The organism is Rosenbergiella sp. YN46 (genome assembly GCF_036620675.1).
In the GTDB taxonomy this organism is placed as follows: Bacteria; Pseudomonadota; Gammaproteobacteria; order Enterobacterales; family Enterobacteriaceae; genus Jejubacter.
In genome coordinates, this window is the sequence record NZ_JAZHEE010000025.1 from 1 (window position 1) to 57404 (window position 57404).

Annotated in this window: 52 protein-coding genes and 3 pseudogenes (1 of these 55 running past the window's edge); 34 read left to right on the forward strand and 21 right to left on the reverse strand. The window is 56.5% G+C overall.

What is annotated here, in order from left to right; translation table 11 throughout:
* Positions 1-86: 86 nt before the first annotated feature.
* From feoC to V3W49_RS16075, 4 genes and pseudogenes are all read right to left on the reverse strand, one after another.
* A complete protein-coding gene (gene feoC, locus V3W49_RS16060) occupies positions 87-344 on the reverse strand; it encodes a [Fe-S]-dependent transcriptional repressor FeoC (protein ID WP_500146828.1) in 258 nt (85 codons plus the stop codon).
* A gap of 15 nt (positions 345-359) precedes the next feature.
* Positions 360-2675 (reverse strand): Fe(2+) transporter permease subunit FeoB, encoded by a 2316-nt coding sequence (gene feoB, locus V3W49_RS16065; RefSeq protein ID WP_500146830.1) that lies wholly within the window; start codon positions 2673-2675, stop codon positions 360-362.
* A gap of 61 nt (positions 2676-2736) precedes the next feature.
* Positions 2737-2961 (reverse strand): ferrous iron transporter A, encoded by a 225-nt coding sequence (gene feoA, locus V3W49_RS16070; RefSeq protein ID WP_500146831.1) that lies wholly within the window; start codon positions 2959-2961, stop codon positions 2737-2739.
* 510 nt (positions 2962-3471) lie between these two features.
* Positions 3472-3909: pseudogene (locus V3W49_RS16075) on the reverse strand (transposase); the annotation flags it as partial.
* Positions 3910-3976: 67 nt separating this feature from the next.
* Here V3W49_RS16075 and V3W49_RS16080 point away from each other — a divergent pair.
* The 6 genes and pseudogenes from V3W49_RS16080 to V3W49_RS16105 all read left to right on the forward strand — a co-directional run.
* A pseudogene (locus tag V3W49_RS16080) lies at positions 3977-5142 on the forward strand (IS3 family transposase).
* 499 nt (positions 5143-5641) lie between these two features.
* Positions 5642-7912 carry a hypothetical protein gene (locus V3W49_RS16085; protein WP_500146833.1) on the forward strand — a complete coding sequence of 757 codons (2271 nt, stop codon included), beginning with the start codon at positions 5642-5644 and terminating at the stop codon, positions 7910-7912.
* Between the two features lie 2 nt (positions 7913-7914).
* Positions 7915-8349 (forward strand): hypothetical protein, encoded by a 435-nt coding sequence (locus V3W49_RS16090; RefSeq protein ID WP_500146834.1) that lies wholly within the window; start codon positions 7915-7917, stop codon positions 8347-8349.
* Between the two features lie 75 nt (positions 8350-8424).
* Entirely contained in the window at positions 8425-8643 is a 219-nt protein-coding gene (locus V3W49_RS16095; protein WP_500146904.1) for a hypothetical protein, read from the forward strand.
* Positions 8644-8831: 188 nt separating this feature from the next.
* On the forward strand, positions 8832-9233 hold the full coding sequence (locus tag V3W49_RS16100) for a hypothetical protein (RefSeq protein WP_500146835.1): 402 nt from the start codon (positions 8832-8834) through the stop codon (positions 9231-9233).
* An 87-nt stretch (positions 9234-9320) separates the two neighbouring features.
* Positions 9321-9513: pseudogene (locus tag V3W49_RS16105) on the forward strand (transposase); the annotation flags it as partial.
* Between the two features lie 90 nt (positions 9514-9603).
* Here V3W49_RS16105 and V3W49_RS16110 read toward each other — a convergent pair.
* Positions 9604-11940 (reverse strand): Tex family protein, encoded by a 2337-nt coding sequence (locus tag V3W49_RS16110; protein WP_500146836.1) that lies wholly within the window; start codon positions 11938-11940, stop codon positions 9604-9606.
* A gap of 164 nt (positions 11941-12104) precedes the next feature.
* Between V3W49_RS16110 and greB the strand changes: the two genes are divergently transcribed.
* Positions 12105-12626 carry a transcription elongation factor GreB gene (gene greB, locus V3W49_RS16115; RefSeq protein ID WP_500146837.1) on the forward strand — a complete coding sequence of 174 codons (522 nt, stop codon included), beginning with the start codon at positions 12105-12107 and terminating at the stop codon, positions 12624-12626.
* On the opposite strand, the gene V3W49_RS16120 is transcribed toward greB, so the two are convergent.
* Positions 12607-13365: a FadR/GntR family transcriptional regulator gene (locus V3W49_RS16120; RefSeq protein WP_500146838.1), complete on the reverse strand. Its 759-nt coding sequence runs from the start codon at positions 13363-13365 to the stop codon at positions 12607-12609. The two genes, greB and V3W49_RS16120, sit on opposite strands and share 20 nt — an antisense overlap.
* 369 nt (positions 13366-13734) lie before the next feature.
* Between V3W49_RS16120 and V3W49_RS16125 the strand changes: the two genes are divergently transcribed.
* From V3W49_RS16125 to envZ, 9 genes are all read left to right on the forward strand, one after another.
* Positions 13735-14475: an SDR family oxidoreductase gene (locus V3W49_RS16125; RefSeq protein WP_500146840.1), complete on the forward strand. Its 741-nt coding sequence runs from the start codon at positions 13735-13737 to the stop codon at positions 14473-14475.
* A gap of 222 nt (positions 14476-14697) precedes the next feature.
* Positions 14698-15543 carry a fumarylacetoacetate hydrolase family protein gene (locus V3W49_RS16130; RefSeq protein WP_500146841.1) on the forward strand — a complete coding sequence of 282 codons (846 nt, stop codon included), beginning with the start codon at positions 14698-14700 and terminating at the stop codon, positions 15541-15543.
* Positions 15544-15546: 3 nt separating this feature from the next.
* Positions 15547-16833, forward strand: a complete 1287-nt coding sequence (locus tag V3W49_RS16135) for an L-fuconate dehydratase (protein ID WP_500146842.1) — start codon at positions 15547-15549, stop codon at positions 16831-16833.
* Positions 16833-17672 (forward strand): amidohydrolase family protein, encoded by an 840-nt coding sequence (locus V3W49_RS16140; protein WP_500146844.1) that lies wholly within the window; start codon positions 16833-16835, stop codon positions 17670-17672. The genes V3W49_RS16135 and V3W49_RS16140 overlap by 1 nt, the downstream gene beginning before the upstream one ends.
* Before the next feature lie 2 nt (positions 17673-17674).
* On the forward strand, positions 17675-18451 hold the full coding sequence (locus tag V3W49_RS16145; protein ID WP_500146845.1) for an L-fucose dehydrogenase: 777 nt from the start codon (positions 17675-17677) through the stop codon (positions 18449-18451).
* Positions 18448-18768, forward strand: coding sequence for an L-rhamnose mutarotase (locus V3W49_RS16150; protein ID WP_500146846.1), 321 nt, complete (start codon positions 18448-18450; stop codon positions 18766-18768). The genes V3W49_RS16145 and V3W49_RS16150 overlap by 4 nt, the downstream gene beginning before the upstream one ends.
* Positions 18769-18832: 64 nt before the next feature.
* Positions 18833-20068 (forward strand): L-fucose:H+ symporter permease, encoded by a 1236-nt coding sequence (fucP, locus tag V3W49_RS16155; protein WP_500146848.1) that lies wholly within the window; start codon positions 18833-18835, stop codon positions 20066-20068.
* A gap of 216 nt (positions 20069-20284) precedes the next feature.
* Positions 20285-21004, forward strand: coding sequence for an osmolarity response regulator transcription factor OmpR (ompR, locus tag V3W49_RS16160; protein ID WP_500146849.1), 720 nt, complete (start codon positions 20285-20287; stop codon positions 21002-21004).
* A complete protein-coding gene (envZ, locus tag V3W49_RS16165; RefSeq protein ID WP_500146851.1) occupies positions 21001-22353 on the forward strand; it encodes a two-component system sensor histidine kinase EnvZ in 1353 nt (450 codons plus the stop codon). The genes ompR and envZ overlap by 4 nt, the downstream gene beginning before the upstream one ends.
* A gap of 62 nt (positions 22354-22415) precedes the next feature.
* Here the strand turns inward: envZ and pckA are convergent, their stop codons facing one another.
* The 5 genes from pckA to V3W49_RS16190 all read right to left on the reverse strand — a co-directional run bounded on the left by pckA (position 22416) and on the right by V3W49_RS16190 (position 28562).
* On the reverse strand, positions 22416-24035 hold the full coding sequence (gene pckA, locus V3W49_RS16170; protein ID WP_500146852.1) for a phosphoenolpyruvate carboxykinase (ATP): 1620 nt from the start codon (positions 24033-24035) through the stop codon (positions 22416-22418).
* A 342-nt stretch (positions 24036-24377) separates the two neighbouring features.
* A complete protein-coding gene (gene hslO / locus V3W49_RS16175; protein WP_500146853.1) occupies positions 24378-25256 on the reverse strand; it encodes an Hsp33 family molecular chaperone HslO in 879 nt (292 codons plus the stop codon).
* A 23-nt stretch (positions 25257-25279) separates the two neighbouring features.
* The gene (hslR, locus tag V3W49_RS16180; RefSeq protein WP_500146854.1) at positions 25280-25681 is read right to left on the reverse strand and encodes a ribosome-associated heat shock protein Hsp15; all 402 of its coding nucleotides are present in this window, start codon (positions 25679-25681) and stop codon (positions 25280-25282) included.
* Entirely contained in the window at positions 25678-26367 is a 690-nt protein-coding gene (yrfG, locus tag V3W49_RS16185; protein ID WP_500146856.1) for a GMP/IMP nucleotidase, read from the reverse strand. The genes hslR and yrfG overlap by 4 nt, the downstream gene beginning before the upstream one ends.
* 56 nt (positions 26368-26423) lie before the next feature.
* Entirely contained in the window at positions 26424-28562 is a 2139-nt protein-coding gene (locus V3W49_RS16190; RefSeq protein ID WP_500146858.1) for an intracellular growth attenuator family protein, read from the reverse strand.
* A gap of 327 nt (positions 28563-28889) precedes the next feature.
* Between V3W49_RS16190 and nudE the strand changes: the two genes are divergently transcribed.
* On the forward strand, positions 28890-29462 hold the full coding sequence (nudE, locus tag V3W49_RS16195) for an ADP compounds hydrolase NudE (RefSeq protein ID WP_500146860.1): 573 nt from the start codon (positions 28890-28892) through the stop codon (positions 29460-29462).
* Positions 29463-29512: 50 nt separating this feature from the next.
* Here the strand turns inward: nudE and mrcA are convergent, their stop codons facing one another.
* Positions 29513-32065 (reverse strand): peptidoglycan glycosyltransferase/peptidoglycan DD-transpeptidase MrcA, encoded by a 2553-nt coding sequence (gene mrcA, locus V3W49_RS16200; protein WP_500146861.1) that lies wholly within the window; start codon positions 32063-32065, stop codon positions 29513-29515.
* Between the two features lie 117 nt (positions 32066-32182).
* On the opposite strand from mrcA, the gene V3W49_RS16205 reads away from it, so the two are divergent.
* From V3W49_RS16205 to trpS, 12 genes are all read left to right on the forward strand, one after another.
* On the forward strand, positions 32183-32986 hold the full coding sequence (locus V3W49_RS16205; protein ID WP_500146862.1) for a type IV pilus biogenesis protein PilM: 804 nt from the start codon (positions 32183-32185) through the stop codon (positions 32984-32986).
* A complete protein-coding gene (locus V3W49_RS16210; protein WP_500146863.1) occupies positions 32983-33528 on the forward strand; it encodes a PilN domain-containing protein in 546 nt (181 codons plus the stop codon). The genes V3W49_RS16205 and V3W49_RS16210 overlap by 4 nt, the downstream gene beginning before the upstream one ends.
* Positions 33509-33949, forward strand: a complete 441-nt coding sequence (locus V3W49_RS16215; protein ID WP_500146865.1) for a HofO family protein — start codon at positions 33509-33511, stop codon at positions 33947-33949. Before V3W49_RS16210 ends, V3W49_RS16215 begins: the two co-directional genes overlap by 20 nt.
* Positions 33946-34332, forward strand: coding sequence for a hypothetical protein (locus V3W49_RS16220; RefSeq protein ID WP_500146867.1), 387 nt, complete (start codon positions 33946-33948; stop codon positions 34330-34332). Before V3W49_RS16215 ends, V3W49_RS16220 begins: the two co-directional genes overlap by 4 nt.
* Positions 34262-35500, forward strand: coding sequence for a type IV pilus secretin PilQ (gene pilQ, locus V3W49_RS16225; RefSeq protein WP_500146868.1), 1239 nt, complete (start codon positions 34262-34264; stop codon positions 35498-35500). The genes V3W49_RS16220 and pilQ overlap by 71 nt, the downstream gene beginning before the upstream one ends.
* A gap of 359 nt (positions 35501-35859) precedes the next feature.
* A complete protein-coding gene (gene aroK / locus V3W49_RS16230; RefSeq protein WP_500146870.1) occupies positions 35860-36381 on the forward strand; it encodes a shikimate kinase AroK in 522 nt (173 codons plus the stop codon).
* Positions 36382-36431: 50 nt separating this feature from the next.
* Positions 36432-37520, forward strand: coding sequence for a 3-dehydroquinate synthase (gene aroB / locus V3W49_RS16235; protein ID WP_500146872.1), 1089 nt, complete (start codon positions 36432-36434; stop codon positions 37518-37520).
* A gap of 128 nt (positions 37521-37648) precedes the next feature.
* On the forward strand, positions 37649-38986 hold the full coding sequence (damX, locus tag V3W49_RS16240) for a cell division protein DamX (RefSeq protein ID WP_500146874.1): 1338 nt from the start codon (positions 37649-37651) through the stop codon (positions 38984-38986).
* 63 nt (positions 38987-39049) lie between these two features.
* Complete coding sequence (gene dam / locus V3W49_RS16245) at positions 39050-39895, forward strand: adenine-specific DNA-methyltransferase (protein ID WP_500146875.1); 846 nt, start codon at positions 39050-39052, stop codon at positions 39893-39895.
* A gap of 13 nt (positions 39896-39908) precedes the next feature.
* Complete coding sequence (gene rpe / locus V3W49_RS16250) at positions 39909-40586, forward strand: ribulose-phosphate 3-epimerase (protein WP_500146877.1); 678 nt, start codon at positions 39909-39911, stop codon at positions 40584-40586.
* Complete coding sequence (locus tag V3W49_RS16255) at positions 40579-41301, forward strand: phosphoglycolate phosphatase (RefSeq protein WP_500146878.1); 723 nt, start codon at positions 40579-40581, stop codon at positions 41299-41301. The genes rpe and V3W49_RS16255 overlap by 8 nt, the downstream gene beginning before the upstream one ends.
* Positions 41302-41305: 4 nt before the next feature.
* On the forward strand, positions 41306-42310 hold the full coding sequence (gene trpS, locus V3W49_RS16260; RefSeq protein WP_500146880.1) for a tryptophan--tRNA ligase: 1005 nt from the start codon (positions 41306-41308) through the stop codon (positions 42308-42310).
* Positions 42311-42437: 127 nt separating this feature from the next.
* On the opposite strand, the gene cysG is transcribed toward trpS, so the two are convergent.
* The 5 genes from cysG to tsgA form a co-directional block, all read right to left on the reverse strand.
* The gene (gene cysG, locus V3W49_RS16265) at positions 42438-43814 is read right to left on the reverse strand and encodes a siroheme synthase CysG (protein ID WP_500146881.1); all 1377 of its coding nucleotides are present in this window, start codon (positions 43812-43814) and stop codon (positions 42438-42440) included.
* 135 nt (positions 43815-43949) lie between these two features.
* Positions 43950-44756, reverse strand: coding sequence for a nitrite transporter NirC (gene nirC / locus V3W49_RS16270; RefSeq protein ID WP_500146883.1), 807 nt, complete (start codon positions 44754-44756; stop codon positions 43950-43952).
* Positions 44757-44880: 124 nt separating this feature from the next.
* On the reverse strand, positions 44881-45207 hold the full coding sequence (gene nirD, locus V3W49_RS16275) for a nitrite reductase small subunit NirD (RefSeq protein WP_500146884.1): 327 nt from the start codon (positions 45205-45207) through the stop codon (positions 44881-44883).
* Positions 45204-47747, reverse strand: a complete 2544-nt coding sequence (nirB, locus tag V3W49_RS16280; protein WP_500146885.1) for a nitrite reductase large subunit NirB — start codon at positions 47745-47747, stop codon at positions 45204-45206. Before nirB ends, nirD begins: the two co-directional genes overlap by 4 nt.
* A 240-nt stretch (positions 47748-47987) precedes the next feature.
* On the reverse strand, positions 47988-49169 hold the full coding sequence (gene tsgA, locus V3W49_RS16285; RefSeq protein ID WP_500146887.1) for an MFS transporter TsgA: 1182 nt from the start codon (positions 49167-49169) through the stop codon (positions 47988-47990).
* A gap of 268 nt (positions 49170-49437) precedes the next feature.
* Between tsgA and ppiA the strand changes: the two genes are divergently transcribed.
* The 4 genes from ppiA to argD all read left to right on the forward strand — a co-directional run bounded on the left by ppiA (position 49438) and on the right by argD (position 52658).
* Positions 49438-50010 (forward strand): peptidylprolyl isomerase A, encoded by a 573-nt coding sequence (gene ppiA, locus V3W49_RS16290; protein ID WP_500146888.1) that lies wholly within the window; start codon positions 49438-49440, stop codon positions 50008-50010.
* A gap of 104 nt (positions 50011-50114) precedes the next feature.
* On the forward strand, positions 50115-50753 hold the full coding sequence (locus V3W49_RS16295; RefSeq protein ID WP_500146889.1) for a putative adenosine monophosphate-protein transferase Fic: 639 nt from the start codon (positions 50115-50117) through the stop codon (positions 50751-50753).
* A 31-nt stretch (positions 50754-50784) separates the two neighbouring features.
* A complete protein-coding gene (gene pabA, locus V3W49_RS16300) occupies positions 50785-51348 on the forward strand; it encodes an aminodeoxychorismate synthase component 2 (protein WP_500146890.1) in 564 nt (187 codons plus the stop codon).
* 89 nt (positions 51349-51437) lie between these two features.
* A complete protein-coding gene (argD, locus tag V3W49_RS16305; protein ID WP_500146892.1) occupies positions 51438-52658 on the forward strand; it encodes a bifunctional acetylornithine/succinyldiaminopimelate transaminase in 1221 nt (406 codons plus the stop codon).
* Here the strand turns inward: argD and V3W49_RS16310 are convergent, their stop codons facing one another.
* Positions 52659-54743 carry a YccS/YhfK family putative transporter gene (locus V3W49_RS16310; RefSeq protein WP_500146893.1) on the reverse strand — a complete coding sequence of 695 codons (2085 nt, stop codon included), beginning with the start codon at positions 54741-54743 and terminating at the stop codon, positions 52659-52661.
* A 161-nt stretch (positions 54744-54904) separates the two neighbouring features.
* Complete coding sequence (crp, locus tag V3W49_RS16315) at positions 54905-55537, reverse strand: cAMP-activated global transcriptional regulator CRP (protein WP_154774071.1); 633 nt, start codon at positions 55535-55537, stop codon at positions 54905-54907.
* Between the two features lie 302 nt (positions 55538-55839).
* Between crp and V3W49_RS16320 the strand changes: the two genes are divergently transcribed.
* Entirely contained in the window at positions 55840-56244 is a 405-nt protein-coding gene (locus tag V3W49_RS16320) for an OsmC family protein (RefSeq protein ID WP_500146895.1), read from the forward strand.
* A gap of 37 nt (positions 56245-56281) precedes the next feature.
* On the opposite strand, the gene V3W49_RS16325 is transcribed toward V3W49_RS16320, so the two are convergent.
* On the reverse strand, positions 56282-57148 hold the full coding sequence (locus tag V3W49_RS16325; RefSeq protein WP_500146896.1) for a phosphoribulokinase: 867 nt from the start codon (positions 57146-57148) through the stop codon (positions 56282-56284).
* 101 nt (positions 57149-57249) lie between these two features.
* Positions 57250-57404 carry the 3' portion of a YheU family protein gene (locus tag V3W49_RS16330; protein ID WP_500146898.1) on the reverse strand. Its footprint extends 64 nt past the window's final position, so 155 of the gene's 219 nt are visible here — the last part of the coding sequence; its start codon lies off the right edge, out of view; its stop codon occupies positions 57250-57252.

Consider the following 57404-nt stretch of genomic DNA (forward strand, 5'->3'; position numbering starts at 1 on the left):
ATCACCATGGGTAAAGGATGTTAAAAAGTGTTCACCATGTCCCCGAACACCTGTCTACCATGTCCCCGGACCGTACAGGGAGAGGGTTAGGGTGAGGGCGAAGGCGAAGGGAGCATCATCCAGCGTTCCGTCAGGCAACGCTGGCCTTCCGGGCAACTGCGGCAGCTACCGGAAAGGCAGCCATTGGCATCATCGGGCACTCGCGTCGCTCTGCCCATGGCTTCCAGCCGCTCCAGCATGGCGACGACCAGCGGCAGCGGCGCGTTCAGCGTCTCGCTAATCTGGCGCGCTTCCATCCGTCCGCGCAGCGCCAGCAGATCCCGAATCTGAGTCAGGGTCGCCATAATAACCCGCTCCGTTTAGTGGCAGTCGCCGGTGTGGGACTGGCAACAGTCCGGCGCCCGGCCAGGCGCCAGCAGATTAACGTCCACCCGGCTGCGCATCCGCCGCAGGGTGACGATCAGCGCCAGATTGAACAGCAGTACCACGGCAATGGCGACCAGGCTATAGCGCGGATGCTCGCTAAAGGTGGCGCACTGGTAATAGAGCGTCGCCAGCGAATACCCAACGTTCAGCCCCCACAGCACCGAAAAGGTCATCCAGCCGCGGCTCGATTCACGGGCGATAGCGCCCATCACCGAGATACAGGGAATATAGAGCAGTACGAAAATCAGGTAGCTGTATGCGGCGGCGTCGCTGCCGAACTTGCTGTTCATCACGCCCATGGCGCCGGTGGCCATTTCGCCGTCGCCTTTGCTGGCTTCGATGGGGTTAGCCAGTACGCTCAGGCTGAAGGTCTCTTTCAGGCTCTGCCAGGTGTCGTCAACGGCGCTTTTTAGTTCATCACTCAGACTGAAAGTGGCGGGATCGAACTCATCATCATGCATATCCTCGGCGGTGTAAAGGGTGTTCAGGGTACCGACAACCACCTCTTTGGCCATGGCGCCGGTAAATAGCCCGACGGTGGCCTGCCAGTTATCCTGATGAACGCCGATCGGTGCCAGCAGCGGCGTCAGTACTTTACTCACCGAAGCCAGCGCTGAGTCGTTAATGCTGTCGACCGCCTTGCCGCTGAATGAAAAACTGTTCAGGGCGCCGATAAAGATGCTGACGATAACAATCACCTTACCGGCGCGCAGCACAAAGCCTTTCAGACGCTGCCAGGTTTGCAGCAGCAGGCTTTTCAGGTGAGGAACGTGATAGACCGGAAGCTCCATAACGAACGGTGTGGCTTCGCCGCGCATCAGCGTATATTTCAGCATCAGGCCGGTGGCTATCGCCATCACAATCCCCAGCAGATAGAGCGAGAAAACCACCGTCGCCCCCTGTTTGCCGAAGAAGGCGGCGGCGAAGACCGCGAAAATCGCCAGCCGGGCGCCGCAGGACATAAAGGGCGCCATCATAATGGTCATCAGCCGTTCGCGCGGCGCGTCCAGCGTTCGGGCGCCCATAACTGACGGCACGTTACAGCCAAAGCCGACGATTAGTGGCACAAAAGATTTACCGGGCAGCCCCAGCGCCTGCATCAGGCGGTCCATCACAAACGCGGCGCGCGCCATATAACCGGAGTCTTCAAGAAAGGAGAGGAACAGGTACATCATGCCGATCTGCGGCACCAGCGGCAGCACGGTGTTGATACCGCCGCCCACTCCCTGGGCCAGGAAGATGGTCAGCCATTCCGGGAAGTGCAGGGTGTCTCCCAGCCAGCGGGTGCCGTGAATAAAGAGTGCCACCGAACCGCCGTCAAAGATGGGCTGCAGGGCGCCGCCGATATTGATCGCCAGCAGGAACATCAGGTACATCACCAGCAGAAACACCGGTAGCCCCAGCAGACGGCTGAGCACGATTTTGTCCAGCGCCACGGTCAGGCGGTTAGGCGCGGCGGTCAGGCTGTTGCTGACTTCGTCACAAATCGCGGCGATGCTCTGATAGCGGGCGTCGGCAATGCTCAGGGCCGGATCCTCTATCTGACCGCTTAGTCGCGCCAGTGCGCCATCGAGCGCGCCGACGACGCTGCCCGCCAGGCGACGACTATAGATGTCGCCTTCCAGCATCTGCAGCGCCAGCCAGCGCCGCTCGCCGTGGGGGCGGGTGGCCGGCATCTGTTCGGCAAGCTGCTCGGCTTCCGCCAGCAGGGGCTGGGGGTAGTGCACCAGTTCAACAGGCGTGTTACCGCGATGGCGGTCAATCGCCAGCTTCAGGCCATCGATGCCCCGGGCGCGGGTAGAAACCAGTGGCACCACCGGACACCCCAGGCGGGTGGAAAGGGCGTCGATGTCGATACGGATCTGCTGCTTTTCGGCGATGTCCAGCATGTTCAGCGCCACCACGCAGGGAATACCCAGCTCCAGCAGTTGCAGCGTCAGATAAAGATTACGTTCCAGATTCGAGGCATCCACTACGTTTATCAGCATATCGGCGTCGTTGCTCAGGATGTAGTGGCAGGCGATTTGCTCATCGAGCGAGGTCTGGGACGAGATGGTGGTCAGGGAATAGGTGCCGGGAAGATCCACCAGCGTAACGGCATGATCGGTGGTGGAAAACTGCCCCTCTTTACGCTCGACGGTGACGCCGGACCAGTTACCGACCCGCTGACGGGAACCAGTCAACTGATTGAAAAGCGTGGTTTTTCCTGAGTTAGGGTTGCCAATCAGACCAATGGTGAGTTTTTTCATTTTTAGCATTGTCAACGTGAAAGTGGTTTGCGGTGCCTGAAATCGCTGGCGCCAGGGCCTTTCAGGAAAGCGCTTCCAGGGAGAGCAGCGCCAGGTCTTTTTTACGTAGCACCAGGCTGATGCGTCGCGTCTCTATCTGTACCGGATCGCCGAAGGGCGCCACTCGTACCACGCGGAACGAAGAGCCGGGCAACATACCGAGAGAGAGCAGCTTCTGACGCCAGGCCGGACTGATTTCCCGGGAAAAACCGGTAATTTTCCACGAACTGTTAGCGTGCATATGCATAGAACCACCTGTGAACGAGACCGATCGGCAAAGGCCTGATAGCCGGAGAGCACCAGGAAAAAACCTGAAAAAGCATGAGGCAATGATAATGAGAACAATTTTTATCTGCAATCTGAAGAGGGGCGTTAAATGCGCTTTTTTTGAGCGTAGACAAATTTCGTACCCGGAACAGGATAACGAAGGGTTAATAAGGTTATCTGCTGGTAAACCAAGTTAATGTTGTTTCAGTGTATATCGTGACGTACCGATCTGTAGGGAAAAGCCTGTCTGGAGTAGAAAACTGATTTAGAATAGGTTTTTAAACCCATTACAGAAATTTCGGTTATTTTGTGAGCGGTGTATGATATGTAAGTGACAACAATAAATCCAGGGAGAACAGGATGAAAGTGGTGCTACAGGTTGATGGCTACCGTTTCGGCTGCGGATTTTATTGCGGCCATGCAGGGTAGTGAAGGGGATACATACTGGCTGATGAGAGTCTGTCCCTAATTCTGTGTAATTGCCACCACGTCAAAGGTGATAGCTCAGGCGATCACCGAACTTGATAATAAAACGGCTCATTGCCAGCCGCCAGTTTTGGATCGGCATACTCCATTTTTTCGATGCTGACTGGATTGCCAGGTAAATAACCTTTCGCACTGAGTCATCCATCGGGAACACCTTGCGTTTCTTAATCGCGGCACGGATCACGCTGTTCAGTGATCCTGTAGCGTTTGGGGTGTAGATGGCCTTGCGGATATCGGGCGGGTAGCCGAAAAACGTATTCCGATTTTCCCGGTGGGCGTGCCAGCTTTTACTGATTTGTGGATATTTTATCGTCTCAGGCTGCCGCGAAGTTATTCAGCGCCATCAGCGCCGCCTCTTCGGTCATACCCCTTTCAGTCCGCTGGTGACGGCTTTGTAGTCCTTCCTGGCGACGTATTTCAGGCTGTTACGCACCATGTGTAGTGGCTCAGTAATACCGGACACTTCAATAGCCTGTTAATGTAACAACAGCAAATTGAGGTAACTGACCATGACTCAGCGTAAACAGATGAAGCGCCGTTTCTCTCCCGAATTCAAACTGGAAGCCGTTGAACAGGTTGTTAAGCATCAGCAGCGCGCCGTGGATGTCGCCCGGGCTCTGGATGTGGACGCCACCCTGCCGCGCAAATGGATACGGCAGTATAAATCGGAGATTCAGGGAGAAACGCCGACTGGCTCTGCCCTGACACCGGAGCAGCGGGAAATTCAGTCACTCCGGGCACGGGTTAAGCGCCTGGAAATGGAGAAAGAGATACTAAAGCAGGCAGCCGTGCTGATGAGCGAACTCCCGACCAAATCTGTGCGCTAATCACACGGCTGAGAAGGAAATGGCCGGTGGTAGTGGTGTGTCGGTTGCTGAAAATCTCCCGAAGCCGATATTACGCCTCGCAGACCCGCCCTGTGGATGTCAGACGGATGCAGCTGCGCGCCCGAATACGGGAATTGCATCAACAGAGTCGGGGAGCGGCAGGAAGTCGGATGCTGAATCAGCTGATGCGCCGGGAAGGGTATAAGGTGGGTCGCTGGCTGGCCGCAGACTGATGCAGGAATGCGGACTGGAGAGCCGCCAGCCGGGGCGGCACCGATACCGTGGGGTGAAGGAGGAAGCAACGGCCTCGCCGGACCTGCTGAAACGGCACTTCACACCGGAAACACCGGACAGGACCTGGAGTGGAGACATCAGCTACGTGCGGGTGAATGGCGGCTGGTGTTATCTGGCGCTGGTCATCGGCCTGTACTCACGGCGAACCGTGGGCAGTGCGGTGTCGTCTTCGCCGGATGCGGAGCTGGTATGTCGGGCAATGCGCAGTGCCCTGGAGAGCCGGTCATACCGGACAAGGGCGACAGCTGTGCCATTCAGACCAGGGCGGCCAGTACAGAAGTAAAAAATACCGGCAGTTACTGTGGCGCCATGGGGCAATGCAGAGCATGAGCCGGAAAGGAAACTGCCTGGATAACTCACCGATGGAACGGGTGTTCAGGAGCCTGAAGAGTGAATGGATACCGGCGGGTGGCTACAGTGATGTTCGACAGATGATGCAGGATATTACTGTCTGGATACACTACTACAACCAGCAGCGCCCCCACACATCCAATGGCGGGTTATCACCCTGTGAATATGAAAATCAGTGGAAAGAGGCTATGCCGGTGTCCTGATTTTGTGATCCACTACACATGTGGATGATGCACACTGCGATAGACGCTGTTTATCGCATCCGGGAAAACTGATTGAGATCTGCTTCGGTTTTGAGACCCTTAGCCAGTTCAGCAGCCAGTGTTTTGAGTTTATTTTCGTCCATAATTTGCCTGTCTCCGTTGTTGGAGTGAACATATCAAAAACAGGCAATTGCACAACTTTAATTACAGTCTCGACGGGAATGCAATATCTGAATTTTTCAGCCATACGCTACCGGGCATAGCGGACCCTCTGACGACCCGAATTAACGATCGCTTTCAGGTACTCAAACCCGCATCCTGAGGTTTGCTTGGTATATAGGGTCAAATCCATTTTCTTTTTATTGTTATTACATTCTGGCGGTGTATTATTGAGTGATTTTTAGCCGTTACGGGACTTCGGCTGTGCGCTCTGGCTTCTGCAAATATCACCGCCTGTACTGGCCCTGTAGTGTAATACAGAATGATTAAGGAATGATAAATGTCGGTATTACCCAAATTCAGCTGGCCGGTGCCATCCAACCATCGCGGCAGTGACTTTGCCAGCCAGGAAGCTGTGATGTCTCACCTGGCAGGTGAGGCGTCCGGCTGGTACCTGCTGGGAAGCAATGGCATGTGGCACGGGGGGATTCATATCACGAATACCACGACGCCCTGGTGTGCGCTGAGCGGCAGGGCGATTTCCGAAATGGTTGACTTTCCTGCGGGCTACCGGGGGGAGCAGAGCGTTCGCTGCATGGCGGACGGGGAAGTGGTGGCGTACCGGATTTGCCGTGATTACCAGACAGTTCCGTGGGAAACGGGGCCGCTGAACGTTTCTGGCTCCTTTGTGCTGGTGCGGCACTATATTCAGCCGGGTGAGAAACAGGAAAGCGGCCTGCATTTTTATACGCTGTATATGCACCTGGCGCCGTATTCTGCTTATGAACAAAGTGAAAACGAAACGCAGTGGATTGTGAATGATAATTTGTCGGCTTACCGCCCTGAATGGGTGATGAGCGCCAGTACCAATAACAAAGAGGTCAGCGATTCGTATCGTGTGACTACCATCCCGAAAGGTGCCCATATTGAGTGGTCTGCCACAGACAGCAACCTGCGCACCATTGGGTTTAATGGTCGCCACTATGGTCTGGTCACTTTTAAGGGATTGCCCGATAAAGAGAAAGCCAAAGGAACAGAGACCAGCCTGAAGGAAGGAGAGCAATACTGGATCCTGACGGACAGGAATAATCTTGTTTCAGCAGGGGGAGTGGCGACCCGCCCGTCATGGTGGTCGCACCTGTTGCCACCTTATGAGGAGCCGATGCAGTTTGATACGGTCGTTTGTCCGACACCTTATTCAATAAGCGCCGGTGACAGCGTGGGGCATCTGGGTTATTTTCAGCTCCCCAAAGAGGGCGGTTACGATGCCCGCTATCAGGTGCATATTGAATGCCTGAGCATGGATGATAACCTTGAAACCTTTCTGAAAAACCCGGAAAAGGTGGGTGAAAGCGCGCCGCTGTACCTGAAATGCCCGACGGGGCTGCCGCTGTTTTCGAAAGATTTGAAGACGCTGTCCATGGTCAGCAGCGGGCGCGTCTCACAGGGGGAAGCCATTCTGAAGCTGAGCCAGGTGAAAACAGAAACCGATGCACAGAATCAGGAATACTGGTTTTTACCCTATGCCAACGGCTATGTGGCGAAAGCAAATAAAGCTGTTGAAACTCTATCTCAATATGATCTGGAAAAGCTGGGGTTCACTACCACCGTGGACGAGGCGACGAGCTTCGACCACCTGGATGGCAAAACGCCACCGAAAGGTCTGATTCGTACCCTGTATGACCGACTTTTTCGAGCCTCCAGTCATGATACCCGCTTCACCCACAGAATGGTGCCGTACAACTATCAGCGGTTACTGAACCGGATTGACGGTGGCATCAGCCCCTATTCACGGCAGGAATATCTGAGTGCGATTCATAACCCGTCTTACCGGGATGTGACAAACAGGATGATAGTGAAACACCCCAGTGAGTGGTATTACAAAAAGGAGACATCGATTTGGCAGTCGTTTCTGAACACCCTGATGAAGGATGCGCCGGAATGGAAAGAGTACAGTGAGGCGTATATTGAAAATATGGTATGGATGCAGGATGCCGCTAAGTTAAAGCTGGGGCCTTCGTTGTGGCATATGCATCCGGTGGTGTTTTTGGGGATGTTTAAATCCAGTAATAAAATTATTTGGATGAAGAGGTTCTTTGAAAAATTCGGGGCCGAAAAAACATCTGCATTTAGGGCTAAATTATTGGAGGTTTCAAATGATTTAGGAATTGACCCTAATTATATCATGGCTTGTATTGCTCTCGAAACAGGAAAAACATTTAGGACAGACATTAAAAATCCAGGTTCGTCAGCTACTGGGTTAATTCAATTCATGAGAGTAACAGCTGAGGAACTGGGAACAACTACCGCACAACTCCGTAGAATGGATCATGTACAGCAAATGGAGTACGTGAAAAAATATTTTCTGATGCAGTCACGTAACGTTGGTGTTCCTACTGAACAGTGGTCCCTTGAAGATGTTTATTATTCAATATTTAGTCCGAAAACTATAAAGTTAAAACCGAATGATATTATTTATAAAAAAGGTGATGGAGATACTTACAATAAAAATCTTTATCACGATGTAAATAAAGATGGAAGAATCACAAAGTCTGAAATAGCTGAAAATATCAGAGTTAATTATAAGCAAGGTATACCTGAGGCTGATTAAATATGAAATGTAACAAATCTGTTTTGATGTTGTTGCTACTGACAGTTTGGGGTTATCCTCACTCATCTCAATCACAATCTATAAATACTTTAGTTGATGCAAATAAGTTAAAGTTATCAGGTTTTACTGATGGTCAAACTGGGAGGTTTTACATCGATTTATATGGTGATGGCTCTAGAGATGTAATTGAGTATACATATTCTGACTCTACCCCGCCAGGAACTTGTGATCAGATTGATTGCTCTACTTCTTTAAATGACTCACCAATGGTGACATTCCAAATCTATATGCATGATGGGAAGCCTGTAGACGCATCATATATGTGTACATTCTTGGGGGTTAGCGAAAAAAAACATAAGGGAATGAGAGATATTTTTTGTGGGCCGAAATACATTCTCAAATGGAATGGGGATGAATATACTACTGGCGATGAATGAAAACATTAAGTAACTCTAAGACAGCGAAAGGCATTAAAAGCGCTGACCATTACCAGCACTGACGATGAAATTGTCATCAGCACGCCAAAAACGCTGACGCTGAATGACGGTGGCTCTTACCTGAAACTCAGTGACAGCGGGATTGAGCATGGCTCAAAAGGCGATTTGACCCTGAAGGTGGGGGAATACCTGGTGCCAGGCAATGGCGCCGATATGCCATTCTCCGCACCAGATTTTAAAACCACGGGGACAGACGAAATCAAAAACATCATCAGCAGACCGATGAGCGGCTGAGGGAGCAGCCATGTCGGTATTACCCAAATTCAGCTGGCTGGTGCCATCCAACACCCACAGCAATGGTGCCGTATAACTATCAGCGGTTACTGAACCGGATAGATGGAGGCATCAGCCCCTATTCACGGCAGGAATATCTGAGCGCGATTCATAACCCGTCTTACCGGGATGTGACAAACAGGATGATAGTGAAACATCCCAGTGAGTGGTATTACAAAAAGGAGACATCGATTTGGCAGTCGTTTCTGAACACCCTGACGAAGGATGCGCCGGAATGGAAAGAGTACAGTGAGGCGTATATTGAAAATATGGTATGGATGCAGGATGCCGGTAAGTTAAAGCTGGGGCCGGTGTTGTGGCATATGCATCCGGTGGTGTTTTTAGGGGCAATTGCCGAAAAATATAGTGATTCTATTGATTTCAATACAACTTTAGGTATTTATCGGATATCAAAAAAGTCAGCTGAATTTATCTTATCTTGGGAAGCATATGCTCCTAAACCCTATGTTCTTGGCGGGGATCAGTCAAGCGGAGTTACTGTTGGATATGGCTATGATTTAGGGCAACAGACTGATCTTACCCAGCAATAGTGGAAACGTGACTAAGTGAGTAAACCCTCAATCAGAGGTGACTCATGAAAAAATGTATCAGCCAGCAAAAAAACCTGCAAACAGTACATGCCTGAATTTCGTAACGAAGCCCTCAGGCTTGCAGAACGAATCGGTGTTGCTGCCGCAGCTCGGGAACTCAAGTTGTATGAATCCCAGCTTTATGCCTGGCGTAGTAAGCAACAACAGCAAATGACTTCGTCAGAGCGCGAAAATGAACTGGCTGTTAAATGCCCGCCTTAAACGCCAGCTCGCGGAGCAGGTCATGTGAGTAATTAAAATAACTTATAGTCTGCGGAAAGTTGGAGTTAAGGAATTGGCCGCCGGTGCAGGGCACCGGCGGCTTTCAGGGTTAGCGTTTTTTACCGAAGGCGGCCGCCAGGGCGTCGCTCATAGCGCTGTTGCCCGCAGGCGTGCTCTCCGCACGCCGCGGTTTCCCTGCCGGGCGGCTGCGATCGCGGCCATTGCCGCTACCGGCGTTGCCGGAGGCGGAACGGCGGCCGCCGGTATCGCCTGGCTGTTCATCCAGTCGCATGGTCAGCGCGATACGCTTACGCGCCAGATCGACATCCAGCACCTTCACCTGCACGATATCGCCGGCTTTCACCACTTTGTGGGGATCGTCAACGAAACTGTCGGACAGCGATGAGATATGAACCAGGCCGTCCTGGTGCACGCCGATATCCACAAAGGCGCCGAAGTTGGTGACGTTGGTGACCGCCCCTTCCAGCACCATGCCGGGCAGCAGGTCGTTCATGGTTTCCACACCGTCGGCGAATTTGGCGGTCTTAAATTCGGGGCGCGGATCGCGGCCCGGTTTTTCCAGCTCTTTGATGATATCGCTGACGGTCGGCACCCCGAATTTGTCGTCGGTAAAGTCCACGGCCTTCAGGTTACGCAGGGCGTTGCCATTGCCCATCAGATCGCGCAATGCCTGCTCGGTCGCCGCCAGAATGCGCTCCACCACCGGGTAGGCTTCCGGGTGAACGGTCGAAGCGTCCAGTGGGTTATCGCCGTGGTTAATGCGCAGGAAGCCGGCGCACTGCTCAAAAGCCTTTGGCCCCAGACGGCTTACCTTCAGAAGCTGCTGACGGTTGCTGAACTGGCCGTTTTCGTCGCGCCAGGCCACGATGTTCTGCGCCATCATGCGCGTCAGCCCCGCAACCCGGGTCAGTAGTGGCACCGATGCGGTATTCAGGTCGACGCCGACGGCGTTTACACAATCTTCCACCACCGCGTCCAGCTTCTTCGCAAGCATGCTCTGGCTGACATCGTGCTGGTACTGGCCCACTCCGATGGATTTGGGATCGATCTTCACCAGCTCCGCCAGCGGATCCTGCAGGCGACGGGCGATAGAGACCGCGCCGCGCAGCGACACGTCGAGATCCGGGAACTCCTGAGCCGCCAGTTCGGAAGCGGAATAGACCGATGCTCCGGCTTCGCTGACGATCACCTTTTGGGCGGTCACTTTGGGGAACTGCTTCTGCACGTCCAGGTAGAAGCGTTCGGTTTCGCGGGAGGCCGTGCCGTTACCGATAGCCACCAGCTCAACGTTGTATTTTTCGCAGAGCGCAGCCACCACGGTCGCCGCTTTAGCCGCCTGGCCGGTATGAGGATAGATGGTGTCGGTGGCGACCAGCTTACCGGTGGCGTCCACCACCGCGACCTTCACCCCGGTACGCAGGCCGGGATCGAGGCCCATAGTCGCGCGCAGTCCGGCAGGGGCCGCCATCAGCAGGTCGTGCAGGTTACGGGCGAAAACATTGATGGCTTCGTCTTCGGCGCGCTCGCGCACTGTGCCCATCAGTTCGGTTTCCAGATGCATCAGCACCTTAATGCGCCAGGTCCAGCTCACCACCGCGCGGCGCCAGCCGTCCGCCGGAGCGTTGTTCAGACGCAGGCCCAGGTGGTCGATAATAATCTGTTCGCCATGGCTCTCTTTCGGCGTTTCGTCAAACTGCGGATCGGGATTCAGGGAGAGTTGCAGCACCCCTTCGTTGCGGCCACGTAACATTGCCAGGGCGCGGTGGGAAGGCACTTTGGCGATCGGCTCATGATGGTCGAAATAGTCCCGGAACTTGGCTCCTTCCTCTTCCTTGCCGCTGACCACGCTGGCCACCAGGTCGGCGTTCTTCCACAGATAGTCGCGTACTTTGGCCAGCAGGGCCGCGTCTTCCGCGAAGCGCTCCATCAGAATGTAGCGCGCGCCGTCCAGAGCGGCTTTCACGTCAGCGACGCCGTTATCGGTATCGATATAGCTTTCCGCTTCCTGTTCCGGCGTGAGGGACGGATTATTCCACAGGCTGTCCGCCAGCGGTTCCAGGCCGGCTTCAATGGCGATCTGTCCGCGAGTGCGGCGTTTGGGTTTATAGGGGAGGTAAAGGTCTTCCAGTTCGGTCTTGCTCAGGGTGCCATTAATGGCCGCCGCCAGTTCATCGGTCAGCTTACCCTGCTCGTCGATGGATTTCAGAATCGCCTGGCGGCGATCGGACAGCTCGCGCAGGTAGCCCAGACGGGTTTCCAGCTGGCGCAGCTGAGTATCGTCCAGCCCGCCGGTGACCTCCTTACGATAACGTGCGATAAACGGCACGGTGTTCCCTTCATCCAGCAGACGAACCGCGGCTTCAACCTGTTCGGCCCGGGCCTGCAGCTCACCGGCGATAATGCGACAGAGCGAATCATTCATCATGGCTAAATTTCATCTTGTGAGTACCAAAAGTCAGGGGACAGTTATACGGACTGATGGCGAAAAATGCCAGTCGCAGCGGTCAGGCTGCGGGGAATCAGACAGTTCCGCGCCCAAAGCGATTACTGTTATGATTCATGTCAGCGTTCGCATTCGGGAGTACCGCCGTGGGCACCAAACTGATCACCCGGGAAGGGTATAACAAGCTGAAGAAAGAGCACGATTATCTGTGGAACGAGAAACGGCCGGAGGTAACTAAAATCGTCTCCTGGGCCGCGAGCCTGGGCGATCGTTCAGAAAATGCCGACTACACCTACAACAAGCGGCTGTTGCGCCAGATCGACCGGCGGGTGCGCTATCTCAGGAAACTACTGCCGGTGCTTTCAATCGTCGATTACTCGCCGCAGCAGGAAGGGCGTGTCTTCTTCGGCGCGTGGGTGGAGATTGAAAACGAGGCCGGAGACGTGAAGAAGTTCCGCATCGTCGGCCCGGAGGAGATCTACAGCGAGCATAAAGATTACATCTCTATTGATTCGCCCATGGCCCGGGCGCTGCTGAAAAAGCAGGTGGACGAAGAGTTTGTGGTCCAGACGCCGGAAGGCGAAAAGCTCTGGTTCGTGAATGCCATTGAGTATCAGAAGAACGATATCGCGTCGGACGATACCGGCTTCAGACCGCTCCGCGGCTAAAAATGGCGATCACCTGTTTCAGGTGCGCCTTCATTGCCTGACGCGCACCGCGTACGTCACGGGCTTCCAGGGCTTCCAGGATGGCGTGGTGCTCCAGTTCGGAGCGGTGTGGCATATCCCGTGGCGTGTAGTGGTGTTGCAATATGCGGAACATGCTACCGTAGCGGTGCCCCAACAGGTGGCTGATAATAAAGGCCAGAGTAGGGTTGCCGCTGGCCCGGGCGATGCGAATATGAAACAGGCGATCGCCGGGGTGAGTCACCGAACCGGCGCGATTATCGCGGCAGTTCTGTTCCCAGGCGCCGCGGATCCCTGCCAGTTCTTCGTGGCTTGCGTGGCGTGCCGCCAGCGCCGCGGTTTCCGGTTCAATCAGCAGCCGGGTTTGTAGCAGTGAAAACGGCGGCAGTTCGGCGTTCAAATCCAGGTTGATATCCAGTTCGTTATCCACATCGTTCCACTGATCGCGCCCGGCCTGAGCCATTACCGGTTCCCGATTTGCGGCGGGGGGCTGTGCTTTCACAATCACTCCGTTGCCGACTTTCACATCCACCAGGCCTATTACTTCCAGCGCAATCAGCGCTTCGCGCACCGAGGCCCGACTCACCTGAAGCTGGCGCGCCAGTTCGCGCTCCGGCGGCAGGCGGCTGCCGGGCGGGAATTCGCAGTTTTCAATTAACTTACGTAGTTGGTCTGCTATCTGTCTGTATATCCTGGGATTTTCTAGTCTGCTGATCGGCATGGGCTACCTTTTTTAGCTGTTTGCAGTGACTGAGTGCACAAAAAACAATCAGGAGGCTTGAGTAATCGTTATCTGGGTGTAGAAAAATAGTTAATGCGAAACGCTGTTTTGAGATCTGAATAACCCATAACTGTACACACAATAACCCGTTACTTCGGCTTTGTCATGGTGTCACTGGCGGTTAAAGGCCTGACCATTAGACCTGTATCCGTCATACGTCGAGCTGCCTGGGTGTTGGCTGCGCTCACTCGCCTCAGTCACATAGTTCGCTATGCTCCTGGGGACTCATTCGCTTGCCGCCTACAAGCAACTCGAATTATTTAGGGTATATAAGTGTTAAGCCGGAGCCGGAGTGACGAAGGAGTCACTATGGATTTAGCAGGTAAGCGAGCGCTGATAACCGGCGCCGGACAGGGGATTGGCTACAGCACCGCCAGACTATTTGTGGAGGCCGGCGCTGAAGTGATTGGTTGCGACCTTAACCCCGATTCTCTGGAGGATATTGCCGGTATTCAGGCGGTTACCCTGGATGTGACCGATGGCGATGCGGTAGCGGCTGTGGCCCGGAGGCTGGGGCCGCTGGATGTCCTGTTCAACTGCGCCGGGGTGGTGCACAACGGCTCGATTCTGGAATGCCGTGAAGAGGAGTGGCGTTTCGCCATGGATCTTAACGTGACGGCGATGTTCCACACCATCCGTGCCTTCCTGCCCGCCATGCTGGAGCGCGGCGGCGGCTCTATTATCAATATGTCATCGGTGGCCTCCAGCATCAAAGGGGTGGCTAACCGCTTTGCCTACGGCGCCAGTAAAGCGGCGGTCATCGGTCTGACTCGTTCGGTGGCGGCGGACTACATCACCAGGGGGATTCGCTGTAACGCCATCTGCCCCGGCACTGTGGAGTCGCCATCGCTGCGCGATCGTATTGCCAGCCAGGCCCTGGCCCAGGGCAAAAGCGTGGAAGATGTGTACCAGGCCTTTGTGGCACGCCAACCCATTGGCCGTATCGGTAAGGCCGAAGAGATCGCGCAACTGGCACTCTACCTGGCCTCTGACGCAAGCGCCTATACCACCGGCACCACACAGATTATTGATGGCGGCTGGAGCAACTGACGCCTGTTTATATCCGTCATACTTCAAGCCGCAGGTCCGTTGGCTACGCTCGTTCACCCCGGTACACATAGTACGGCTATGCACCCGGGGATTCACGAGCTTGCCGCGTTACGAGGCCTTGCCCCTTCGGGGCCGTGCTAAAGCACGTTCATATCTGCCTGTGGCAGATATGTCCTGCAACTCGAATTATTTAGGGTATACCTTCAAAAATTGGGGAACCACATGAAATTACTGCGTTATGGAGATCCGGGCCAGGAGCGCCCGGGGGTACTGGATAAAACGGGGCTGATTCGCGATCTTTCCGGCTATATCCCGGATGTGGCGGGGCCCGCGCTCTCGGCAAGTAGCCTCGCCCATCTGAAAAGCCTGGATATCGAGGCGCTGCCCCACGTGCCGGGGCAGCCGCGCATCGGCGCCTGTGTGGGCAATATCGGTAAATTTATCTGCATTGGCCTGAACTACGCCGATCATGCGGCGGAAACCGGCGCTGAGATCCCGAAAGAGCCGGTGGTGTTTAACAAGTGGACCAGCGCGGTGGTGGGCCCTTATGACAATGTGCTGATCCCACGCGGTTCAGAGAAGACCGACTGGGAGGTGGAGCTGGGGGTGGTGATTGGCCGTGCCGCCAGTTACATCAGCGAGCAGGAGGCGCTGGATTACGTGGCGGGATATTGCGTGGTGAACGATATCTCCGAGCGTGAATATCAGATTGAGCGCGGCGGCACCTGGGATAAAGGCAAAGGCTGCGATACCTTCGGCCCTATCGGCCCGTGGCTGGTGACGACCGACGAAGTCCCCGATCCGCATAATTTGAAGATGTGGCTGGAAGTGGACGGCAAACGCTATCAGAACGGCAGCACCAGCACCATGATCTTTAACGTGCCGCAGATCGTCAGTTACCTGAGCCGTTTTATGAGTCTGCAGCCCGGGGATGTTATTTCCACCGGCACGCCGCCGGGCGTGGGCATGGGCCAGAAACCGCATCCGGTGTATCTGCGCCCCGGTCAGACCATGCGCCTGGGGATTGAGGGACTGGGCGAACAGCGTCAACAAACCCGGGGGGCCTGAACCATGACGACGATCGTTGGTCTGCATGTGGAAGATATCCGATTCCCCACTTCCCAACACCTGGACGGCTCGGACGCCATGAACCCGGATCCTGACTATTCCGCCGCCTATGTGATTCTGGAGACCGACGACCCGCAACTGAGCGGACACGGCCTGACCTTTACCATCGGGCGTGGTAATGAGATCTGCTGCGCCGCCATTCGCGCTCTGGCGCCGCTTATCGTCGGCGAAAGCCTGCAGACTATTGCCGCCGATATGGGGGCATTCTGGCGGCGCTTTACCGGCGACAGCCAGCTACGCTGGATTGGCCCGGATAAGGGCGCCATCCATCTGGCCACCGGCGCGGTGGTCAACGCGGTCTGGGATCTGTGGGCGAAGGCCGAGGGTAAGCCGCTGTGGCGGCTGGTGGCGGAAATGTCGCCTCAGGAGCTGGTGCGCTGTATCGATTTCCGCTACCTGACCGACTGCATCACGCCGCAGGAGGCGTATGCGCTGCTGACTGAGCGGGCAGAGGGCAAGGCCCGGCGGCTGGAGACTCTGCTGGCGGAAGGCTACCCCTGTTACACCACTTCTGCCGGTTGGCTTGGTTATCCGGACGATAAGCTGCGACGCTTGTGTCAGCAGGCGGTGGACGCCGGGTTTTCCCATATCAAACTGAAGGTCGGGCGCGACCTGGAAGACGACATCCGTCGGGTGCGTATCGCCAGAGAGGTTCTGGGGCCGAACCGGCATCTGATGATCGACGCCAATCAGGTCTGGGAGGTCGATGAAGCCATTGAGTGGGTACGCCAGTTAGCCTTTGCCGATCCCTGGTTTATTGAAGAACCCACCAGTCCGGACGATGTGGAGGGGCATCGCCGTATTCGGGAGGGGGTGGCGCCGGTGAAGGTCGCCACTGGCGAAATGTGCCAGAACCGCATTTTGTTTAAGCAGTTCATTATGCGCGGCGCCGTGGATGTGGTGCAGATCGATGCCTGTCGTCTGGGTGGCGTTAACGAAGCGCTGGCGGTGATGTTGATGGCGGCAAAGTATCAGTTGCCGGTTTGTCCGCACGCCGGGGGCGTGGGGCTGTGCGAATACGTTCAGCACCTGTCGATGATCGACTATTTGTGCATTTCCGGCAGCCGCGAAGGGCGGGTGATTGAGTATGTGGATCATCTGCATGAACACTTCGTGGATCCGTGCGTGATCAAAGGCGCGGCTTATATGGCGCCAACCGCGCCGGGTTACTCCATTGAAATGTATCCGGAATCCATCGAACGTTACCGCTTTCGGGAAGGCGGCGCCTGATGCCGCGCATCGACGCCCACCACCACTTCTGGCGCTATCGACCCCGGGACTTCCCGTGGATCGAGCCGCGCATGGCGGCGCTACAGCGCGATTTCGGCCCGCAGCAGCTGCAACCGCTGCTGGAGCAGCACGGCTGCGATGGCGCTATTACAGTACAGGCCCGCCATAGCGAACGGGAAAATGCGTGGCTGGTGGAGCAGGCGCGAACGTTGCCTGGCCTGCGCGGCGTGGTGGGCTGGCTGGATGTCAGGGCGGCGACTCTTAGCGATAAGCTGGCGCAGTGGGCCCATGAGCCGCTGCTGTGCGGCGTGCGCCACCAGGTGCAGGATGAACCCGATCCTGCCGCCTGGCTGGATGACGGCGCGGTGAATACGGGCGTTGAACAGGTACAGCGCGCCGGCTATGTCTGGGACTTGCTGGTGACCTGGCGCCATCTGGAGGCCGCGGCCCGCTTCGCTTCGCGGCATGATTGCTACTGGCTGGTGCTGGACCACTGCGGCAAGCCGGATATCGCAGCTGGCGCACGGTGCTGGGCGCAGCAAATCGCGCCGTTGGCCGCACAGCCCCATGTGATGTGCAAGCTTTCCGGGCTGGTTACCGAGGCGCCCGGTGGGCAGTGGCAGGCAGCGCAACTGCACCCCTTTATCGACGCGGCGCTGGAGGCATTTGGCCCGCAGCGCCTGCTGTTCGGTTCCGACTGGCCGGTCTGCCTGCTGGCAGCGGAATATGAACAGGTGGTTGCGTTAAACGAGTGGGCGCTGGCCGGGCTGAGCGCGGCCGAGCGAGCGGATATCACTGGTAATAATGCGACGCGGGTTTACCGACTGACGGAGGTCTGAGTATGGATCTGTTTCTGCAGGATAAGGTCGTTATCGTTACCGGCGGCGGTTCCGGCATTGGCGGCGCGATTTCGCAACTGCTGGCGCAGGAGGGGGCGATCCCGGTTATTGTCAGTAATGTCGAACCGGACGCGCAATTTATGGCGCAGCTGACCCGGCATCAGCCCGACAGCCTGTTTATTCTGGCAGACCTGTGTCAGGAGGCTGCGTGCGACAGCGCCGTGACCCAAATCCTGACGCGCTTCGGGCGTATCGATGGGTTGGTGAATAACGCAGGCGTCAACGACGGCGTCGGGCTGGAGGCCGGGCGCACTGCTTTTATCGGCTCCCTGGAGAAGAACCTGGTGCACTACTACCAGATGGCTCATCTGTGCCAGTCGGCGTTGGAACAGGCCAGAGGCGCCATTGTGAATATCGCCTCTAAAACCGCCCTGAGCGGTCAGGGCGGCACCAGCGGTTACACCGCCGCCAAAGGGGCGATTCTGGCGCTGACCCGGGAGTGGGCGGTATCTCTGCGCCAGAGCGGGGTGCGGGTGAATGCCGTGGTACCGGCAGAGGTGATGACGCCGCAGTATCAGAGCTGGATCGAGACTTTTGACGATCCGCAGCGTCAGCTGGCGGCCATCAGTGCCCATATCCCCCTGGGGCAGCGCATGACCACGCCGGAGGAGATCGCCAGCACCGTAGTGTTCCTGTTGTCGGCACGTGCATCGCACACCACCGGTCAGTGGCTGTCGGTGGATGGCGGCTATCTGCATCTCGACAGGTCGCTGACGTGAGCGGGGAACGCAGGCGCTACGGCCAGGCGCTCGATCTGGTGGACTCCCCGGAACTTATCGCGGAGTACGAAGCGTACCACCGGCAAATCTGGCCAGAGGTGGCGGCGCATCTGCGTGAGCAGGGGGTCGCACAGATGGAGATTTATCGGCTGGGTACCCGGCTGTTCATGATGATGGAGGTGGATGAGGACTTTGATGAACGGCGTTTTGCGCAGCAGAGCCTGAATCACCAGGTGCCGACTCCCTGGACCCCGGAAGGGGAAAAGTGGACGGCGATGACGAAGATATTTTCGTTGCAGGATCAATCCCCCGAGTAACGGCAGGCTGCCGTTCGGGCGTGTCGGGGCAATACCACTCTGTACGTCTTGTGAGGATATAATCATGCTGGTAAACGAGAAAACGTCGGCCGCAGGCGCGCCGACGCGTGCGACCACCGGTATGCGCTGGGCCTTTATGCTGGTCACCAGCCTGTTTTTTATGTGGGGGCTCTCCTACGGCCTGCTGGATGTTCTGAACAAACACTTCCAGGAGACGCTGCACGTCACTAAGGCCCAGTCCGGGCTGCTCCAGGCCGCTTACTTTGGCGCTTACTTCCTGGTGGCGCTGCCGGCGGGTTACTTTATGGACAGACGCGGCTATAAGGCCGGTATTCTGGCGGGGCTTTGCCTGTATGCCCTGGGCGCGCTGCTGTTTGTACCTGCCGCCTCCGTAGGTCACTTCGGGATGTTCCTGTTCGCGCTCTTTGTTATCGCCAGCGGTCTGGGTTGCCTGGAAACCGCCGCCAACCCCTATGCCACGGTACTGGGCGATCCCTCCGGGGCCGAACGGCGCCTGAACCTGGCGCAATCCTTTAACGGTCTGGGACAGTTTATTGGCCCGGTGATCGGCGGCTCGCTGTTTTTTTCCGGCATCCAGAGCTCCGGGGATGAGCAGGGAGCAGTAAAACTGACTTACGTCGGGATTGCTGTGGTGGTACTGGGAATTGCGCTGCTGTTCCGGCGAACCTCGCTTCCGGATATCCGCGATGAGCGTGAGGCGCGTGACAGCACGGGTGGGCTGTGGTCGCATCGCCATTTTGTCGGTGGCGTGGCGGCGCAGTTCTTCTATGTGGCGGCCCAGGTGGGCGTGGGAGCTTTCTTTATCAACTATGCCACCGAGCACTGGCAGGGGGTTACCAGCCGTCAGGCCTCTTATCTGCTGTCGGTGGCGATGATTAGTTTTATGGTCGGGCGCTTTTTCAGTACCTGGCTGATGGGACGAATTAAGCCCGCCACGCTGCTGGCAACCTATGCCCTGGTGAATATGGTGCTGTGTGGCGTGGTGATGATGGGCATTGACGGCGGCGTTTCGGTAGTGGCGCTGATCGCCGTGTTCTTTTTTATGTCCACCATGTTTCCCACCATTTTCGCACTGGGGGTGAAAAACATGGGCAGCCATACCCGTCGCGCCAGTTCATTTATGGTGATGGCGATTGTAGGCGGGGCAGTGATGCCCTGGTGTATGGGGGCGATTGCCGACAGCACCACCACCGCGCTCTCTTACGGGCTGCCGCTGCTCTGTTTCGCCGTGGTGCTTATCTATGGTCTAAGCCAGCGAGGCCACAGCGTAGCAGGGTAATATGAAGGCTGTATGTGCGGGCGGGGGAAACCCCGCCCGTTTTTTTAACTACAATTTTTATGAGGTCACGCCAGAAATAGCGATGGATCGGTAGCATAACCTGCTGTTAAATATGCTTTGTAACAATTTTGCCTGAAATATATACCAGTTTTAACTGGTGGTAGGCGCCTGCTTTTTTAGAATACTCTGCTACAGAGAGCCTTTGGGAGTTGAACAATGCAAGAGAATTATAAGATTCTGGTTGTGGATGACGATATGCGTTTGCGGGCACTGCTGGAGCGCTATCTGACCGAGCAGGGCTTCCAGGTTCGCAGTGTGGCTAACGCCGAGCAGATGGATCGTCTGCTGACCCGTGAATCATTCCACCTGATGGTGCTGGATCTGATGCTGCCCGGCGAGGACGGCCTTTCTATCTGCCGGCGTCTGCGTAGCCAGAGCAACCCGATGCCGATCATTATGGTCACCGCCAAGGGTGAAGAGGTTGACCGCATTGTGGGGCTGGAGATCGGTGCCGATGACTATATCCCCAAACCTTTTAATCCCCGCGAGCTGCTGGCCCGTATTCGTGCCGTACTGCGCCGTCAGGCCAATGAGCTGCCGGGCGCGCCTTCTCAGGAAGAAGCGGTTATCTCCTTTGGCAAGTTCCGCCTTAATCTGGGGACTCGCGAAATGTTCCGCGAAGATGAGCCGATGCCGCTGACCAGTGGTGAATTCGCAGTACTGAAAGCGCTGGTCAGCCATCCACGCGAGCCGCTGTCCCGCGACAAGCTGATGAACCTGGCCCGCGGTCGCGAATACAGTGCGATGGAACGCTCCATCGATGTCCAGATCTCCCGCCTGCGCCGCATGGTGGAAGAAGATCCCGCTCACCCACGCTATATCCAGACCGTATGGGGACTGGGCTACGTCTTTGTACCGGACGGCTCTAAAGCATGAGGCGACTGCGCTTCTCGCCACGAAGTTCATTCGCCCGTACCCTACTTTTGATCGTCACCCTGCTGTTTGTCAGCCTGGTGACGACCTATCTGGTGGTGCTGAACTTCGCCATCCTTCCCAGTTTGCAGCAGTTTAATAAGGTTCTCGCTTACGAAGTGCGTATGCTGATGACCGATAAGCTGCAACTGGAGGATGGGACTCAACTGGTGGTGCCGCCGGCTTTTCGGCGTGAGATTTACCGGGAACTGGGGATCTCGCTCTACTCTAATGAGGCGGCCGAGGAAGCGGGACTGCGCTGGGCGCAGCACTATGAGTTTCTGAGTCATCAGATGGCGCAGCAGCTGGGTGGCCCCACCGAGGTGCGGGTCGAGGTCAATAAAAGCTCGCCGGTGGTGTGGCTCAAGACATGGCTGTCGCCCAATATCTGGGTGCGGGTACCGCTGACCGAGATTCATCAGGGCGATTTTTCGCCGCTGTTCCGCTATACCCTGGCGATTATGCTGCTGGCGATTGGCGGCGCATGGCTATTTATTCGTATTCAGAACCGGCCGCTGGTGGAGCTGGAGCACGCCGCTATGCAGGTGGGGCGGGGAATTATTCCGCCGCCGCTACGGGAATACGGCGCCTCTGAGGTGCGCTCCGTCACCCGGGCCTTTAACCATATGGCTGCCGGGGTCAAACAGCTGGCGGACGATCGAACCCTGTTGATGGCCGGGGTCAGTCACGACCTGCGAACGCCCCTGACCCGAATTCGTCTGGCGACAGAGATGATGGGCGAGCAGGATGGCTATCTGGCGGAATCGATCAATAAAGATATCGAAGAGTGCAACGCCATCATCGAGCAGTTCATCGACTTTCTGCGCACCGGGCAGGAGGTATCGCTGGAAGACGCCGATCTGAACGCGGTGCTGGGCGAAGTGGTCGCCTCTGAGAGCGGCTATGAGCGCGAGATTGAAACCGCGCTGAAGCCCGGTGAGATCCCACTGCATATCCATCCGCTGTCGATTAAGCGCGCGGCGGTCAATATGGTGGTGAACGCCGCCCGCTACGGTAACGGCTGGATTCGGGTTTCCAGCGGCACCGAGCTGAATCGCGCCTGGTTCCAGGTGGAGGATGACGGGCCGGGCATAAAGCCGGAACAGCTTAATCAGTTGCTACAGCCGTTCGTGCGCGGCGACAGCGCGCGCAGTACCAGCGGCACCGGGCTGGGGCTGGCCATCGTTCAGCGTATTGTCAACAACCATAACGGTACTCTGGATATTGGTACCAGCGAACGCGGCGGGCTGCGCATTCGCGCCTGGTTGCCGATGCCGTTGACAAACAGCCACCCGTATCCGAAAGGGGAATAATAATCCCGTCTATAAAAAAACGGTCGCCCGGGCGACCGTTTTTTTTACCCTGAAGCAGTGAATTACAGCTGCGGGCCGGCGCTAACCAGTTCGGCGCCTGCGGGGGTATCGGTGTATTTATCGAAGTTATTGATAAACAGCTGCGCCAGCTGGGTGGCTTTTTCCTGCCAGGCTTCCTGAGAGCTCCAGGTGTTGCGCGGATCGAGGATCTCCGGATTCACGCCCGGCAGAGCCATAGGGACGCCTAAATTGAACAGCGGCAGGGTGAAGGTTTCGGCATCGTCCAGAGAGCCATTAAGGATGGCGTCGATGATGGCGCGGGTATCCTTGATGGAGATGCGCTTGCCGGTTCCGTTCCAGCCGGTATTCACCAGATAAGCCTGGGCGCCCGCCGCCTGCATTCGTTTGACCAGCACTTCAGAATACTGGGTCGGGTGCAGGGTCAGGAAGGCGGCGCCGAAGCAAGCGGAGAAGGTTGGGGTCGGTTCGTTAACGCCGCGCTCGGTTCCGGCCAGCTTGGCGGTGAAGCCGGACAGGAAGTGATACTGGGTCTGGCTGGCGGTCAGACGCGAAACTGGAGGCAGTACGCCGAAGGCATCGGCAGTCAGGAAGATAACTTTGGTGGCGTGGCCCGCTTTCGATACCGGCTTAACGATATTGTCGATATGGTAGATAGGGTAGGAAACGCGGGTATTTTCGGTTTTTGAGGCGTCGTCGAAATCGATGGAACCATCGTCGCGCACGGCCACGTTTTCCAGCAGAGCGTCGCGGCGGATCGCGTGGTAGATATCCGGCTCGGCCTCTTCCGACAGGCGGATGGTCTTGGCGTAGCAGCCGCCTTCGAAGTTAAAGACGCCATCGTCATCCCAGCCGTGCTCGTCATCGCCGATCAGACGGCGGTTGGGATCGGTGGACAGAGTAGTTTTTCCTGTGCCGGAAAGGCCGAAGAAGACCGCCACATCGCCCTTTTCGCCCACGTTGGCGGAACAGTGCATCGAAGCGATGCCGCGCAGCGGCAGCAGGTAGTTCATGATGGCGAACATCCCTTTCTTCATTTCGCCGCCGTACCAGGTGCCGCCGATCAGCTGCATGCGTTCGGTCAGGTTAAAGGCGACGAAGTTTTCCGAGTTCAGCCCCTGTTCCTGCCACTGCGGGTTGGTGCATTTCGCCCCGTTCATCACGATAAAGTCCGGCGTAAAGCCCGCCAGCTCTTCGTCGCCTGGGCGAATAAACATGTTTTTCACGAAGTGAGCCTGCCAGGCAACTTCGGTAATAAAGCGCACGGAAAGCCGGGTATCGGGGTTGGCGCCGCAGTAAGCGTCCACCACAAACAGTCGTTTGCCGGAAAGCTCGTTGGTGACCAGCCCTTTCAGGTGCTGCCAGGTTTCCTGGGTGAGCGGCTTATTATCGTTTTTGCTTTTGGCGTTATCGTTCCACCACAGGGTGTCACGGGTGGTGTCGTCGCGGACGATATATTTATCTTTCGGAGAACGACCGGTAAAGATACCGGTATCGACAGCGACGGCGCCAAGGTTGGTCAGAGTTCCACGCTCATAACCCTCCAGGCTCGGGTCGAGCTCTTCTTGATAGAGGGTATCGTAATCGGGGTTATGGACGATCTCGGTCACATCAACAATACCGTATTGAGCGAGATCCTTTGGGGTTATGCCATTAGCGCCCATTTCACTACTCCTTAGCTAACTTATACTGCCTGAGATTGTAGGGGTGTTTCGAGGTTGTTAACCGCGACCGGAATCATAGATTTGTGAATCTGCACAAACCAGCGCCGGGGAAAACGCTGTGAGGCCCGTCACAGTCCGCCCGAGAGTATGCCAGCATTTTACGCGGTGTCGGTGAAAATATTCTGAATATGTTAAAAAAATGTGCAGTTTTGGGGCGGTTTGTGAGTGTAAACGCTTTCTCAGGAAAATGTATGAAACGTAGCCTGATATCAGGGAATGGTTATGGGAGTTAACGGGTTGACCCCCTCTCCCTGGAGGAAGAGGGGGGAATTCGCAGGAAGCTTAGTGCAGCTGATGTCCGGCATCGGGAGCGTTCGCACGCAGATCGGCTATCTGCTCCGGCGTAAAGATGTAATGGCTGCCGCAGTAGTCGCAGTGAATATCTATCTCGCCATCCTCTTCAATGATGCCGTTAAGCTCATCGGCTGGCAGGGTTTTTAGCGCGTCTGCGCAGCGCTCGCGCGAGCAGGTGCACTTAAAGGACACCGGCTGCGGATCGTAAAGCTCTACCTCTTCCTCATGATACAGGCGCCACAGCACCTCCTGGGCTGGCAGGGTCAGCAGTTCGTCGACGCGAAGAGTTTCGGTCAGCGTCGCCAGGTGATGGAAATCGTCATCCTGGGATTCCTGGGCTGGCAGCACCTGTAACAGCATACCGCCGGCGGCCGGTTTGCCTTCGGCCTCGCCGGTGAAGATAAACAGACGAGTCCGCAACTGTTCTGAACGCTGGAAGTAGTCTTCCAGACAGGCCGCCAGGGTATCGCCTTCCAGACCGACCACGCCCTGATAGCGCTCGCCCTCGCTCGGAGTGATGGTAATCACCAGATAGCCGTTGCCGACCAGCGTTTTCAGGGTGGCGTTCTCCGGGATTTCGCCCTGAACTCGCGCTACGCCGCGCATCTGCTGCTGGTTATTGCCGTTGATCACCGCCAGGTTCATCGGGCCGTCGCCCTGCAGCTGAACGGTGATATCGCCGGTGAACTTCAGCGTGGCGGTCAGCAGACTGGTCGCCACCAGCAGTTCGCCAAGAATGTTCTTCACCGGCTGGGGATAGTCGTGGTTTTCCAGGATCTGCTGCCAGGTTTCAGAAACCGTCACCAGCTCGCCGCGTACGGCATAGTTCTGGAACAGATAGCGGTGTAATTGGTCGTGTTGGGACATAACTTCTCTCTCCGGGGCGAGGCTCAGTCGGCATCGCCATATTTAAATTTCATCAGGTCGCGGCGCTCTTTTTTATCCGGACGGCGATCCGGATGCGGCATCGACAGGGCATTCATTTTGCGCGCCAGTGCCATTTTCTCTCGCTTGCTGAGACTTTCCTGCGTCTCTTCATAGAGCAGTGCTGCAACGCTCGCCGGGCCGCGTTGGCTGCTGATGCCTTTGATCAACACTTCGCGTTCATCATTGCCCTGGCGCAGCGTCAGCCGCGCGTTCAGTTCTACGATCTTTCCGGGTTTACTGCGTTGCCCGTTATAGTGCACTTTCCCGCCTTCAATCATTTCGCGGGCGAGGGCGCGGGTTTTGTAAAAACGGGCCGCCCAGAGCCATTTATCGAGGCGAACCTCGTCTGTCTGCTTCTCTTTCATGACGACTCCGATTGCTGTGGAATCAGGTGGCGGTAGTCATTCAGCGCCGGGTGGCGGGCGTAACGCTTTTCCGCCATGCCGGAATCTGGATTGCCAACGCCCAGACAGAAACGAATACCAAAACGGGCGGCGGCGTCCAGGATAGGTTCGCTATCGTCGATAAACAGCGTCCTCTGCGCATCAAGGTCGGTATGTTCAACAACGGCCTGCCAGAGCCGGCGATCCTCTTTCGGATATCCAAATGTGTGGGTGGAAAGTAATAAATCAAGGTGCTGATCCAGCCCGGTATGGCGTAACTTTACCGCCAGGTTGTGAGGATGCGCATTGGTCAGCAGGATCCGGCGCTTCCCCTGGGCCTGCAGCCAGTTCAGGAACGGAACGGTATCATCGCGTAGCGCGGCGTTCGGCCCCATTTCACTGGTCATACCGCGAATATCCAGGTTCAGTCGCTCGCTCCAGTAATCCAGACAGTACCAGTTTAGCGTATGTTGCACGGCCTGATATTCCTGGTCTATCAGCATTCTGGCCTGCGGCAGCGAGATGCCGCGAGTCTGGCTCAGGGTTTCAGGCACCAGCGTCAGCCAGAAGTGGCGATCGAAGGCCAGATCCAGCAGAGTGCCGTCCATATCGAGCAGGATCGTATCGATCTCCTGCCAGGGGAGCGAAATAGTGATAACGGGCTCCATTCAGCAAGCGAAAAAGGATAGGCGACAGGTTAGCATAACCCGTCGCCAGGTGGGATTCAGAAGCGCGGTTGGATATCCGGGCCTGGCAGCAGCACCGGGTTGAAGCAGTTCTCGTAATACTGCTGGATAGACTGCAGGCGATGGCGGTTGCGACGATAGCGGCGTACGGCAAGCCAGCTGTTGGCTATCAGACTGATAATCAGGGATAGCAGCAGCAGGGTGGTACCGACAAAACGCCACTGGCCCAGGCTATCCGGAATGCTATGCAGCGAGATATGGCGAGTACCGTTAGCATCGGTACGAATACCGGTGACAATCCCTTCCGCGCTAAATCTGGTGTGCATCAGCATATTGGCAAGCCGCCGGAACTCCGGCCATTGATCGCGAGCCGGATAGTCATAAAGCCCCATGGGGGGGAAGGGCTGATCCACCAGGTCAGTACCTTCATCGCTGATAATGATAAAGCCCCCCGGCGCAGGGCTATTGAGCGACTGAGCGGCGCGGGCGGTTTCACGCATAAAGAACGGCGCGGTGGAGGTGGTAACCAGATTATCCAGCGATTCTGCGCTGACCGGGCGCAGCAATACATTAACGCCATTCAGCTTACCGGCGTCTGCGCGCCGGGTCAGGGTGGCCCAGTCACGGGTGTTCCCCAGGTTAACCAGCGCGTTCTTCAGGCGGGTACATTCATCGGAGCCGGTGCAAAGCGCCTGGGTTTTCAGCACGATATCGGCGAAATCATCCAGTAATACCATGCCTGATTTTTGAATAGCAGAAGCCAGCTGTGGGTTCACTTTACTGTCTTCCCGGGTTTCCGGATGCAACTGGCTGCGTACCGCGTCGCTCAGGGCTGTCGCTTTCTCGACGATCGGGGAGTCGGGAACCGGCAGAGGACGGGCGTTGTTCCAGACGATCCGTGAACAGTCGAACGGCATAAACGGCGAGCTCTGGCGTGATGGATAGGCGCCTGGGGTGTGGATATTGCACATGCCGGAACCCTTAACGCGTAGCGTATCGCCAACTCTGATGTGAGCCTCTTCCAACGCTTCGATGCTGGTGGCTTCAACGGTTTGAGCGCCTTTCAGCCAGGAGACGGTTAGCTTCATCGGCATTTCCAGCGGCACCCAGATGGTCAGCATCACCAGCACCAGCAGAGAACCGCCGGCGATGGTCAGGTTACGTTTCCAGTGCTGCAGAGGGAAGTTCTTCACTTCATCATGCAGCGACAGAAAGCGTCCCTGGCGTACTACATGGCGATCAAGATAGATATCGATATCGGTTTTTTGACCCAGATCCTGGGCAATCCACGGCTGCCAGTGGGGAGGGTAAATCAGGTCGATAATCCCCAGTGAGATATTATTGATATGATCCCGGTCGGCTTCGCCGAACAGTCCCCAGCGCTTTGGCGTGCCGCGAAGACAGTGAATTTCGCGCAGGGTGTTTTTGGCCGGGCGGGCGAATAGCCCCCACATACCGGCGCCCAGTAGCAGCAGCGCACCGCCCAGCAGCCAGGGAATCACAACGCCAGGCGTTACCAGGCACAGGAACATCAGCAGCAGCGAAGCGACGATCAGAAAGGCTTCGCGCATGCCGTCCGGACGGCTCAGTGAATACTCTTCCGGGCTCTCCTGGCGGATGTTGAGTAGTTCGATTTGCTCGCTCTCTTCGCCGCGAATGGAGGCCTGGCGGTTAGGAGAAGGCGCGGTGGGGAAGGCGTCGGCTTCCTGTTGATACTCCAGCATGCTGTGGCCGTTAAGGGCGATAACCAGCGGCAGTGAATCCGTGCGAATTAGCTCCACGCTGTTGTCGTCAGTAATATACTGCTCCCAGAACGGAGGCAGATGGACTTCAACCGCGTCGAGGTAATAACGCCACTTGTTAGGATCGTCGGTGGACAAGCCATAGCGGGTAATGGAGCGCGTCAGGCACAGCACTTCGTCGCTCAGGGTATTAAGCGCCAGCGTCGCCGCGGTGGCGCTGGCCCCGGTAGGGGGGATCTCCTGGCGCGACTGGGATAACGATGCCAGATAGTGCTCAATCGCCGAGCGCTCGTCGCCCGTCAGCTTGCGGGTAGTGGCACCGGTAAAGGCGTGCAGTTCCCTGCGCAACTGAAAGCGCGAACTACGCCAGAACCACCACCCGGCTACTGCCAGACAGGCCAGCATGGCAGCGATGAAAAAAGATACAGTGCTCATGCTTTTTCCGTCAAACCGTCAATATTCTTCTCTAAGCGCAGCAAACAGCGACCCTTCCAGCGCGTTGGCAAACAGATAATCATTGGCAGGTATGACGTGTGACATGAATTATTTTTCAGGCATACCAGCGGTAGGACAATGGTAACAGAGCCGCTTCGACGGATACATCGGCAAATTCTCATTTCATGAACAATAACTTGACAGGGGAGTACAATACGTGATTGGTGATATGAAAGTTTCAGAAATGTAAATAAGAGGCAATTGACATTGCCGAAACCGTGCGCTGTGTCGCACAATGCCCGAAATGTACCAGCTAAAGCGGTCGAGATGAGTAATCTGCAAAAACCGAAAATTCAACATGTCGAAACGGTCGCCCGTTCCCGACTGTTTACTATTGAAGCAGTAGATCTGACTTTCAGCAATGGTGAACGTCGTGTTTATGAGCGTATGCGTCCTGGCGATCGCGAAGCGGTGATGATTGCGCCGCTTCATAATGACCACCTGCTGCTGATTCGCGAGTATACCGTGGGTACCGAAAGCTACGAGTTGGGTTTCCCCAAAGGGCTGATGGATCCCGGCGAAACGGTAGAACAGTCGGCGAACCGGGAACTGAAAGAGGAAGTGGGCTTCGGCGCACGCGAATTGACTTTCCTGAAGCAGGTCGGGATGGCGCCTTCTTATTTTTCCAGCAAAATGAATATTCTGGTCGCCGAATCGCTCTATCCGGAAAAGCTGGAAGGCGATGAGCCGGAGCCGCTGCCGGTGGTGCGCTGGCCTGTTGCCAGAATGATGGAACTGCTCAACGAGCCGGATTTCAGTGAGGCCCGAAATATCAGCGCTCTGTTTCTGCTGCGGGAGTGGTTGATAGCCCAGGGGCGTCTACCGCCTGTGGTTTCCTGACTTTTGTCCCGCTCCATAAAAAAACGCCCGTAACGGGCGTTTTTTGTTAATCAGAACAACTCCTGGGCTTCGCCATTATCGATAATGGTGGTGCCGACGTCCCGCACTGCCTGGTGCGTGGGTTGAGTGCCTTCAATGAAGAACTCATCGCGGCTGTTTCCGCCGTTAGAAAGCTGCCCGGTCGCCCGATCGATCTTAATGGTGACTATGCCTGGCGGCGGCGTTAGCGGCTCTTCAGGCACGCCTTTTAGAATGACCTTCATAAAGGCATCCCAGGCGGGCTGTGCGGTTTTGGCGCCGCCCTCGTAGCCGGAAACCTGATCCTTAATAGCGCCGGAAGCGGTGGTACGTCCCAAATTGCGACGATGATCGTCAAAACCGATCCACACCGACGTCACCACGCCCGGGCCATAGCCAGAAAACCAGGCGTCTTTCGAGCTGTTGGTGGTTCCGGTTTTGCCGCCGATATCGTGGCGTTTCAGATCGCGGGCCGCACGCCAGCCAGTACCCATCCAGCCCGGTTCGCCGTAGATATTGGTATTAAGCGCGCTCTTAATCAGGAAGGCGAGCGGTGTATTGATGACGTGAGGCGCGTATTCCGGCGCAGTGGTACGGGAAACCAGATCCTGATTCGCCTGCTCAAGCTGCGGCTGGGGAACGCTCATATTGCGCTGCTGTTGAGAGGTCGCCACATTTTCCACATCCTGATTTTCCATCACGGTGGATTTTTGGGTATCGCCATAGATAACCGGAAGATTGCATTCCGGGCAGGCGATTTTCGGTTTGGCTTCAAACAGCGTCTCACCCTGAGCGTTGACGATGCGGGTGATGAAGTAAGGATCGACCAGGAAGCCACCATTGGCCATAACCGCGTAGCCGCGGGCCACCTGGAGCGGCGTGAAAGAGGCAGATCCCAGGGCCAGTGATTCAGTACGCACGATATTCTGTGCCGGGAAGCCGAAGCGCTGCAGATACTCGGCGGCATAGTCTACGCCCATAGCGCGCATGGCGCGTACCATCACCACGTTTTTCGACTGACCCAGCCCCTGACGCAGACGAATCGGGCCGGCGTACTGAGGCGGCGAGTTTTTTGGACGCCAGTCGGTACCGGAACCGGCATCCCAGCGGGAAATCGGTACGTCGTTAATGATACTGGCCAGAGTAAAGCCCTTATCCATCGCCGCGGTATACAGGAATGGTTTGATGTTCGAGCCGACCTGGCGCAGAGCCTGAGTGGCGCGGTTAAACATACTCTGGTTGAAGTCGAAACCACCGACCAGCGCCCGTACCGCACCATCTTTTGGATTCAGGGAGACGATGGAGGAATTCACTTCCGGCACCTGCGCCAGCCACCAGCCATCATCAACCTTACGTACCCAAATTTGCTGCCCGGCCTGGACGACATCGGTGACTTTGCGCGGCGTCGGCCCCTGCTGGGTGTCGGAACGCCACGGGCGGGCCCAGCGCATACCGTCCATCTTCAGGGAAACGGTGCTACCGTCGGTGATTTGCGCAATGGCTTCCGTCGGCGAACTGGAGGTCACCACGGCTGGCACCAGCGGCCCATAAGTCGGCAGCTTCTTCAGTGCGCTGGTGATTTGTTCCTGGGACCAGGGCATTTCGCCCTTCTTCCATAGCTGATTCGACGGGCCGCGATAACCGTGGCGCATATCATAAGCGATGACGTTATCGCGCAGCGCTTTCTCGGCCGCCTGCTGAACGTGGCGGTTAATGGTGGTGTAGATCCGGTAACCGTCAGTGTAGGCATTTTCACCATAGCGCTTCACCATCTCCTGGCGCACCATTTCGGTCAGCCAGGGGGCGGAAAAGGCGATTTTCGGCGCATGATAATTCGCGTGGATCGGCTCGCTGCTTGCCTGAGCATATTGCTGGGCGGTGATATAACCTTCGTGCTCCATACGCGACAACACCACGTTACGGCGGGCGGTGGCGCGCTCCAGCGAATAGAGCGGGTTGAAGGTGGAAGGCGCCTTCGGAAGACCGGCAATCATGGCCATTTCGCTCAGCGTCAGCTGATCCACCGATTTACCAAAATAGACCTGTGCGGCGGCACCCACGCCATAGGCCCGATAGCCGAGGTAAATCTTATTCAGGTAAAGCTCAAGGATCTCATCCTTATTCAGCAACTGTTCGATGCGGATCGCCAGGAACGCCTCTTTGATCTTACGGATCAGGGTGCGTTCCGGGCTCAGGAAGAAGTTACGGGCCAGCTGTTGAGTAATGGTACTGGCGCCCTGAGAAGCGTGTCCGGAGAACATTGCGACGCTACCGGCACGGAAGATACCGATGGGATCCACGCCATGGTGTTCAAAGAAGCGGCTGTCTTCAGTTGCGATAAACGCCTTCACCATCTGGGGGGGGATCTGGTTTAACTCCAGGGGGATACGACGCTTTTCGCCGTACTGCGCCATCAGCTCGCCATCGGCGCTATAGACCTGCATGGGGATCTGGAGCCGCACCTCTTTGAGCGTGGCCACATCCGGCAATTGAGGCTCAACATACTTATATAAACCATATATCGAGCCCGCTCCCAGCAGGATGCAACACACTGCAAGGATGAATAAATACTTTACGAACTTCACTCGGAATTTCCCATTTCGTTTGGACCGGGCAGTTTATAAACAAACGCGCGGTAGTATAAAGGCAAGCCAGGCGCTTTGATATGCCATTTTCAAAACAGACATCAGGGAGGTGTAGTTATGGCGTTCGGTAACTGGCGGATTGGACTGGATATTCAGAAAGATGCCCTAAGGGCAGTGGCGATCTCGCAGCGACGTGGAATATGGCGTTTGCAGCGCTGGTGGCGGCTGCCCTGTGACGGCGATGATGAAGAAAAAAGGATTAGTGCCGCGCTTAACGGCTGGTACCGACAACTACCATTAGGCTATTACCTGTGTGTGGGTTTTCCGACCCGGCGCACGTTGCAGCGAGAGATTCCGTCGCCCCCACCTGGATTGAGCGAACTGCAGTGCGCACACTATGTGGCCAGCGCGACCGGGCGTCAACTCCAGATGCCCGAACAGACGCTGTGCCTGGATTTTTGCTCTGTTTTCGCAGAGTCGCGCTTTGCGGTTACGGCAGCCCGCGCCAGTGAAGTGGGTAGGCTGGCCGCCATGATACGCCAGGCCCGCCTGCGGCTGACGGCGATCGCGCCGGAAGCCTGTGCGCTATTCAGTTTCCTTCCTTTTATTAGCCATCATGACGATAGCGATATGGCGGACTGCTGCCTGGTTTACCGGACAGCTGCGGAGTGGCTGTGGGTCTGTCAGGATCGTTGGGGCTCGATTCCCTGTCATGAGGCACCTGATTGCGCAACGCTGTGCCAGCGCCTGGCGACGACGCCCCGGCGCCTGGTTTGCTGTTCACCCGGTGCGCTAACAGGCGATGGCGTTCGCGATTTTAATCCCTGGCTTGCGCTTTCCCGCCTTCAGCCGCCGCTGCCGGAAGAAGGAGACGGCTATGCGATTGCGTTGGGCCTGGCGCTGGCGAGATTGCCGCAATGAGGCTGGTTAATCTTCTCCCCTGGCGACGTACGCTGGCACAGCGGAGGCTGCGTTTCTGGTCGGCCGTGATACTGGCAACCCTGGCGGCGGTGCTGACCGTTCATGGCTATCGCATGGCGATTGGCGCTCTGGATTCCCGGCGTCAGGCGCAACTGGCTGAAAGCGACGGCGTGCGGAGGGAATGGGTGGCACAGGCGCTGGAACAGGCCAGCCTGCGTCAACGCCAGCGTGAAGCAATACAGCAGGAAAATCAGCGCCGCCAGGCCAGATATTTTCAGATTCTGGCCTGGCGTGATGCCATTTTAGCGCTGGCAGAGATGCTGCCAGACGAAACCTGGCTTACCCGACTGGAAGGGGATGAAAACCAATGGCGTATTTCCGGTCTGGCGCGCACCCCTGACGCGCTAAACGCGCTGGAGCGGGCGTTTGGGCAACATTCTGGTTTTCGCCAGGCCCAGCTTCAGACGCTGGCGCGCAAATCAGAGGGGGAATGGCATTTTAACTGGCGGTTTGGGTTGCGTCATGATGCGACCTTACCTTGATGGCTGGCTATTGGGGTCGCGCAGACGGCGCGCGATCTGTGGCCTGGTATGGGGAATGGCCATGGTCGTGCTGGCAGCACTACCGTCTGGTTATTCGCAACCGCAGCTGGAGGGCGAACAAGGCCGAGGGCTACAACAGCGCGTCCGGCTACGTCAGCTGTGGCTTCAGGAACAGAATCAGATAGTGTCGGAGCTTCCGCCTGGCCGGGGATTTTCAGCCCTGAAGCTGGCACAGGAGGGCGGCGGACAGGTCGTTTTATGGCAGGCGGATGACGGAAAACTGGCGCTTTCCGTTAACTGGTCGTCGCTGCCGCGGCTGCTTGAACGGCTGGCTGAAAGCGACGTCGCGCTGCGGGCGTTTCTGCTGGAGCCGGCTGCTTCGGCGCTTAACCTGACGCTACAGCTGGAGACGGAAAAATGAGGTACTGGCCATCGATGATCCCGGTGGCGCTTATCGTATCCGCCCTGGGGGAGGTTCGCGATCCCTTTCAGGCGCTGCCGGATCCGTGCGCCGCGCCGTTTCACGCCTGGCGATTGCACGCTACGGTACAGAGTCGCGGTGGAAACGCCGTGGCGATCGTCGCCGTACCTTCGGGGTGGCTCCGCCTGCATAGCGGCGACTTTCCGTGGCCAGGATGGCAGGTAACAGAAATCGCGGAACGCCGGGTTTATCTTCAATCACAGGCGCATTGCCCAACCGTCATGCTGGAAAGTGCGCCGCAAGGAGAACGCAATGACAGGAAGGATCCTGATTCTCTTCGGATATCTGTGGGGCGCTCTGGTATCGGCGGCAGCGCCCGATGAAGTTTCGCTCAGCGTTGATGAGGCGCCAGTGGTTCAGGTACTACAGGCGCTGGCGGAAAGTCAGCAGGTTAGTCTGGTTATTGCTCCGGGCGTTGAGGGGAAGCTCTCTCTGCACCTGATGGCGCTTCCCTGGAAGCAGGCATTCGGCGCAGTGACACGTGCTGCCGGGCTGGTCTGGGATCGTAAGGGCAATCTGGTCAGCGTCTGGCCCGCCGGGCGGCGTGGGCAGCAGGAGGATGCCCAGGCGGCCGCCCGCAGGAAGCAACTGAACAGGCAACCGCTGTCGCGGGAGGTTTTTCCCCTGAGCCACGCCAGCGCGGTCGAGCTGGCCGGGGCGCTCAGGGAAGCCAGGGAGCATGTGTTAAGCGCCCGCGGCTCGATTACCGTGGATGCCCGCACTAACCGGCTGTTGGTGGATGATACCCGGGCGGCGCTGCTGCGAATTCGCCCATGGATAACAGAGATGGATCGCCCGATGGGACAGGTCGAGCTGATCGCACATATTGTTTCCATGACCCAAAGCAGCCTGCGGGAGCTGGGAATCAAGTGGTCGCGGGCGGCCAACGCCGGAGGCCGAAACGCGTTTTCGGCCGATTTTTCTGCGGCTTCCGCCAGTACGCATATTGGTTTTAGCGTCGGGCGAATTAACGGTCGTTTGCTGGAGACTGAGCTGTCGGCGCTGGAACAGAAACGGCAACTGGCGTTTATCGCCAGCCCCCGTCTGCTGGCGGCTCACCAACAGCCCGCCAGCATCAAACAGGGCAGTGAAATTCCCTACCAGGTTGCCGGTACCGCGAATAACGCCGGGCGCATTGAGTTCCGGGAAGCGGTATTGGGTATGGAGGTCACACCCACGATCTTGCCCTATAATCGGGTACGTCTGAAGCTGCGTATCAGCCAGAACATGCCCGGCCAGAAGCTAAAGCAGGGCGATGGAGAGATGCTCATCATCGATAAACAGGAAATTGAGACTCAGATAGAGCTCAGGGAAGGCGAAACTATCGCGCTGGGCGGTATTTTTCAGCAACGCCGTCAGACCGATCAAGACAGCGTGCCGCTGTTAAGCGCCATTCCGTTGCTGGGACATCTGTTCAGCAGCGATGGGCGCCACAAAGAGCGGCGCGAGCTGGTGGTGTTTATCACCCCGCATCTGAGTAAAGAGGGATAACTGATTGAGATAAAGAGTCGGTAGGGCGTTATTCATCCGTACACGGATAGCGCGATATGCTATTTTTACGGCGGATGTGCTTCAGGAATTTGACGGCGGCAGGGAATTATCATACAAGGTGTACCGATTCCGGGACTGGTAGCCCGGCGCGTTCCACGCACCGGTAGCAACGATGGCGTCTGCGGCGGTTTTCGCGCCCTGACGCTGATTTATTCGGTTGCCAAACTACCTTGAGTGTTGAGATAATTTTCAGTCTGATTCTCGAACTCACACAATGAGGTTTCAGTTCATGTCTCGCCCCCAGGGTACGAATGGGGTGGGTTTATCATCAACGAATTGTCTTACGTAGTACCGAAAAAATGGCAGAGAAACGCAATATCTTTCTGGTTGGGCCTATGGGTGCCGGCAAAAGCACTATTGGGCGCCAGTTAGCTCAGCAGCTCAATATGGAATTCTACGATTCTGATCAAGAGATTGAGAAACGAACCGGAGCGGATGTGGGATGGGTCTTCGACGTCGAAGGCGAAGAAGGTTTCCGCCATCGTGAAGAAAAAATCATCAATGAACTCACAGAGAAGCAGGGTATCGTGCTGGCTACGGGCGGAGGCTCTGTCAAATCCCGCGAAACCCGCAATCGTCTCTCTGCGCGCGGCGTAGTCGTCTATCTGGAGACGACTATTGAGAAACAGCTGGCGCGCACCCAGCGTGATAAAAAGCGCCCGCTGCTGCAGGTCGATGCGCCACCGCGCGAGGTTCTGGAAAATTTAGCCGGTGAACGCAATCCGCTGTATGAAGAGATTGCCGATGTGACGATCCGTACTGACGATCAAAGTGCTAAAGTTGTTGCCAACCAGATTATTCATATGTTGGAAAACAGCTAATTCTGTTTAGATAACAGACTCGTCCGTCAGCAAAAAAGGTACTGAGTGTCATGGAGAGGTTGACCGTTACCCTGGGGGAGCGTAGCTACCCTATCACCATCGCATCCGGATTGTTCAACTCAGCGGATGCATTCTGGCCCCTGGCTTCCGGCGATTGGGTTATGTTGGTTACCAACGAGACCCTGGCGCCTCTCTACCTTGAACCTGTACGCGCCGTGCTGGAACAGGCGGGCGTAAAGGTTGACCAGATTATTTTGCCGGATGGCGAACAGTACAAAAGCCTGGCTTCGCTGGAAGCGGTGTTTACCGCACTGCTGCAAAAACCTCACGGGCGCGATACCACGCTGGTTGCCCTGGGGGGGGGCGTGATTGGTGACCTTACCGGCTTCGCCGCCGCCTGCTATCAGCGCGGCGTTCGTTTTATCCAGGTTCCTACCACTTTGCTGGCGCAGGTGGACTCTTCGGTCGGGGGTAAAACGGCGGTAAACCATCCGTTGGGTAAGAATATGATTGGCGCCTTCTGGCAGCCAGCCTCAGTAATTATCGATCTCAACTGTCTGAAAACGCTGCCTGCTCGTGAACTGGCCTCTGGCCTGGCGGAAGTGATCAAATACGGCATTATTCTCGATGCCGGATTCTTTACGTGGCTTGAACAAAATCTGGACGCGTTACTGGCGCATGATGAGGCGGCGATGTCCTGGTGTATCCGCCGTTGTTGTGAGCTGAAAGCCGAAGTTGTGGCGGCCGACGAGCGGGAAAGCGGCTTACGTGCTTTACTGAATCTGGGCCATACCTTCGGTCATGCCATTGAAGCGGAAATGGGTTATGGCAACTGGCTGCATGGAGAAGCCGTGGCCGCGGGTATGGTGATGGCGGCACGTACCGCGCAGCGACTGGGGCAGTTCTCTGAAGCTGATACCCGGCGTATTATTGATTTGCTGGTGCGTGCGGGGTTGCCGGTGGAAGGCCCGGCGCAGATGTCGCCGCAAAGTTATCTTCCCCATATGCTGCGTGATAAAAAAGTACTGGGCGGTGAACTGCGCCTGGTATTGCCGCGGGTTATAGGGAAAAGTGAAGTTCGCGCGGGCGTGGCGCACGATTTAGTGCTGGAGGCTATTGCCGACTGCCTGCCAGCGTGAACGATAAGACTGAGAAAGAGATGCCTGGAACAATACCGGGCGAACAGGTAGCCGCCCGTGGGCGGCTCTGTAGTTGATGCGCTAACAGTGCTTTTTATCAGGCGTTGGCCTGTGAGTGGGGGTGTTAAATGGATGAGTTTAAACCGGAAGACGAGCTGAAACCCGATCCCAGTGACCGACGTTCTGGTCGCCAGCGTAATGGTGCCAGCTATGAGCGTGATAATGAGCCCAGTATCAACGTCGATGACGTGGATATTGATGAGGATGATGTCCGTCCCGGCCGTCGCCGCGATGAGGCGGCGGATGAGGCTGAACCGCAACGCGAAGTGTCCCGTTCTACAGCTGATGACGACGAAGAGCGTCGCCCGCGCCGCCGTAAAGCCGCTCCGGCCCGTAAACCTGCGTCACGCCAGCATATTATGATGGGCGTGGGTATTCTGGTGCTGCTGCTGGTGATTATCGGTATTGGTTCTGCATTGAAGAGTCCCTCTTCCGACGATAGCAGTACGGCAGGCAACGGCGGCGAGAAAAATATTGACCTTTCTGCTGGCGGTGCCGATAACGGCAATCAGCAGCCGGAAAATAGCGGTATGGCGCCTTCGGGCAGCGATGTTCAGAACGGCAACCCGCAGGATATTGCTCTGCCGCCGGTGTCCCAGACGCCGACCCAGTCTCAACCCCAGACCGCACAGCAGGGCCAGCAGCGCGTAGAGGTTCAGGGCGATCTGAACAGCGCGCTGACCGGCGAACGGGGCCAGCAGAATCAGCAGCAGATGGATGCTGCCGCGAGTGCCGGTTCTTCAACGCTGCCGACGCAGCCCGCCACCGTAGCGCCGATGGGGAATGGCCATCGTGGAACGACAAACGGCTCGCCGCGTCAGAGCGCTTCTCAGCAGTCCTCGCATCACAGCGAGCCGCGTCATGAGCGCAAGAAAACGGTCATTGAGCAGCCGCAGCATAAGGCCGCGCAGCAGCATGCCAGTGCACCGAAGAGCGTGACCTCTGGCGCGAAGACGACCAGTGAGCCTGCGAAAGCGCCTGTGGCGAAGCCCGCACAGAAGGCCGCGGCTACGGCCAGCAATAAGTCTGAGACGACGCAGAAAGCAGCGACCGCCAGCCAGCCTCAGCAGGCTGTGACGCCGACCGCATCTGCGGCGACTACCAGCAAGGTGTTGAGCGGCAACGGCGGTGCGTTGCTGTCGGCGCCGTCTGGTCATTACACATTGCAGTTGAGCAGTTCTTCGAACTACAACAACCTGAACGCCTGGGCGAAGAAAGAGAATCTGCAGGACTATGTGGTTTACCAGACGATTCGCAACGGTAAGCCCTGGTACGTGCTGGTCAAAGGTGTTTATGCTTCTAAGGATGCGGCGAAAGGCGCTGTGTCTTCGCTGCCTGCAGGCGTACAGGCCAGAAATCCGTGGACTAAACCTGTTGCTCAGGTGCAGTCCGATCTTAAGCAATGATCGAAGCGCAGTATGCTGTCGGAGCCTCTCCACAGCTGGAGAAGGTATAAATAGTCTGACGGCATGAAAAAGAATCGCGCTTTTTTGAAATGGGCAGGGGGGAAATACCCCCTGCTGGAAGAAATCAAACGTTACCTTCCTGAAGGTGACTGTTTGATCGAACCCTTCGTTGGTGCTGGATCGGTATTTTTAAATACCGATTACCGGCGTTATGTTCTGGCGGATATCAACAGCGATCTGATCCAGCTCTACAACATCGTAAAGGAACGAGCGGACGAGTACGTACGCGAAGCGCGCATGTTGTTTTGTTCCGACAATAACAACCCGGACACCTATTACGCGCTACGCGATGAGTTTAATCTGAGCCGCGATCCGTTACGGCGCTCGGTGCTGTTTCTCTATCTTAATCGCCATGGTTACAATGGTCTGTGTCGGTATAATCTGAGCGGCGAATTTAATGTGCCATTCGGCCGCTACAGCCGCCCCTACTTCCCCGAGGCTGAGCTGTATCACTTTGCCGCTCAGGCGCAGAATGCCACCTTTCTCTGCCAGTCCTATATCGATAGTATGGTAAGTGCGCGAGCCGGCTCGGTGGTTTACTGCGATCCGCCTTATGCGCCGCTTTCCGCAACGGCCAATTTTACGGCGTATCATACCAACAGCTTTAGCCTGGAGCATCAGCAACAGCTGGCGCAAATGGCCAGAGAGCTGGCGGAACGCGGCATTCCGGTGTTGATCTCCAATCACGATACCATACTGACCCAGGACTGGTATCAGCAGGCGACGGATTTGTATAAGGTGAGCGTCCGGCGCAGCATCAGCAGCAACGGCGGAACGCGCAAGAAGGTGGATGAGCTGCTGGCGCTTTACAGGCCGCTTAAGGTCTTAGCCGTCGCAGACGAGCGTTGAACAGGAGAAGTGGATGAAACAGTATCTGATTGCCCCCTCTATCCTCTCGGCCGATTTTGCGCGGCTGGGGGAAGATACCGCGAAAGCGCTGGCGGCTGGCGCCGATGTGGTGCATTTCGATGTTATGGACAACCATTATGTCCCTAACCTGACCATCGGCCCCATGGTACTTAAGGCGCTGCGTGATTACGGTGTTACCGCCCCGATTGATGTGCACCTGATGGTAAAGCCTGTGGATCGCATTATTCCCGATTTTGCCGCGGCAGGCGCCAGTATCATCACCTTCCATCCTGAAGCTTCCGAACATATCGACCGTTCTTTACAGTTGATTAAAGAGCACGGCTGTAAGGCCGGGCTGGTTCTTAATCCTGCTACGCCGCTCAGCTATCTGGATCACGTGATGGAGAAACTGGACGTCATTTTACTGATGTCGGTAAACCCCGGTTTCGGCGGGCAGTCGTTTATTCCTCATACTCTGGAAAAACTGCGTCAGGTGCGCGAGCGTATTGATGCCTCCGGGCTGGATATCCGCCTGGAAGTGGATGGTGGCGTGAAGGTCAGCAATATTGGCGAGATTGCTGCGGCAGGCGCCGATATGTTTGTCGCGGGTTCGGCTATTTTCGGACAACCGGATTATAAAGCGGTGATCGATCAGATGCGTAGCGAACTGGCGAAGGTGAATCATGGATAAGTTTTCAACCCTGCGCGCCGTCGCGTTTGATCTGGACGGTACGCTGGTAGACAGCGCTCCGGGGCTGACCGAGGCGGTGGACAACGCGCTTTATGCGCTGGAGCTGCCCAGGGCCGGAGAGGAACGGGTGATTACCTGGATCGGCAACGGTGCCGACGTGCTGGTTGAGCGGGCGCTGTGCTGGGCCCTGAAGGAGAAGGCCGAAGGTAAAGGCGATCCTCAGCCGGACGATGAAATGCGCCGTATGATGCGCAAATTGTTCGATCGCTATTATAGCGAGTCCGCCGGGCAGGGTAGCTTTCTGTTCCCGAACGTGGCGGAAACCCTGGCGGCGCTAAAGCAGCATGGCGTGGCGCTGGCGCTGGTGACTAATAAACCCACCCCCTTTGTGCGACCGATCCTGGAAGGCCTGGGGCTGGCGGGCTATTTCGAGCCGATTATCGGTGGCGACGACGTTAAGAATAAAAAACCGCACCCGGAGCCGATTCTACGGGTGGCGGAACGGTTGGGTATTTCCCCGGACGCGTTGCTGTTTGTCGGCGATTCGCGTAATGATATTCAGGCCGCCCGGGCCGCGGGTTGCCCTTCGGTCGGTATGACTTACGGTTACAATTATGGCGAAGCGATTTCGTTGAGTGACCCTGACCGGGTGCTCGATAGCTTCCATGAACTTCTGCCCTTACTCGGGCTTCCCCAATACGAACATCAGGAATGAGCCAATGACTAAGCCCATCGTCTTTAGCGGCGCGCAGCCGTCAGGAGAGTTAACCATCGGGAACTATATGGGTGCGCTGCGTCAGTGGGTGAATATGCAGGATGATTACCACTGCATCTACTGCATCGTCGACCAGCACGCCATCACGGTTCGTCAGGATCCCGCGCAGCTACGCAAAGCGACCCTGGACACTCTGGCGCTCTATCTGGCCTGCGGCATCGACCCGGAAAAGAGCACCATCTTCGTTCAGTCGCATGTTGCCGAACACGCCCAACTGAGCTGGGTGCTGAACTGCTACACCTATTTTGGTGAACTGAGCCGGATGACCCAGTTTAAGGATAAGTCGACCCGTTACGCGGAAAACATCAACGCCGGACTGTTTGACTACCCGGTGCTGATGGCGGCGGATATCCTGTTGTATCAGACCAATCAGGTGCCGGTTGGGGAAGATCAGAAGCAGCACCTGGAACTGAGCCGCGACGTGGCCCAGCGCTTCAACGCGCTCTATGGCGATATCTTCCGAATCCCCGAGCCGTTTATTCCGAAATCTGGCGCGCGCGTGATGTCGCTGCTGGAGCCGACCAAAAAGATGTCCAAGTCGGACGATAACCGTAATAACGTGATCGGTCTGCTGGAAGAGCCGAAAGCGGTAGTGAAGAAAATTAAGCGCGCGGTGACCGATTCCGACGAGCCGCCGGTGGTGCGTTACGACGTGGCCAATAAAGCCGGAGTCTCTAACCTGCTGGATATTCTTTCCGGCGTTACCGGCCAGAGTATCAGCGAGCTGGAGCAGCACTTCGAAGGCAAAATGTACGGCCATCTGAAAGGCGAAGTGGCGGATGCGGTTTCTGGTATGCTGAGTGAGCTACAGGAGCGTTACCACCGCTACCGTAATGACGAAGCTTTCCTGCAGCAGGTGATGAAGGAAGGGGCGGAAAAAGCCCGCGCTCAGGCTCAGGAGACGCTGAAAAAGGTCTACGAAGCCATCGGCTTTGTGGCGCAGCCGTAATTCCTCGCCTAACCCTCTCCCTAGTGGGGAGAGGGTACGCCCATCACCGGTTTGTCGCCTCAATATACCGGATTCTGGTCTTCGAACCTGGAATGGGGTTATCAACGTCCCCAACGGATATTGTGGATCAGTGGTTAGAAAACCAGTTCAGCTTATTGCGCAGGGCCACCACGCGCCCGACGATAATCAGACTGGGGCTTTTGACCTGCTGCGCCAGTTCGCCCAGTTGCGCCAGAGTCCCGTCCACCACCCGCTGGGTCACGGCGGTACCGTTTTCCACCAACGCTACCGGGACTTGTGGTGACATACCGTGGGCAATCAGGTTTTGCTGGATAGCCGAAGCCTGATTCAGCCCCATATAGAAGACCAGCGTCTGCTTTTCTGCCGCCAGGCTCTGCCAGTTCAGTGCTTCGCCATCGTGCTTAAGATGGCCAGTTACCAGCCGCACGCCCCGGGCGTAGTCGCGGTGGGTCAGAGGAATACCGGCGTAGGCGGAACAGCCCGATGCGGCGGTAATTCCCGGAACTACCGAGAAGGGAATACCGGCATTGCACAGAACCTCCAGCTCTTCGCCTCCTCGCCCGAAGATAAAGGGATCCCCGCCCTTAAGACGCACCACGCGCTTACCGCGCTGGGCCTCGCGCAGCAGAATCTGGTTAATCTCCTCCTGGGGAACGCAGTGATAGCCCGCGCGCTTGCCGACGAAAACCCGATCCGCATCGCGACGCACCAGGTTCATGATGTCGTCGGATACCAGCCTGTCGTAAATTACGATATCGGCCTGCTGAATTTGCTGCAGCCCCTTCAGGGTCAGCAGACCGGCATCGCCAGGCCCGGCCCCCACCAGCACCACTTCACCGCGATTATCCAGCGGTTCGCTGAACAGTGCTTCAGTGGTCCGGGAGATCGCTTTTTCATCACGATTAGCCAGCGACTGGGCCAGCCTGTCGTTAACGAAAAACTTCTCCCAGAAGCGACGCCGTTCCCCCATAGTAGCGAAAGTGGCTTTTACTCGTGCGCGTAACTTTCCTGCGTAGTGGGCGACATGGCCCAGATGAAGGGGCAGTATTGATTCCAGTTTTTCACGCAGCAGGCGTGCCAGTACCGGGGAAGTACCGCCAGACGAGATAGCAACCATCAGCGGAGATCGGTCGATAATGGAGGGCATGATAAAGCTGGCCTGTTTCGGAGCGTCCACAACGTTGCAGAAGATGCGCCGCGCCTCGGCGGCATCGCTAACCTGTTGATTGACTGCGTCATCATCGGTGGCGGCAATGGTCAGCCAGCACTCATCCAGCAGCGCTTCATCAAACGGCCCCTGCGCCAGGATTAGCTGACCGGCGTCCGCCCAGGCGTGAAACTGAGGAGCAAAACTGAGCGCATTAACGGTCAGACTGGCGCCTGCCTCCAGCAGAAGCCGCGCTTTGCGTTCTGCGACATCGCCGCCGCCTACCAGCAGGCAGGCGCGGTCACGTAACTGGCAAAATATGGGCAGGTGATCCACGGTGTCTTTTTCCTCATCTTTTATCGGTAATGCTTGCCGGGCTGCGATGGTGTCCGTAGGGACGCCCGGCAAGGGAAAACAGCATACCAGCAACCCTGCCCGCTGAATATGGCGCGGGCGGGGAGAGAGAAAGGGTTATCCTGCGACCTGCTCCTGTGCTTCCGGGCGTTGAGGCAGAGGACGTTCGGCGCGCGGCGTAGCGTACCAGTAACCCAGCCCCATCAGGATGGCACCGGAGACGGTGTTACCCAGGCTGACCCACAGTAAATTATGGCCGATCCCTGCCAGAGTGAAGCCTTCGCCATGATTGCCGAACCAGGAGAGCGCGAACAGCGTCATATTGGCGATGGAGTGCTCGTAGCCGGAGGCGATAAAGGCCAGCAGACACCACCATATTGCGATAAATTTCGCCGCTCCTTCACTGCGGATCGCCATCCAGATAGCCAGACAAACCAGCCAGTTACACAAGATCCCTTTAAAGAACAGTACCATTCCCGGCTGTGTGGTTTTCGCCAGCGCCGCGCTGTGGATCAGGCTGGTATCCACCGGCAACAGGCTGCCGCCGCCCCAGTAGTAGAGCAGGGCCACGAACACCGAGCCCAGTAGGTTGCCGAGCCAGGTCTGAGGAAGAATACCCCACATCTGGCGCTGGCTGATGGTACCCGCTTTGACACCCAGGGTCAGGAACATGGTGTGGCCGGTGAAAAGTTCGGAACCCGCGATAATTACCAGCGTCAGGGCGATTCCGAAGGTGGCGCCCATCACCAACGGACGCACCGAAGGATCGAGCAGATTGCCAAGGGTGAAGATCAGAATAATACCGAGCCCGACATAGGCGCCGGCCATGGCGGAGGCTATCCAGAAACCCAGCGGATTGGTACGGTTGAGGCGAGCGATGCGCGCGGCATTCGCCGCACACAGCTTAATGGTGTCGGTGAACATGCAGTGGTTATCCTTAAGTCGAAATAAAAAATAAAAAAGAAAAATAAATTGTCCGGAGCACCCTTTATGACGGGCGTCTCCAAAAAAATAACGCCCCCTTCGTGGCCGAAAGGGGCGTGGCGTATCAGGCTTTAACCTGTACCTGACCGTCCTGAACGCGGGCTTCAAAGTGCGCCACTGAACGGCTTTCATCTTCCATGCACAGCCCATCACGCAGACGGAAGCGCTGCTTTTTCAACGGGCTGGCGACCCAAAGGTCGCCAAGGTGCTCGGCAATAATGCCGCGCGACAGCACGCTGGCTTCGAAGAAGGGGTCAATATTGCTGATGGCGTAGACCCGATCGTCCGGGCCAGGACGAAAGATGGCCACCTGCTGCTTACCCACCAGGGCGCAGACGCCGGTGGCGGGCAGGATGTCGTCTAACTGACAGACGGTAGTCCACTGGCTCATGCGTTTTCCTCCACGAGGGTTACCGGAATGCGTTCGTAGGGCGTGGCCGGACGATGCTGCTGGCGCTCGGGCACCACCTGTACGTTCGGATCGCGCTGCGGGCTGTTGATGAAGTGGTGGAAGCGAACCTGGGCCTGCGGGTTATTCACCGTTTCGCTCCACTCACAGGCGAAGGCTTCGCGCAGGCGGGCCATTTCGGCTTCCAGCTGTGCGTTAAGGCCCAGCTTGTCGTCGATAATGACGCTCTTCAGGTAGTCGATGCCGCCTTCCAGATTCTCCAGCCAGACCGAGGTACGCTGCAGTTTGTCGGCGGTACGGATGTAGAACATCATAAAGCGGTCGAGGTAGCGTACCAGGGTATCGTGGTCGAGATCCGCGGCCAGCAAGTCGGCGTGGCGCGGTTTCATCCCGCCGTTGCCGCAAACGTAGAGGTTCCAGCCTTTTTCGGTGGCGATAACCCCAACGTCTTTGCCCTGGGCTTCGGCGCACTCTCGGGTACAACCGGAGACGCCGAACTTCATTTTGTGCGGGGTGCGGATGCCTTTGTAGCGGTTTTCCAGCTCAACGCCGAAGCCGACGCTGTCGCCAACGCCGTAGCGGCACCAGGTGCTGCCGACGCAGGTTTTCGCCATACGCAGCGCCTTGGCATAGGCGTGACCGGTTTCGAAGCCTGCTTCAATCAGTTGACGCCAGATTTCCGGCAGATCGTCTTTTTGGGCGCCGAACAGGCCGATACGCTGGGAACCGGTGATTTTGGTGTAGAGGTTGAATTCACGGGCGATACGGCCCACCTCCATCAACCCTTCCGGGGTGATCTCGCCGCCTGCGGAGCGGGGGATCACCGAGTAGGTGCCATCTTTCTGAATATTGGCCAGGAAGTTGTCGTTAGTGTCCTGTAGCGGCGTGTGCTGTGGTTCCAGTACATATTCGTTCCAGCAGGAGGCCAGCAGAGAGCCGACGGTTGGCTTACACACTTCACAGCCGTACCCTTTGCCATATTTTTCCAGCAACTGGTCGAAGGTTTTTATGCCTTCCACGCGAATCAGGTGATACAGCTCCTGGCGGGAGAATGCGAAGTGTTCACAAAGATGATTGTTGACTTCGATGCCCTGCTTCGCCAGTTCAGCGTTCAGCACCTGAGTCACCAGTGGGATACAGCCGCCACAGCCGGTACCGGCTTTGGTTTCTGCTTTCAGGGCGGCGACGGTATGGCAGCCTTTATTGATGGCCGCGATCAGGGCACCTTTGGTGACGTCAAAGCAGGAGCAGATCTGCGCGGTATCCGGGAGTTTATCCACGCCGATAGCCGGTTTGCCGCTACCCGAATGGGCAGGCAGGATCAGCGAGTCCGGATTTTCCGGCAGCTCAATAGCGTTTAGCATCAGCTGCAGCAGGTTGCCGTAGTCGCTGGTATCGCCGACCAGCACCGCGCCCAGCAGGGTTTTATTGTCTTCGCTTACGATAAGGCGCTTATAGACTTCTTTGTTTTCGTCAAGGTAGACATAGCTGCGGCTGCCCGGGGTTCGGCCGTGGGCGTCGCCGATACCGCCGACGTCCACGCCCAGTAGTTTCAGCTTGGCGCTCATATCAGCGCCTTCAAACGTGCTGAGGTTGCCCAGCAGGTGGTCAACGGCGACCTGCGCCATTTTATAACCCGGTGCCACCAGGCCGAATACGCGGTTATGCCAGCTGGCACACTCGCCAATGGCGTAGATATCCGGGTCGGAGCTCTGGCACTGATCGTTGATAACGATACCGCCGCGCTGTGCGACAGAGAGGCCGCACTGAGTCGCCAGCTTATCCTGGGGGCGGATGCCGGTAGAGAAGACGATAAAGTCGATTTCCAGTTCGCTGCCGTCAGCAAAGCGCATGGTTTTACGCGCTTCTTTGCCGCCCTGAACGATCTCCTGGGTGTTCTTGCTGGTGTGAACCTTCACGCCCATGCGTTCAATTTTATTGCGTAACTGCTCGCCACCCATCTGGTCGAGTTGCTCGGCCATCAGCATCGGGGCGAATTCGATAACGTGGGTTTCTACCCCTAAGTTTTTCAACGCGCCAGCTGCTTCCAGACCCAGAAGGCCGCCGCCAACTACGGCGCCGCGCTTACTGCGACGGGCGCAGGCTTCAATAGCGTTCAGGTCTTCGATAGTGCGATAGACGAAGCAATCCTGGGTTTCGGCGCCTTTAATAGGCGGCACCCAGGGGTAAGAGCCGGTCGCCATAATCAGTTTGTCGTAGTAGAGCGTACGACCAGAGCTGGAGTGGATAACCTTCTCCTGGCGATTGATAGTGATGGCGCGTTCGCCGACCAGCACCTGCACACCGTGTTTCTCATAGTAGCCTTCCCGCACCAGCGACAACTCTTCAGCGGTGTGGTGGGAAAAGTAAGAGGAGAGATGGACACGGTCGTAGGCGATACGGGGTTCTTCACAAAAAACAGTGATGTCAAATTGCCCGGGTTCAGCTTTATCAAGAAGCTCTTCGATAAAGCGATGGCCAACCATGCCGTTACCGATAATAGCGAGTCTGACTTTGCTCATTTTTGCCTCGATTTCTTTTCTATTACTGATGACTTTAACGATTCAGCACTGGTTATTATTGATTCAGATCAATTACGCCCCCGTATACCCCTTAATGGGTATATCCTTGATTTTTAAGTGGATATCTAAGTGGCGGAAAATGCTGGTTTTTAATTGAGCGGTTTCTTAAGACGAAATATTGTCGGATTGGAAGGAAAGGTTCCCCCCCGGGAGGGGGGAACCAAAAGCAGTGCTTATGGATTATGACTTCGCAACACTGGCGTGCTGGCGATGGCGAGAAACAAAGCCCAGCAGCAGGCACATCAGGAAGACCACGGCATAGAGACCGTTAGCGGTAAACAGCGCTGCCCGGGGGCCGCTGTGGGCGACGATTGGGCCGGTGACTACGAAGGTTAACATGGTGCCGATGGTGCCGCAGGTCAGCACAAAGTTCACCAGCTTCGGTGACGCTACCCGGGTCTGTAGCGAACCCAGCGTGATAATCGAGGTATAGATGGCGCTGGAGAAAAAGCCGAGCGCCAGAATAAACCACGGCAGATGCGGGATACTGCCGGTAATAAAGCAGTACATCAGCAGCGTGGCCAGCAGCGCCAGTACTGTCAGAATACGTTGCAGGTCGAAAAAGCGCAGAATAAAGCTGAAAGCCCACATGCCAAGCATATAGGACATCCAGAAATTACTGACCAGTTGGCCGGCATCATTCAGATTCATGCCCAGCTGTTTTGCATATTCCGGCACCCAGGAGATAAAACCCAACTGACCGAGGATATAGCAGAGCGCGGCGATGGACAGAAAAAGTACGCCGATTCCCCATTTCTCTTTCGGCGCTTTTTGCTGCCCGGGCGCGGCGTGGCGCCCCAGGGCCGGGAACTGGCAACCCAGAGTCAGCAGGAAGATAGCGACGTAGATCAGGCCGATACAGATGTAGACCCAGTACCAGGTGACGCTGCGTGCCAGCAGAAAGGCGGCCAGTATCGGGAAGACCATTCCCGCCATACTGAAGAAGGAGTCGGTAAACAGCAGGCGGGAGCCACGCTGGCGCCCTTCGTATAGATGGGTGATCAGAAAGGTGCCGATAGACATGGTAATACCGCTGACCAGCCCCAGAACGAACATAGCGACGGAGAAGATAGCCAGACTATGGCCAAGTATCAGCCCCGCCAGCGCCAGAACCATCAGCACAAAGCCGAAACGTAACTGGGTTTTTAGCGGTATGATCTCCATTAGCCAGGCATTCAGGAAGATAGAGATCAGGATCCCGGCATTAAGAAAGGTGAAAGTATTACTCATGCTGGAGACCGGCAGACCAAAGTAGTCTGCGATATTTCCCATGACCATACCGGTGATAATCACCAGTGCCCCTGTCAGGGCGTAGGAGAGAAAACTGATCCAGGTAAGCTTGATGCGGTTGTGACGGGTCATAACGAACCTGTGAATAGATGTGTAAAGCGCATTGACGGCGCAGTATGCGCCCGAAGTCTAGACATTAATGTGATGGATTTAAACTTTTTAATGACTATTCGATGAAATTATCTATATACATTGTGATTTCAGTAGCATTAATGGAGATGAAAATTCGTTTTAGTTGACGGATGGGCAGTCATCGTAAAAAAAGGTAAATGGCTGGCGTGACGCAGTGATGCTCTTTAGAATCAACAAATTCCCCTCATGCTATTCAAAGGAACCGTTCATGCTGAAATCGACCCTGGCAGCGGTCGTTACCGTGTTTGCCCTTTCAACGCTTTCTCCTGTCGCTCTGGCGGCTAAAGGCGATCCGCACGTTCTGTTGAATACTTCTGCAGGCGATATCGAGCTTGAGCTGGATAGCCAGAAAGCGCCGGTTTCGGTGAAAAACTTCCTCGACTATGTGGACAGCGGTTTTTATAACGGCACGATTTTCCACCGAGTGATCCCTGGCTTTATGATTCAGGGCGGCGGTTTTAATAAGGAGTTGCAGCAGAAGCAGCCGAAGCCGCCGATTAAGAATGAAGCGGATAACGGCCTGCGCAATACCCGCGGCACTATTGCAATGGCGCGCACGGCGGATAAAGACAGTGCTACCAGCCAGTTCTTTATCAACGTGGCGGATAATGCTTTCCTTGACCACGGCCAGCGTGACTTTGGTTATGCGGTGTTTGGTAAAGTTGTGAAAGGAATGGATATCGCCGATAAGATTTCCCAGACCCAGACGCACAATGTCGGCCCCTACCAGAATGTGCCGACAAAACCGATTGTTATTCTGTCTGCCAGGCGCCTGCCTTAAGTTTTTCCGCGCGGTGCCCGGCGTTCCGCGTGCTGCCCTCCTCCCGACGCAGTCCGAAATTGCTGCTTATACTTGTGGCAAACGGGCTGCGTTCGGGGGGCGTCATGACTAAAAAATTCACCGACAAACAGAAAATTCACCTGTGGGAACAGCGACGCCTGCGCTGTTTTCAGGACAGCTGTCGGCTGGAGAATCCCGACACAGGACGCGAACTGGGGCCTGCCGGTAATGCACTGAACGGCCCGGCGCTGATGCTGACGACGCAACGCCTGGCGACTCTGGCGCTGGGGCCGGTACTACGAGGGTTGCCCTGGCTGTGCGCCATTCACCGTCATCTTTTTACCGGACTGTTCGAACAGGCGGGTGAACTGCGACAGGTCGATATCTCTCTGGGTGATACCCCTTTTTGCCACTTTGCCTGGATCGAGAAAGAGGGTAATGCCCTGATGCAGAAGCTGGAAAACGAACGCTACCTGGCGGGGCTGGGTCGCCAGGAGTTTGTCGCCAGGCTGGCCTGGTATTACGGCGAGATTAATGTGTTGCACCCGTTCCGACTCGGCAGCGGCCGTACCCAGCGTATCTTCTTTGAACAGATGGCCATCCACGCCGGTTACTGCCTGGACTGGGAGCCGGTTACGCCCCTGGCGTGGCGTGATGCCTGCCAGAGTGAGGCAATGGGCGATCCGGCACTGCTGGAGGCGCTATTCGATATGGTAGTGAGCGAAGCAGGGGAAAACGCGTAGAATAGCGCGGTTCACGTTTGCCGGAGCCGCTATGCTATTACTGATCGACAACTACGACTCTTTTACCTGGAACCTATACCAGTATTTTTGCGAGCTGGGGGCGGATGTCAGGGTGAAGCGTAACGATGAAATCTCGCTTGAGGAGATTACGGCGCTGGCCCCCCAACATCTGGTTATCTCCCCTGGCCCCCGCACGCCTAACGAAGCGGGGATTTCCCTGGAGGCGATTCGTCATTTTGCTGGTCGGTTGCCGATTCTGGGCGTATGCCTGGGACATCAGGCTATCGCCCAGGCCTTTGGTGCTAGCGTGGTGCGCGCACCAAAGGTGATGCATGGTAAGACATCTGAAGTTCGGCATGCCGGTGTCGGGGTCTTTCAGGGACTGAATAATCCCCTGACGGTGACCCGTTATCATTCGCTGCTGGTGGATCCCGTCACGTTGCCGGAGTGCCTGGAGGCGACGGCCTGGAGCGATGAGCAGGAGATTATGGGACTGCGCCACCGGACGCTGGCGCTGGAAGGCGTGCAGTTTCACCCTGAAAGCATTCTGAGCGAGCAGGGGCATCAACTGCTGGAAAACTTCCTGAAGCGCTGATTTTATGTTTGCCTGTTTGTGATTTTTTATGCATATTTAATGATTATATTTTCAAATAAAGATATGCGTAAAAAAGGGATGGTAAACCTATGGCAAATGAGAAATCAGCGATTACCCGCGCCACTTTTGATGATGTCATCCTGCCCGTTTATGCACCGGCGCAGTTTATTCCGGTGAAAGGTAAGGGCAGTCGGGTCTGGGATCAGCAGGGCAAGGAGTACGTTGACTTTGCCGGAGGTATCGCCGTAACCGCCCTGGGGCACTGTCACCCGGCTCTGGTAGCCGCCCTGAAGCAGCAGGGAGAAACCCTGTGGCACACCAGCAATGTGTTTACCAATGAGCCAGCGCTGCGTCTGGGCCGTAAGCTGATTGACGCAACCTTTGCTGAGCGGGTCATTTTCATGAACTCCGGCACTGAAGCTAATGAAACCGCTTTTAAGCTGGCGCGTTACTATGCTTCCACGCGCCACAGCCCGTACAAAACTAAAATCATCGCTTTCCATAACGCATTCCACGGACGCTCGCTGTTTACCGTCTCGGTAGGCGGGCAACCCAAATATTCCGACGGTTTCGGCCCTAAGCCCGCCGATATCATCCATGTGCCCTTTAACGATTTGCACGCCGTTAAGGCTGTGATGGACGACCATACCTGCGCAGTGGTGGTTGAGCCGGTTCAGGGGGAAGGGGGCGTTACCGCCGCCACGCCGGAATTCCTGCAGGGGCTGCGCGATTTGTGTGACCACAACCAGGCGCTGCTGGTCTTTGATGAAGTTCAGTGCGGCATGGGGCGTGTGGGTAAGCTGTTTAGCTATATGCACTACGGCGTGACGCCGGATATTCTCACCAGCGCCAAAGCGCTGGGCGGGGGGTTCCCGGTGAGTGCGATGTTGACCACTGAGGAGATCGCCTCCGCTTTCCATGTTGGCTCTCACGGGTCGACTTACGGTGGTAATCCGCTGGCCTGCGCGGTGGCGGAGGCCGCTTTCGATATTATCAATACCCCGGAAGTATTGAGCGGTGTACAGAGCAAGCGTCAGCGCTTTGTCGAACATCTGCGTCAGATTAATGAGCAGTACAACCTGTTCAGCGACGTTCGCGGCATGGGGTTATTGATAGGTGCCGAACTGAGTGAATCCTTTAAAGGCCGGGCCCGGGATCTGCTGAATGCGGCGGCGGAGCAGGGCGTTATGGTGCTGAATGCCGGGCCGGATGTGGTGCGCCTGGCGCCGTCGCTGGTGGTGGACGACGCGGATATCGACGAAGGTATGGCACGCTTCGCCCGGGCAGCACAGCAAATCGCGCAGCGCTGATTATTTGCTGCTCAGTAAACGACGGCGCAGCCAGGCGCCGTGATGAGGGCGCTGGTGCCAGGCCACTGAAGAGATGGTGTGCATGGCATTCAGATGGCTGAGGATGCGATCCAGATGGCGCTCCATGGTACTCATGGGGCCAATGGTGAGCGCCTCTGGAGAGTCCAGTACGTGGATGGCGCCGCTGTCGTCAGGGTTGTCCCAGGTCAGGCGTTGCTGGCAGCGTTGAATGGCTATCTCGCAGGTTTGCAGGTAGCGCTGGGCCAGCGCCGGAGTCAGCATATTGTGCTCGCGCGCCAGGATCGTCATGGCGTTGATATGCTCGACGATAAACTGGCTATGAGTGACCCAGAGTTTCATATCGGCCAGGTAGCGGTTATTAAATGACGGCTCCTGCATTGCCTGATTCAGCGAGTTATAGAGCGCATTGTGAGCCTGATTAACCCGCATGCGCTCCCAGGCCAGCGGGCCGGGCTGTGGATCGATGCTCAGAATCCGGCGGATGGCCTGCTGATCGCACTCCAGCGCATCCCAGGCGTTCTGACGCAGCAGGCCGCTCTGCCACTGAGGCCACAGCCAGACCATGCCGCCAAAGGCGATCAGACACCCAAGCAGCGTATCTACCAGCCGGGTCATAATAAACTGTTCGCCGCTTAGCGACAGCAACTGCAGGCTGTACACTGCCGTAACGGTAAAGCCGACGGTTGCCAGCGCGTAATGCTTGCGGATAATCAGGTAGCCAATCAGCGTAATCAGCAGCATCCCTGCCAGAATATAGCCCTGGGGCACGTTAAAGTGCAGGGCACCCGCCGCTATTAGCAGGCCGGCTATGGTTCCCCCGGCCCGGTGTAGAATGCGTACCCGGGTGGCGCGATATCCGTTCTGGGTCACGAACATGATAGTCATCAGTATCCACCATGGTTTGGGCAGATTGAGCGCTGATCCAAGCAGTCCGGCGACCGCCAGCATAGTGCCAATGCGCGCTGCGCTGCGCAGCGCCGAAGACTTCAGGGACAAATAGCTACGCAGCGCCCGTAGCAGCGGCAGATGTTGTTGCTGGTCGGCCATCAGATCCCGGACGTAAAGCGGGCGTTGGGTGCGCAGTAGCCGGGCGATGCGGCTGAAGTGATAGTGGCAAAACTGTCCTACCGGGTTTTCCGGATGCTGGCGGGCGATTTTTTCCAGCGCGGCAAGAGGTTTTTCCATGCTAAAGCGTTCTGGGAAGCGGTGATAAAGTATATCGTCGCTGACCACGCGCAGGCGGGCGGCCACGGTGCGTGCCGCCCAGCGAATCACCTGCTCTGCATGGCTCTGTTCCACCAGTTTCTGCACCTCTTCGGGTTGATGCAGGCTGACCGAAATATGCTCCTGTAGATCCAGCGCCACCTGGAAGACGCGTAGCAGGCGCTTATAGTCGTTCTGACGGCTGGTGGCGGACAGCATATGCAACTGTTGGTAACAGAGGCTGATAAGATCCACCACTTTCTGCTGGCGGGTAAGCAATGGCGGTAATACCGTTTCCGGGTCAGTATGCTGGGTCAGCAGGCTGTATTTGGCTTCGCAGTAGTCCGCCAGTTCGCGATACAGCAGGCTCAGGGTTTCGCGTAGCGGCTGTTCGCGCCACATCCAGAACCAGAACCAGTTAAAGGCGCCGTACCACAGGGTGCCGAGCGCATACAGCAGCATCGGCTGCCAGACGGGCATATTGCCAGCCAGCCCCAGGGTAAAGATCGCGGCGATAAGCGATGCAGGTAGCAGGCGGCCGTGCAGAGCGCTGATCTCTGCTGTAACGCCCAACAGCAGCGCCATTCCCAGGAAGATGGCGGGCAGCGGCACTTTTTCCATCAGCAGTAGCTGCACCATCAGGCTGCTGAAGGCGAACAGCGATCCGCCGACGATCAGGCGTTTAAAAAAGCGTTTGTGGGGGGTATCGAGACCCGCGATATTGCAGCAGGCGGGCACCAGTGAGAAGAGCAGCCCCTGTTGCAGGCTACCGAAGATCAGCCCGATAATCACCGGCAGCGAGAGCACCAGGGTCTGGCGCAGCGCGTAGTTAACTTCGGGGTGATAGATCAGTCGGCGCATTGGAACAGGATGAACGCGTCAGTGGTAGAGATAACATGGAGACAGTTGACAGCGTCATAGCCTCCTGAAATGACCACAAAGCGGGAAAAACTACGTTTTTTCCCGCTTTGTTATCAACCTGACGGCATGTTGCCACAACACGCCGTTACATACAGACCGGATTAGCGGGTACCAAAGACGACGATGGTTTTCCCGTGCGCGGAGATCAGATTCTGATCTTCCAGCATTTTCAGAATACGACCGACGGTTTCGCGGGAGCAGCCCACAATCTGCCCGATTTCCTGGCGGGTGATTTTGATCTGCATTCCGTCCGGGTGGGTCATTGCGTCCGGCTGTTTCGCCAGGTTCAGCAGGGTCTGTGCTATCCGGCCAGTCACATCCAGGAAGGCGAGGTTACCGACTTTTTCGGATGTGACCTGCAGGCGACGGGCCATCTGTGCGGAAAGGCGCATCAGAATGTCCGGGTTAACCTGAATCAACTGGCGGAATTTTTTGTAGGAGATTTCAGCGACTTCGCAGGCGGTTTTTGCCCGTACCCAGGCGCTACGCTCCTGGCCTTCTTCGAACAGCCCCAGTTCACCGATGAAATCCCCCTGGTTCAGGTAGGAGAGGATCATCTCTTTACCTTCCTCGTCTTTAATAAGCACTGCAACAGAGCCCTTAACGATATAGTAGAGGGTTTCGGCTTTTTCACCCTGATGAATAAGTGTGCTCTTCGATGGATACTTATGAATGTGGCAATGAGACAAAAACCATTCGAGAGTCGGGTCTGTTTGCGGTTTGCCAAGCACCATGCGCGGTTATCCTCTGGTTATAAGCTGACGCCCGAAAGGGTAAGGGCCTCCGGGCGTATTGATCGTTTGTCCCCGCTCTGGGGGTCTGGCATGAGAAAAGCCTGTAATCTATATAAATTTCACGTGAATTTTCATCCCGGACGCGGGCTATCGCGGCGGGAGGGTATCCTCAGTGTTTTAGCATAGCTTTTTCCGGGTGTCTCCTATTGTCTCGTTTCAGCTTGACCCGGATCGCCTTCTGTTGCGACTTTCTTTGCGGCGGCTTACTCTGTGAGGAAAAATGGCTTGATGGGAGCAACAACATGCAGTCACGAGTTAAATGGGTAGAGGGCCTGACTTTTCTGGGCGAATCCGCCTCCGGGCACCAGGTGCTGATGGACGGAAATTCCGGCGATAAGGCCCCCAGCCCGATGGAAATGGTACTGATGGCGGTGGGAAGCTGTAGCGCTATCGATGTGGTTTCTATTCTGCAAAAGGGGCGTCATGACGTGGCCGATTGCGAGGTGAAACTGACCTCGGAGCGTCGTGAAGAGGCGCCGCGCCTGTTCACTCATATTAACCTGCACTTTATCGTTACCGGACAGGATCTGAAAGACAACGTGGTGGCGCGCGCGGTGGATCTGTCTGCGGAGAAATACTGCTCCGTCGCGCTGATGTTGGGTAAGGCGGTGAACATTACCCATTCATACGAAGTGGTTGAGGCCTGACGCCGCCAGGGGAGGGGGGATGCTCCTCCCTGCTTGATCAGGCTATCTTTTTGCCTTCCATAATACGCTGCACCAGCGGTGTCATAATGAGCTCCATCGCCAGCCCCATTTTGCCGCCCGGCACCACCAGGGTATTAATGTGTGAAATAAACGAGCCCTGAAGCATCGCCAGCAGCCAGGGGTAATCGACAGCCAGATCCCGGAAGTGAATCACGACAAAGCTTTCATCTAAAGAGGGAATCTCCCTGGCGGCAAAGGGGTTAGAGGTATCGACCGTCGGCACGCGCTGGAAGTTGATATGGGTGCGCGAGAACTGCGGGGTGATGTAGTTGATGTAATCTTCCATCGAGCGTACCACCGAGTCCATGACGGCTTCGCGCGAATGGCCACGCTCGCTGGTATCGCGCACCAGTTTCTGAATCCATTCCAGGTTGACGATAGGCACGACGCCAACCAGCAGATCCACATGCTGTGCGACGTCGTGCTGGGGCGTGACCACTCCGCCATGCAGCCCTTCGTAGAACAGGACATCGGTGGGTTCCGGTAGTGGTTGCCAGGGAGTAAAGGTACCTGGTACCTGATCCCAGGGTACCGCTTCATCGTAGGTATGCAGATATTTTCGGGACTTGCCGGTGCCACTGTGTCCATATTCGACAAAGGTGTTTTCCAGCAGGCCGAAGTCGTTGGCTTCCGGGCCGAAGTAGCTGATATGGCGTCCTAAATCCCGGGCCTTGCGAATCTCCATATCCATTTCCGGGCGGGTGTAGCGGTGGAAACTATCGCCTTCAAGCTCGGCGGCTCTGAGCCCGAGTTGAGCGAAGATCTTACGAAATGCGATACTGGTAGTGGTCGTTCCCGCACCGCTGGAACCGGTGACGGCGATAATCGGATGCCTGGTGGACATAGCTGAGCAACTCCTTGAGTACAGAGGTGGGTAGCCACTGAAACACGGCGAATCGTTAAAGGCTGCTTGCAGTATAGCGATAGCGGCTGGCGAATGAGATATCAGCCACGGAACTGTGAGCGCGGCATGATATTGACCGTTTCATGAAGTTCCGACCATACCACAACGGCTTCGCCGGTTTGTAGCTGACGCTTTACGTCCGCCACTTTTTGTTCGAGCGAACGTTCATGTTCGCCGTAATCGGTGCCTTCGCGCA

What these genes read in the sequence shown, in the direction of transcription:
- V3W49_RS16215 (WP_500146865.1), top strand. Translation starts at nt 33,509, where the DNA reads ATGATGCGACCTTACCTTGATGGCTGGCTATTGGGGTCGCGCAGACGG.
- V3W49_RS16320 (WP_500146895.1), top strand. Translation starts at nt 55,840, where the DNA reads ATGCAGTCACGAGTTAAATGGGTAGAGGGCCTGACTTTTCTGGGCGAA.
- argD (WP_500146892.1), top strand. Translation starts at nt 51,438, where the DNA reads ATGGCAAATGAGAAATCAGCGATTACCCGCGCCACTTTTGATGATGTC.
- hslR (WP_500146854.1), bottom strand. Translation starts at nt 25,681, where the DNA reads ATGAAAGAGAAGCAGACAGACGAGGTTCGCCTCGATAAATGGCTCTGG.
- V3W49_RS16190 (WP_500146858.1), bottom strand. Translation starts at nt 28,562, where the DNA reads ATGAGCACTGTATCTTTTTTCATCGCTGCCATGCTGGCCTGTCTGGCA.
- feoB (WP_500146830.1), bottom strand. Translation starts at nt 2,675, where the DNA reads ATGAAAAAACTCACCATTGGTCTGATTGGCAACCCTAACTCAGGAAAA.
- V3W49_RS16310 (WP_500146893.1), bottom strand. Translation starts at nt 54,743, where the DNA reads ATGCGCCGACTGATCTATCACCCCGAAGTTAACTACGCGCTGCGCCAG.
- trpS (WP_500146880.1), top strand. Translation starts at nt 41,306, where the DNA reads ATGACTAAGCCCATCGTCTTTAGCGGCGCGCAGCCGTCAGGAGAGTTA.
- V3W49_RS16325 (WP_500146896.1), bottom strand. Translation starts at nt 57,148, where the DNA reads ATGTCCACCAGGCATCCGATTATCGCCGTCACCGGTTCCAGCGGTGCG.
- aroK (WP_500146870.1), top strand. Translation starts at nt 35,860, where the DNA reads ATGGCAGAGAAACGCAATATCTTTCTGGTTGGGCCTATGGGTGCCGGC.
- feoA (WP_500146831.1), bottom strand. Translation starts at nt 2,961, where the DNA reads ATGCATATGCACGCTAACAGTTCGTGGAAAATTACCGGTTTTTCCCGG.
- ompR (WP_500146849.1), top strand. Translation starts at nt 20,285, where the DNA reads ATGCAAGAGAATTATAAGATTCTGGTTGTGGATGACGATATGCGTTTG.
- V3W49_RS16130 (WP_500146841.1), top strand. Translation starts at nt 14,698, where the DNA reads ATGAAATTACTGCGTTATGGAGATCCGGGCCAGGAGCGCCCGGGGGTA.
- V3W49_RS16205 (WP_500146862.1), top strand. Translation starts at nt 32,183, where the DNA reads ATGGCGTTCGGTAACTGGCGGATTGGACTGGATATTCAGAAAGATGCC.
- yrfG (WP_500146856.1), bottom strand. Translation starts at nt 26,367, where the DNA reads ATGGAGCCCGTTATCACTATTTCGCTCCCCTGGCAGGAGATCGATACG.
- pckA (WP_500146852.1), bottom strand. Translation starts at nt 24,035, where the DNA reads ATGGGCGCTAATGGCATAACCCCAAAGGATCTCGCTCAATACGGTATT.
- rpe (WP_500146877.1), top strand. Translation starts at nt 39,909, where the DNA reads ATGAAACAGTATCTGATTGCCCCCTCTATCCTCTCGGCCGATTTTGCG.
- pilQ (WP_500146868.1), top strand. Translation starts at nt 34,262, where the DNA reads ATGACAGGAAGGATCCTGATTCTCTTCGGATATCTGTGGGGCGCTCTG.
- V3W49_RS16090 (WP_500146834.1), top strand. Translation starts at nt 7,915, where the DNA reads ATGAAATGTAACAAATCTGTTTTGATGTTGTTGCTACTGACAGTTTGG.
- nudE (WP_500146860.1), top strand. Translation starts at nt 28,890, where the DNA reads ATGAGTAATCTGCAAAAACCGAAAATTCAACATGTCGAAACGGTCGCC.
- nirC (WP_500146883.1), bottom strand. Translation starts at nt 44,756, where the DNA reads ATGTTCACCGACACCATTAAGCTGTGTGCGGCGAATGCCGCGCGCATC.
- V3W49_RS16140 (WP_500146844.1), top strand. Translation starts at nt 16,833, where the DNA reads ATGCCGCGCATCGACGCCCACCACCACTTCTGGCGCTATCGACCCCGG.
- feoC (WP_500146828.1), bottom strand. Translation starts at nt 344, where the DNA reads ATGGCGACCCTGACTCAGATTCGGGATCTGCTGGCGCTGCGCGGACGG.
- V3W49_RS16145 (WP_500146845.1), top strand. Translation starts at nt 17,675, where the DNA reads ATGGATCTGTTTCTGCAGGATAAGGTCGTTATCGTTACCGGCGGCGGT.
- V3W49_RS16295 (WP_500146889.1), top strand. Translation starts at nt 50,115, where the DNA reads ATGACTAAAAAATTCACCGACAAACAGAAAATTCACCTGTGGGAACAG.
- V3W49_RS16120 (WP_500146838.1), bottom strand. Translation starts at nt 13,365, where the DNA reads ATGCCGATCAGCAGACTAGAAAATCCCAGGATATACAGACAGATAGCA.
- V3W49_RS16125 (WP_500146840.1), top strand. Translation starts at nt 13,735, where the DNA reads ATGGATTTAGCAGGTAAGCGAGCGCTGATAACCGGCGCCGGACAGGGG.
- envZ (WP_500146851.1), top strand. Translation starts at nt 21,001, where the DNA reads ATGAGGCGACTGCGCTTCTCGCCACGAAGTTCATTCGCCCGTACCCTA.
- tsgA (WP_500146887.1), bottom strand. Translation starts at nt 49,169, where the DNA reads ATGACCCGTCACAACCGCATCAAGCTTACCTGGATCAGTTTTCTCTCC.
- dam (WP_500146875.1), top strand. Translation starts at nt 39,050, where the DNA reads ATGAAAAAGAATCGCGCTTTTTTGAAATGGGCAGGGGGGAAATACCCC.
- crp (WP_154774071.1), bottom strand. Translation starts at nt 55,537, where the DNA reads ATGGTGCTTGGCAAACCGCAAACAGACCCGACTCTCGAATGGTTTTTG.
- V3W49_RS16135 (WP_500146842.1), top strand. Translation starts at nt 15,547, where the DNA reads ATGACGACGATCGTTGGTCTGCATGTGGAAGATATCCGATTCCCCACT.
- V3W49_RS16085 (WP_500146833.1), top strand. Translation starts at nt 5,642, where the DNA reads ATGTCGGTATTACCCAAATTCAGCTGGCCGGTGCCATCCAACCATCGC.
- hslO (WP_500146853.1), bottom strand. Translation starts at nt 25,256, where the DNA reads ATGTCCCAACACGACCAATTACACCGCTATCTGTTCCAGAACTATGCC.
- pabA (WP_500146890.1), top strand. Translation starts at nt 50,785, where the DNA reads ATGCTATTACTGATCGACAACTACGACTCTTTTACCTGGAACCTATAC.
- aroB (WP_500146872.1), top strand. Translation starts at nt 36,432, where the DNA reads ATGGAGAGGTTGACCGTTACCCTGGGGGAGCGTAGCTACCCTATCACC.
- V3W49_RS16220 (WP_500146867.1), top strand. Translation starts at nt 33,946, where the DNA reads ATGAGGTACTGGCCATCGATGATCCCGGTGGCGCTTATCGTATCCGCC.
- ppiA (WP_500146888.1), top strand. Translation starts at nt 49,438, where the DNA reads ATGCTGAAATCGACCCTGGCAGCGGTCGTTACCGTGTTTGCCCTTTCA.
- nirB (WP_500146885.1), bottom strand. Translation starts at nt 47,747, where the DNA reads ATGAGCAAAGTCAGACTCGCTATTATCGGTAACGGCATGGTTGGCCAT.
- V3W49_RS16255 (WP_500146878.1), top strand. Translation starts at nt 40,579, where the DNA reads ATGGATAAGTTTTCAACCCTGCGCGCCGTCGCGTTTGATCTGGACGGT.
- damX (WP_500146874.1), top strand. Translation starts at nt 37,649, where the DNA reads ATGGATGAGTTTAAACCGGAAGACGAGCTGAAACCCGATCCCAGTGAC.
- fucP (WP_500146848.1), top strand. Translation starts at nt 18,833, where the DNA reads ATGCTGGTAAACGAGAAAACGTCGGCCGCAGGCGCGCCGACGCGTGCG.
- V3W49_RS16110 (WP_500146836.1), bottom strand. Translation starts at nt 11,940, where the DNA reads ATGATGAATGATTCGCTCTGTCGCATTATCGCCGGTGAGCTGCAGGCC.
- V3W49_RS16210 (WP_500146863.1), top strand. Translation starts at nt 32,983, where the DNA reads ATGAGGCTGGTTAATCTTCTCCCCTGGCGACGTACGCTGGCACAGCGG.
- nirD (WP_500146884.1), bottom strand. Translation starts at nt 45,207, where the DNA reads ATGAGCCAGTGGACTACCGTCTGTCAGTTAGACGACATCCTGCCCGCC.